We start from the raw sequence: 55,152 nt of genomic DNA, 5'->3' as shown, positions 1-55,152 counted from the left end.
ACCTGATACGGTGAAGAAACATCTACTATCGGTGTATGAAAAAGTTGGCGTCAGTGCCTTAAGCCAGTTAATAGAATACTGCCGTTGCCATGGTTATGATAATTATGCACCTAGCCGATTTATGAGTACCCAACCTTATATACCTCTGGTCAATTGAGTAACAGTTAATGTGGAAAAACGATGGGGAGGAATGATATGAATTATTAAATAAGTAATGATTTTGATGTGCATTATAAACTTTTTTATGTTTGAACCCGCGCTTAAGCCTTTTGTTGATGCCTTGTCTGTGAAACGACAACAGGGATTGCCAGCGTTTAACCAGAGCCTGGATCTGGTCGACGATAAGGTGAGTGGCTATCATGGGTAGAATATCATGGCTAAAGAAAAAAATAGTAGATAATGTTCTGGACATGTTGGTGGGGCTACTGGGTGGTGCAGTTTTCTGGTTATCAATGATATGGATCTTCTATTTTGATAACTGGACGGCAAGACTGCTTTCAATTTTTGCTACGGTTGTTTGTATTTATCTTATTGCTAAATTTTTTGATCGGTTTTATCCTAGGTAAATCATCGCCAATATTATTTTATATCATAATAATTTATAAGGATATAATATGTCAACCACGGCTTATATTTTGGTCCGTTTGGAAAACGAAAAATATCCTACGCTAAGGACATAGGTGGCGTGGCGGGTTAACTGCTATTACGTCAATATTGAGTGCCTTCCGACACAATCTCTTCGCCAGTCCGGTACGTTTGTGCTGGTCAGGTCGGTGTACAAACAAGAAGAGAAAGACGAATCTTCCTGGCTGACACTGTACCAGCTTTACATGCATATGGGTCGAACGTGCCACAGGATAGATTTTTAAGGAGGGTCAGGCTTTATGAAAGTTAAGTATATTTTATTTTTTTTGTTCACTATATATTCCACGGCAAGCATGGCCGCATTTTCTGAAGTGGAAAATAGCCAACTCGCAAGTATTAATGGGAAAGTAACGAGTGAAGTAAAATCAGCATTAGATGATTTAAATAAATCAGTTGATGCACAGATAAGCAACAATCCAGAACATAAGTCACTCATTCTTGGTCTTAAGACATCATGGCGGGTAATGATTGATAAAAAGTGTCAATTGGAAACGATAGATTCCAAAGGAACAGATGCAGAAATGGCCGCAGTGGGCAATTGCCTGGTTTCAAACTATCAGGAAGAAATGAAGTATTTCGATGCGATGCTCCCATAAATGGCATTCACGCTGCTTGCGCCACTTGACAAGTAAACTGGGCAGTTCCTACCTCATAGCCCACGGCATAGACGCGCAACTGACCCACACTTTCTGGTACACTTTGCCCGTCGTCTCTGTCACCGTTATTGTGGAAATTTACCATGCGCCTGAACCCCAGCCAGCAAGATGCCGTCGAATTTGTTACCGGACCATGCCTGGTGCTGGCGGGTGCCGGATCGGGTAAAACGCGGGTGATCACCAATAAAATTGCCCATTTGATCCGCCAATGTGGTTACCAGGCGCGGCATATCGCGGCGGTGACATTTACCAACAAGGCGTCGCGGGAAATGCGCGAGCGGGTGGCGCAAACCTTGGGGCGGCAAGAGGCGCGTGGTCTGACTATCGCAACTTTTCATACCCTGGGGCTGGGGATCATCAAGCGAGAATATAAAGCGCTGGGCATGAAGGCCAAATTTTCCCTGTTTGACGAGCACGATCAGCAGGCGTTGCTCAAGGATCTGACGGAGCAGTGGCTGGAAGGTGACAAGGATTTGCTGAAACAATTGGCGTCGGCGATCGGCAATTGGAAAAACGATCTGTGTGATCCTCTCCGGGCGGCAGCACTGGCACGTTCAGAGCAGGAGAAACTTTTTGCTCATTGCTATGAACTGTACGATACCCATTTACGGTCGTGTAATGTGTTGGATTTTGACGATCTGATCCTGCGCCCGACCTTGCTGTTGCAGCGTGATAGCGAAGTCCGCGAGCGTTGGCAACATCGTCTGCGTTATTTGTTAGTGGATGAGTACCAGGATACCAATACCAGTCAGTATGAATTGGTGAAAATGCTGGTGGGCAGTCGCGCCCGTTTTACCGTGGTGGGTGATGACGATCAGTCGATCTATTCCTGGCGCGGCGCGCGTCCGCAAAATCTGGCGTTATTGCAGCAGGATTTCCCGGCATTGCGGGTGATCAAGCTGGAGCAAAACTACCGTTCTACCGAGCGCATTCTAAAAGCTGCCAATATTCTGATTGCCAATAATCCGCATCTGTTTGAGAAACGGCTGTATTCCCACCTGGGTTATGGTGAGGTGCTAAAGGTGATCACCGCCAACAATGAGGATCATGAGGCTGAGCGGGTAGTGGGTGAGCTGATAGCGCATCATTTTATTCGCAAAACCCGTTATCGCGATTACGCGCTGCTGTATCGGGGCAACCATCAGTCTCGGCTGTTTGAAAAAATGTTGATGCAAAATCGGATACCCTACCGGATTTCGGGCGGTACCTCGTTTTTTGCGCGCCCGGAGATCAAGGATTTATTGTGTTATTTACGGGTGCTGACGAATCCGGACGATGACAGCGCCTTTTTGCGGATCGTTAACACACCGAAGCGGGAAATCGGTCCTGCCACGCTGCAGAAACTGGGCGAATGGGCGACCACACGTAATAAGAGCTTGTTTGCCGCCAGTTTTGATGTTGGATTGACTCAAACCCTCTCTGGTCGTGGATTGGAGTCACTGGTGCATTTCACCCAGTGGATGGCGGAGATTGCCCGGCTGGCCGACGGTGATGCCGTGCAGGCGGTGCGCGATTTAATCCACGGTATGGAGTATGAAAGCTGGCTGTACGAGACGTCGCCGAGCCCTAAGGCTGCTGAAATGCGGATGAAAAACGTTAATCAGCTGTTTTCCTGGATGACGGAAATGCTGGTGGGGTCGGATCTGGATGAGCCGATGACGTTGGATCAAGTGGTGACGCGTTTTACGCTGCGCGAGATGATGGAACGGGGCGAAAATGACGAGGAAGTTGATCAGGTGCAATTGATGACGCTTCATGCCTCCAAAGGGCTGGAGTTTCCTTATGTATTCCTGGTCGGTATGGAAGAGGGGCTGTTGCCCCACCAAAGCAGCATTGATGAAAATAATATTGATGAAGAACGGCGCTTGGCCTATGTGGGCATAACGCGGGCACAAAAAGAGCTGACCTTTACCTTATGCCGCGAGCGGCGTCAGTACGGCGAAGTTATCCGGCCGGAGCCGAGTCGTTTTTTGCTCGAGTTGCCGCAAGATGATCTGGCTTGGGAAACTGTGCGTAAAGTGGTGAGCCCCGAAGATCGCATGTCCCGGGGACAGAGTCATTTGGCCAGTATTCGGGCCCAACTGGCGAAAGCGAAGGGCGAGTAAGGGCCGATTCAGTTTACGGTTTCAATTAACAAGGGCCAATGGACATAACTTTGCCACTGGCTTTCTTGTTCCAGATATTCGGCTCGTAACGGATGCACCAGTAACCAGTCTGCAGGTAATAAAACATGCAGTGTGTCATCTAACGCCCGGAGTTTGACCTCGGGAACCGTCTCATCGCGACGCCGGCTGGCAAAAATAATCGCCAGGCGCATTAATCGGCACAGGCGCTGCGCCATGTGCGGCGGTAGGCAGTTTTGCTGACTGAGCTGTTGTACATCAATATGATGACTTTGGTTTTGTAACAGAATAGCAATAAGCTTTTGCTGAGCCGGGGTAAAACCCGGTAAATCAGTATGGCGGATCAGATAGGCTGCATGCTGTGGGGCGTTTTTAATATCAATGCTCAGGCCAATTTCATGGATCATCGTGGCACCCTGTAACAGGGTCAAACATCGTTCGTCGAGTTGCCAGACATCGGCTACCTGTTCAGCAAAGTGTCGAGCCAGGACGGTGACCCGTAGCGCCTGTTCGATGTCGAGCAAATAACGGCGCTGTAAATTCTGCAGGGTGCGTTCACATACGTCCTCGCATACCGGTAAATCCAGCATACCGTACATGATGCCCTCACGCAGTGCGCCGCCTGCCAGCGTCATGGTCTTGATGTCCAATTCGTGGAACACCGCCAGTAAAATTGACAGCCCACTGGGAAATACCAGCGCCCGATCCAGGGTGAGTCCCTCGATTTCCAGTTCTTCAAGCTTACCGCATTGAATTGCCCGCTGCTTAAGCTGCAGCAGTTTGCTCAAGGTGATCTGCTCATCCATGCCCTGGGCAACCATGATCTCTTGCAGCGCTTGCACCGTACCTGAAGCGCCCACGCACACCTTCCATCCATAGGCCTGAAGCCTGGATACCACTGGGCGGATCATCTCTCGCGCGGCCTGTTCGGCCTGCTCGAAGTTTTCCTTGGTCAGGCTGCGATCCTTGAACCAGCGATCGAGCCAGGTGACACAACCCATCTCCAGGCTGAACAGTTCCAGAGCATTGGCCCCACGACCGACCACCAATTCGGTGCTGCCGCCGCCAATATCCACCACCAGACGCTCATCGGATCCGCCAGTGGTATGCGCCACGCCTTGATAAATGAGCCTGGCTTCCTCTTCGCCGCTGATAACCTGTACCGGGCATCCAAGGATCTCCCTCGCGGTGAGCAGGAACACGTCGGCGTTGGTGGCAATGCGCAGCGTGGCGGTGGCGACGACACGGATATGTTGCGGTGGAATATCCTGTAAATGCTCAGCGAACAGCCGAAGACATTGCCAGCCACGCTGCATCGCTTCAGGCGTCAACTGGTTGTCAGCGGTCAGCCCCGCAGCCAGGCGAACTTTACGCTTGATTCGCGTCAGGGTTTGGCTGGTATCTGCAACCTCACGCGCCACTAACATATGGAAGCTGTTGGAGCCTAAATCAATGGCGGCATAAAGTGAGGCGCAACTTTGCATATCGATTAGCTCGGACGTTTACGGTTATGACGTGGCGCAGCGCCCGTACTGCCAGCACCGCCCCGACGGGATGCCGAATGCCGACGCGGGCCACTGCCCGGACGGGCACGGGTGAGCCGTTTCGGCGCGGGCAGATCGGTAAGCAACGCGTCGCTATTATACTTACTTACAGGAATTTGATGGCCAATATAGCTTTCAATCGCGGTAAGGTTCAATGCATATTCTTCACAGGCCAAGCTGATGGAACTGCCGCTTTCGCCGGCGCGTCCGGTGCGACCGATACGGTGTACATAATCTTCACAGTCATCGGGCAAATCGTAGTTGAAGACATGGGTCACCAACGGGATATGCAGACCGCGGGCAGCAACATCGGTTGCGACCAGGATGTCCAGCGTGCCTTGGGTAAAATCTTCCAGGATGCGTAGGCGCCTTTTCTGGGAAACGTCACCGGTCAGCAGCCCGACGCGATGTCCGTCTGCCGCCAGATGGCCCCAGATATCCTCACACCGGTGCTTGGTATTCGCGAAAATGATGCTGCGATCCGGCCATTCTTCCTCAATCAAGGTTTGCAGCAGGCGCATTTTTTCTTCATTGGAAGGATAAAACAGCTCTTCCTGGATGCGATAGCCGGTTTTTTGCAATGGCTCGACTTCTACATACTCAGCGTTGTTCATATGCTCAAACGCCAGTTCCCGGACCCGATAAGATAACGTGGCGGAGAACAGCATATTCAAACGTAGTTCAACGGCGGGCATACGCCGGAATAGCCAGCGAATATCTTTGATGAAACCGAGGTCAAACATACGGTCGGCTTCGTCCAGCACGACGACCTGAATCGCGCCCATATTGATATAATTCTGTTTGGCATAATCGATCAAACGACCGGTGGTACCCACCAGAATATCTACGCCTGATTCCAATACTTTCAATTGCTTGTCGTAGCCATCTCCACCGTAGGCCAGGCCCATTTTCAGGCCGGTTGCCTGGGCTAATGGTTCAGCGTCGGAGTGGATCTGCACGGCCAATTCACGGGTGGGCGCCATGATCAGTGCACGTGGCTGATTGATTTGGCGCTGCTCGTTGGCAGGCTGGATAAGTAAATGATTAAACGTGGCAGCAAGGAATGCCAGCGTCTTTCCGGTACCGGTTTGCGCCTGTCCCGCGACATCTTTCCCAGCGAGTGTGATGGGTAATGTCAGCGCCTGAATAGGCGTGCAGTTATTAAATCCTTGTTTTTCAAGAGATTCAACAATCAGCGGATGCAGGGCGAAGTCGGAAAACTTCTTTTCGGTTAAGTGTGTTTTGCTCATAGTGTGGTAGAATAACAGTTAACTATTGCATTACGAAAGCGTATCCAGTGAAATAAAGTCAACTGGGCGATGGTTAACCTTAAACCAGTCGGGTAAAGATAATCCTGTGGAGTAGAACATGAGCGATAAAATTATTCACGTAAGCGACGACAGCTTCGAAAAGGACGTGTTGCAAGCCAAGGGATTGTTCCTGGTTGATTTCTGGGCGGAGTGGTGTGGTCCGTGTAAAATGATTGCACCGATCCTGACTGAAATCGCTGATGAATTCGAAGGTAAACTGACTATCGCCAAGCTTAACATTGATGAAAACCCGGCCACCGCGCCTAAATATGGTATTCGCGGCATCCCAACCCTGCTGTTGTTCAAAGACGGCGAAGTGGTTGCGACCAAGGTTGGCGCACTGTCCAGAAGTCAGCTGAAAGAGTTCCTCAATAAGAATTTGTAATCATCAAAACGGGTTATCCCTGCTGGGCTCTGGCGGTTCGGTATTTTTTCTCGTATTGACCGCTAGACGCCCGCCAAGAACCATGCTAAGTTTAGATCCACTGCATTTAGATCTTACCTGTAGTTTGAATCTGAGCTTTGCTCTTTGCCCGAGTCCCGTTGCAGAAAAGAACTAACGTGATCAAGCAAAGTGTTCAGGCAATCTGGATTTGAATTGATCCGTTTTTAGGCGCTCTCAATCTTCAGTCTTCTTGTATTCATTTTGCATGATTAGCTGTTCATCATCATCAGCCCAAACGGGATGTACTGGGATTAAATGCCGTTAGACAGGCACGATTATACGCTGCCATACCCATTCACAAAAATAGTTCGAGATTTACCCCGAGTTTAAGAACCCACCATTATGAACCTTACCGAATTAAAAAATACGCCGGTTTCTGAGCTAGTTACTCTCGGCGAAAGTATGGGGCTGGAAAATCTGGCCCGTATGCGCAAGCAGGATATTATCTTCGCCATTTTAAAGCAGCATGCCAAAAGTGGTGAGGATATCTTTGGCGATGGCGTGTTGGAAATTTTACAGGATGGATTCGGTTTTCTCCGCTCTGGGGACAGTTCGTACCTCGCCGGTCCCGATGATATTTATGTTTCCCCCAGCCAAATCCGTCGTTTCAATCTCCGCACCGGGGATACCATCGCCGGTAAGATCCGTCCGCCTAAAGAAGGTGAACGCTACTTTGCGCTATTGAAAGTTAACGAAGTTAACTATGACAAGCCTGAGAATGCCCGTAACAAAATTCTGTTTGAAAACTTAACCCCGCTGCATGCCAACTCTCGGTTGCGTATGGAACGTGGTAATGGTTCGACGGAAGATTTGACCGCACGGGTATTGGATCTGGCCGCCCCCATCGGCCGCGGCCAGCGCGGCTTGATCGTGGCGCCGCCGAAGGCTGGTAAGACCATGCTGCTGCAAAATATCGCGCAGAGCATCGCCTATAATCATCCCGACTGCGTTTTGATGGTGTTGCTGATCGATGAACGCCCTGAAGAAGTGACCGAAATGCAGCGCCTGGTAAAAGGCGAAGTGATCGCGTCCACCTTCGATGAGCCGGCATCTAGGCATGTGCAGGTTGCCGAAATGGTGATCGAGAAAGCAAAACGGCTGGTCGAACATAAAAAAGATGTGATCATCTTGTTGGACTCCATTACCCGTTTGGCCCGTGCTTACAACACCGTGGTTCCGGCTTCCGGTAAAGTATTGACCGGTGGTGTGGACGCCAATGCCCTCCATCGTCCGAAACGTTTCTTCGGCGCGGCACGTAATATGGAAGAGGGCGGCAGCCTGACCATTATCGCCACTGCGTTAGTTGACACCGGTTCAAAGATGGATGAGGTTATTTACGAGGAATTCAAAGGTACCGGCAATATGGAACTGCACCTCTCGCGTAAAATCGCTGAGAAACGCGTATTCCCGGCTATTGACTACAATCGCTCAGGTACCCGTAAGGAAGAGTTGCTGACCACCCAGGAAGAACTGCAGAAAATGTGGATCCTGCGTAAGATCATCCATCCGATGGGTGAAACCGACGCGATGGAATTCTTGATGAACAAATTGGCAATGACTAAAACTAACGACGAGTTTTTCGATATGATGAAACGCTCTTAATCGACAAAAACTCGGGTAACGCCACGTCAAGACGTGGCGTTTTTTGTTTCTGATGCTACGATAGTCAGATATTCTTGGCTTTGCCTTGGAAATAGAGGATTGGCCGAAAACAGTCTTTTTGCTTCAATTCACCTGACGGAGATTCGGGTGGTCCGAACCGGTGACAAAGCCAGTATTTTCAGTGTCACGAAATCCAGTGACGATTGATGCGGAAAGTGAGATGCGTTTACGACTTTAACGCGTCAAACAGCCTGATGGATGCAGAGAACTTTCTATTGTGAACTTACTCAATATGAGTACTGATTTTATTGCCATTTTTTTATTTTCGATGGTCTTTTTGTTCCTCTCCCGAAAAGTTGCCAAGAAAATAGGCTTGGTGGATAAACCCAATTATCGTAAACGTCACCAAGGTCAGATTCCGTTGGTGGGCGGTATCTCCATCTACGCGGGGATCTGCTTCACCTTCGTTTACACCGATCACTTTGTGCCCCATATCGGGCTGTATTTGCTGTGCTCCGGGATCCTGGTGCTGACGGGGGCGTTGGACGATCGCTTCGATATCAGCGTTAAGTTGCGGGCCGGGATCCAAGCCCTGGTCGCTATTGCGATGATGTATTTCGGTGGTTTGTACATCAACAGCCTGGGCTTTATATTTGGTCCTTGGGAAATGGTACTCGGTCCGTTTGGTTATCCGATAACCCTGTTTGCTGTCTGGGCGGCAATCAATGCGTTTAACATGGTTGACGGCATTGATGGCTTACTGGGCGGTTTATCCTGCGTTTCTCTAGGCGCCATGGGCATATTGATGTGTCTGGATCACAACCCCAGCCTGGGTTTGTGGTGTTTTGCCATGATTGCCGCCATTTTGCCCTACATTCTGCTTAATCTTGGCCTGTTTGGCCGGCACTATAAAGTGTTCATGGGTGATGCTGGCAGCACCATGATCGGCTTTAGCATTATCTGGATTATCCTGCAAAGTACCCAAGGCAATGGTCATCCGATGAACCCGGTTACCGGTTTGTGGATCATCGCTATCCCTTTGATGGATATGATTGCCATCATGTACCGCCGTATGCGTAAAGGCATGAGCCCCTTCTCTCCCGACCGTCAACACATCCATCATCTGATCATGCGCGCTGGCTTTAGTCCTCGACAAGCCTTTGTTATTATTACTGTTACCGCTGCCTTGCTGGCGGCATTCGGCGTAGCGGGCGAGCGATGGTTTGTTTGGCCTGATTCGGTAATGCTGGCGTTGTTCATCGTGGTGTTCTTACTCTACGGCTACGTTCTTAAATGTGCCTGGCGGGTAGCGCGGTTTGTGAAACGAACCAAGCGGCGGTTCGGCAATAAAAATTTACCCATTCACCGTAACGCGGGGCACAAATGACGGCAGATTCCCAACCATCCGGGCTGGATAATGAGCTCGATCTCAAGGGGCTTTTGGGCGCTTTTTGGCGGGGTAAGCTGTGGATCATCGGCATGGCGCTGTTTTTTGCCCTGATTGCGCTGGCCTATTCCTTTGTGGTTAAGCAAGAGTGGACCGCCACGGCGATCACCGATAAGCCCACGGTAAATCTACTGGGCAGCTACTTTTCGCAACAGCAGTTCCTGCATAACCTGGATATAAAAAATACCGCGTTGCCCACTTCGGATATGCCGTCCATTGGGGATGAGGCCTATCAGGAATTTATTCGCCAACTGGCCGCTTATGACACGCGGCGGGAGTTTTGGCAAACCAGCGAATACTACATCTCGCGCAAAGAAGGTGATGCTCATGCCGATGCGGTGCTGCTAGAGGAACTGATCGCCGACATCAAGTTCAGCTCACGCGATGATGCCAAAAAACTGCCGGATCAGATCCAGTTGGTGGCTGAAACGGCGCAGGACGCCAACCAACTGTTGCGTAGCTATGTGGTGTTCGCCAATCAGCGTGCGGACAACAATCTGAATGAAGATATAACCGGCGCTTGGGCCGCGCGCACCATTTCCCTGAAAGCTCAGGTCAAACGCCAAATGGCGGTGGCCAATGCGGTTTATCAACGTGATCAAAACGCGCTACGGCAGGCGATGGATATTGCCAAGCAGCGGGGCATCAGCCATAGTCAAACTAACCTGCCGGCGGAGCAATTGCCCTCGTCAGGATTATTTTTGCTTGGTGAGCCGTTGTTACAGGCACGGCTGGCGGCATTAGAGGCCGCGGGCCCTGATTTTGATGTGGAGTACGAGCAGAATCGGGCTATGTTGGCCACGCTGAATGTGGGGCCAAGTTTACAACACAGTTTCCAGACTTACCGTTATTTAAGAACACCCGAAGCGCCAGTAAAACGCGACAAGCCTCGCCGGGTATTTCTGCTTATTTTATGGGGTGCCATGGGGGGATTGGTGGGAGCCGGTATTGCGTTGGCCCGGCGCAGATGACACCGTTTAACAGTAGCACCATTCGGATGGATATGCCGTTCGCTATGCAGCAGAACGTAAATCAGCCAAGCCTTTGGCTTACTTGAGACGGAAGGGAATTGCTGTGAAAGTGTTGATCGTTTTCGGCACCAGGCCGGAAGCCATAAAAATGGCACCGCTCATACTGGCTCTTGGCCAAGATCCTGCATTTGAAACCCGGATTTGCGTCACGGCGCAACATCGGGAAATGCTAGATCAGGTTTTGCGGTTATTCGACATCGTGCCCGATTACGATTTGAACATCATGCGCCCTGATCAAGGACTGACGGAAATCACCAGCCGGATTCTTATCGGTATGAAACCGGTATTGGCGTCGTTTTGTCCCGATGTGGTGCTGGTTCATGGCGATACCACCACGACCCTATCCGCCAGCCTGGCGGCATTCTATCAGCAGATCCCGGTAGGGCATGTTGAAGCAGGATTACGCACGGGTAATCTGTACTCCCCTTGGCCTGAAGAAGCCAATCGAAAACTCACGGGTCATCTGGCGATGTATCATTTTGCGCCTACCGAAAATGCGCGCCAGAACCTGCTGCGCGAAGGTTTGGCACCAGAGCGGATTTTTGTGACCGGCAATAGCGTCATTGATGCGTTATTTTGGGTACGCGATCGCGTGTTGAACAACGCAAAGTTGCGCGGCTCGCTTGAACAACGCTACGATTACCTTGATGCACAAAAAAAGATGATTCTTGTCACTGGCCATCGGCGGGAGAGTTTTGGTGACGGGTTTGAACGTATCTGCAGCGCCTTGGCGAATATTGCCCGCCAGCATCCCGATGTGCAGGTGGTTTATCCGGTTCATCTTAATCCCAACGTCAGTGAACCGGTTAACCGCATCTTACGCGGTATCCCCAATATCAAGCTTATCGATCCGCAAGATTACCTGCCGTTTGTCTATCTTATGCATCGAGCCTTTCTGATTCTCACTGACTCCGGTGGTATTCAGGAGGAAGCCCCTTCGCTAGGAAAACCGGTGCTGGTGATGCGTGATACCACCGAACGTCCGGAGGCGGTGGCGACGGGGGCCGTGTTGCTGGTAGGTACCGATCCGAAAACCATTCAAGCAGCGGTATCCAGGTTACTGACCGATACCGATGAATACCAGGCTATGAGTCAGGCACAAAACCCTTATGGCGACGGCCAGGCATGTCAAAGAATTATCGAAGCCTTAAAAAATAATCAGGTGAAAGTATGAGTTTCGACACAATCTCCGTTATCGGATTGGGCTACATCGGTCTGCCAACCGCGGCGGCGTTTGCTTCGCGTCACAAGCAGGTGGTGGGTGTAGATGTGAACCAACAGGCGGTGAATACCATCAACCGTGGCCACATTCATATTGTCGAACCGGATTTGGATGAGGTGGTCAAGCGGGCGGTTGATGAGGGTTATCTGTGCGCCGTGAGTGAACCGGTGGCCGCCGATGCTTTTCTGATAGCAGTACCCACACCCTTCTGCAAGGAGCATGAACCCGATTTGACCTATGTGCGGGCCGCCGCACTTTCGCTGGCACCGGTATTAAAAAAAGGTGATTTAGTCATTCTGGAGTCGACCTCTCCGGTGGGGACCACTGAACAGATGGCGCAGTGGTTGGCCAGTGCACGCCAGGATCTCAGTTTTCCGCAGACGGCGGGGGAACACGCCGATATCAATATTGCCTACTGCCCAGAGCGCGTATTGCCGGGCAAGGTGATGATGGAATTGATTAACAACGATCGGATTATCGGCGGCATGACCGCTCGGTGTTCCGCTCGCGCCAGTGAGCTTTACCGTATCTTCCTCAAAGGGGAGTGTGTGGTCACTAATGCCCGTACTGCGGAGATGTGCAAACTGACGGAAAACAGTTTTCGCGATGTGAATATTGCCTTCGCTAACGAACTGTCGGTGATTTGTGCCGATCAAGGTATTAATGTTTGGGAGCTGATTCGTTTGGCCAACCGACATCCCCGGGTCAATATTCTGCAGCCTGGACCGGGGGTGGGTGGACACTGTATCGCCGTAGACCCGTGGTTTATCGTCGCGCAAAACCCCCAACATGCACGGTTGATTCATACCGCCCGGTTGGTCAACGATGCTAAACCCGAATGGGTCATGGATCGGGTTAAAGCGGTGGTGGCGGATTGCCTGGTAACGAGTGGCAAACGTGCCAGCGAGGTGATCATCGCCTGTTTCGGTTTGGCGTTTAAACCGGACATCGATGACCTGCGGGAGAGTCCGGCGGTTTCCATCACTCGGCGGATTGCCCAATGGCATCCAGGAGAAACGCAGGTTGTCGAGCCTTACGTGGACCAGTTGCCCCCATCACTGGCGGGGCTCGCTACGTTAACCGGACTTGATAGCGCATTGCAGTGCGCCGATGTGCTGGTCATGTTGGTGGATCACAGTCCCTTCAAGGCACGCCAACCCAGTACGGTTACCCAGCGCTGGATCGTCGACACCAAAGGGGTGTGGCGCTAGGCTTGCCGTCGCCGCTTAACACCATGCCGGTATCGATTTTTACCGGCATTGGCCAACATTTGCGAGGTGGATATCATGTCCTTGCGTGCCAACGTTGAACCGCTGGGCTGGGAAAGTGAGTTTTTTGGCATTGCCAGCGCTAAGTTGTGCTTCGAACCCACGGCAAAATCATTAACCAGCGCTGATTTCATCGCCTACCACGTGGTTCAGGCTAAAGTGCCGGCCGATGCGGCGCCGGTCATGGATGCGCTTACGGTGTTGGGTTTTCGCTTGGCGGAGGGGGAGATTGATTGCAGTTGCTCCGTGGCACATGTCGAGAGTCACGCCGCTGATCTATTATCCTTGCCTGCAGTGAACCGTGATGATGCGCCTCGGGTGGCTGGCATGGGGGATGTCGCCGCACTAAGGCAACTGGCATCGTCGGCGTTTACCCTCAGCCGGTTTCGTGAACCTTGGTATCCTGAGGCGGATTGCCGGCGTTTTTACGCCTTGTGGGCGGAAAAGGCGGTTCAGGGCACCTTTGATGATGTCTGTCTGGTCATTGGCCCGGTGGGTGCTATTCAGGGGATGGTGACACTGCGTACCAGTGACCTGGACCAGGCGCGGATCGGACTGCTGGCGGTGCAGCCAGGCTTGGCCGGGCGTGGTGTGGGGCGGGCATTGTTTTACGCCGCGCACCGCTGGTGTCTAGAGAATAACAAAACGCGCCTGCGGGTTGCCACTCAGATTGGCAACATAGCCGCATTAAGGCTTTATATTGCGTGCGGTGCCACTATTGACAGCACTGCCTATTGGTTTTACAGGTGAATATATGATTCCTTTTAACGCGCCACCGGTAGTGGGTACCGAACTGGATTTTATGCGCTCAGCGCTCGGTAGCGGCAAACTGTGCGGTGATGGCGATTTTACCCGGCGCTGCCAGAGCTGGTTAGAGCAGCGTTTCGGCAGCCCGCGGGCACTGCTGACCCCGTCGGGTACCGCGTCGCTTGAGATGGCAGCGATCCTGCTGGATATCAAGCCTGGCGATGAAGTCATCATGCCGAGCTATACCTTTGTTTCCACCGCCAATGCGTTTGTGCTGCGCGGCGCGATCATTGTATTTGTGGATATCCGTCCCGACACCATGAATATGGACGAGCAACTGATCGAAGCGGCGATCACGGATAAAACCCGGGCGATCGTGCCGGTTCATTACGCTGGCATTGCCTGCGAGATGGATACCATTATGGCTCTGGCGCAGCGCTATGGCTTAGCGGTGATTGAAGACGCCGCCCAGGGTGTGATGGCGCAATACCGTGGTAAACCGCTAGGCACCATCGGACATATCGGCTGCTATAGTTTTCATGAAACCAAAAATTACACCGCCGGCGGCGAAGGTGGCGCCACCATGATCAACGATCCTGCCCTGATTGACCGCGCGGAAATCATTCGTGAAAAAGGCACCAATCGCAGTCAGTTTTTTCGTGGCCAGGCGGATAAGTATACCTGGCGCGACATTGGCTCCAGCTACCTGATGGCCGATTTACAGGCCGCTTATCTGTGGGGACAACTGGAGGCTGCCGAGGCTATCAACCGACGCCGGCTTAGCCTGTGGGGCCGCTATCGCGAGCAGTTGCAACCGTTGGCTGACGCGGGCCGTATCGAGCTGCCGACGGTGGCCGAAGGCTGTGTACAAAATGGTCATATGTTTTATCTCAAACTACGGGATTTTACTGAACGCTCGGCGTTTATCACGCATATGAAAGCAGCGGATATTCTGACGGTATTCCACTATATTCCACTGCATGATAGCCCGGCAGGATTGCGCTTTGGCCGTTTTAACGGCGAGGATCGGTTTACCACTCGGGAAAGCGAGCGCTTGGTGCGGTTGCCTTTGTTCTATAATTTATCCGACGCGCAGCAATATCAGGTGATTGACGCCATTAACCGGTTTTTCAGCCGCAGTTCCGACTGATATGTCGCTGGCAAGGGCAACGCTTTGGACCGCCGGTTCAACGCTGGTAAAGATCGGCGTCGGACTGCTGCTGGTGAAATTGATCGCGGTGGTGTTTGGACCGGCTGGTGTGGGTCAGGCGGGTAATTTCCGTCAGTTGGTGACTGTGCTTGGGGTGTTATCGGGTGCGGGAATTTTCAACGGCATCACCAAGTATGTTGCGCAGTATCAAGGGCAACAGGCGCGACTGCGTGCCGTGTTGGGCACCGGTTCCGCTATGGCGTTGGGGTTTTCTCTCCTGCTGGCGATAGTCTTTCTGTTGGCGGCCGGACCTATCAGCCAGGTACTGTTTGGTCATGATGGCTATCGCAACGTCGTGCGGGCGGTGGCGTTTATCCAATTGGGCATTGCCTGCGCCAATCTGATGCTGTCCATCCTCAAGGGGTTTCGCGATGCGGCGGGCAACGCGCTGGCCGTGAGCCTTGGCAGCGTCTTGGGCGCCGGCGTATTTTTTCTTTGTTACCGATGGGGGGGGTACGCTGGTGCGCTGGTGGGCCTAGCCGTGGTTCCGGCCATTACGGTCATTCCGGCAACGCTTATCCTCCTGCGGCGTCGGCAAGTGCGCCTGGGTGATTTTCGGCCGGCCTGGGATCGGGTGATGGCCACCCAGCTCGGAAAATTCACCCTGATGGCACTGATGACCTCGTTCACCCTGCCTGTCGCCTATATCATGATGCGAAATCTATTGGCGCAACGATTCAGCTGGAACGAAGTCGGCATGTGGCAAGGGGTGAGCAGTATCTCCGACGCCTATTTGCAGTTTATTACCGCCTCATTTACCGTTTATCTGTTGCCCACCCTGTCGCGGTTGACGAACAAGCACGCACTGAGTCAGGAAATTGGCCGCGCGTTGCTGTTTGTGCTGCCGGCCGTCACCACGGTAAGTGTGGTGTTGTGGTTACTCAGGGATGTGGCCATCCGTTTGCTGTTTTCCACCGCGTTTGAGCCGATGCGTGATTTGTTCGCCTGGCAGTTGGTAGGGGATGTATTGAAAGTGGGTGCTTACGTTTTTGGCTATCTGGTGATTGCCAAAGCGTCGCTGCGCTTTTATCTGTTAACGGAAATCAGCCAGTTTTTGCTACTGACCGGGTTTTCCCATTGGTTGATCCCGCTTCATGGCGCGCTTGGCGCGACCCAGGCGTATATGGCAACCTATGTAACCTATTTTGTGCTTTGCGGTGGCGTGTTTATTCTTTATTGCAGGAAAAAATGACCCAATTAATTCATGTACTCGGCTCGGACATACCTCACCATAATCTGACGGTGCTGCGTTTTTTTAATGACCAGCTGGCCGCAGACCTTCCTGCCCAAGTGGTTGGTCAGTTTATGTTGGTAAGTGCTGACCCTGCCTCATTCCCTCATTTTGCGCACCTCACCATCGATACCTTTGCCGATAAGCGTAGCTTGGCCAGGGCGGTTATTGCGCGGGCTGCGGGCGAGCCGAGCGCACAGTTTTTTTTGCACGGACAGTTTAATCCGGGACTCTGGATAGCCCTGTTAATGGGTAAAATTGCCCCTGCCCGGGTGAGTTGGCATATCTGGGGCGCCGATCTTTATGAAGCGTCCCGCAACTGGCGGCATAGGCTGTTTTACCTGCTGCGTCGTCGGGCGCAAGGCCGTATCGGGCACGTATTCGCTACTCTGGGCGATCTCGACATCTATCGTCGACGTCATCCTGAGGTGCCCGTTTCGCCGTTGTATTTTCCGACCCGCATGGACCCGGATCTGTGTTTTGCACGGCCGGTGTCGGCGGCGGGTGGCACCTTTACCGTGCTGATCGGCAATTCCGGGGATACCACTAATCGCCATATAGAGGCACTGCAAGCCATTCACCGGCAATTTGGCGCAGAGGTGCAGGTGATTGTGCCCTTAGGGTATCCTGCCCACAATGCGGACTATATTGCTCGGGTGCGTGCCGCGGGCGAACGCTATTTTGCCCCTGAACGCCTGGAGCTGTTAACCGAACCGGTGGCGTTTGAGGATTACCTGGCGATACTGCGCCGGTGCGATCTGGGCTATTTTCTGTTTAACCGCCAGCAAGGGATTGGCACGCTCTGCTTGTTGATTCAGTTCGGCATTCCTTTTGTGCTGAGCCGGCAGAATCCTTTCTGGCAGGATTTAGCTGGACAGCAGTTACCGGTATTGTTTGATGGCGATGAGCTGGATCGGGCGGTGGTGGCCGAGGCGCGCAGACAACTGGCCGGCGTGGATAAAAAACAGATTGCCTTCTTTTACCCCAATTATCTGGTGGGATGGCGGCGGGCGCTGGCTGTGGCTGCGGGAACCGCCTTATGACTCTGGCCCAGTTCGGCGCAATGGTCGTGGTATACCTGCTGTCACTGCTTTTGGTGCTGACCCTGACCTATCGGGAACTGCGGCGAACGAAATTCAGTTTCAACGTATTGTTTTCACTGTTGTATTTATTAACTTTTTATTTCGGTTTTCCCTTGACCTGTGTGTTGGTATTCCGTTTCGACGTCGAGGTTGTGCCGGTTGAATTCTTGATGGAGGCGCTGTTGGCCGCCACCGCATTTTACGCCATCTACTACGTCAGCTATAAACTTCGCTGGTTTGCCCAGGCGAGGCCGTCACGCCAGCCTATACTTAACGTAAACCGGGTAGAGACCAATCTGACTTGGATACTGCTGGCATTAACCGCTATTGGCACGGTAGGCATTTTCTTTTTGCACAATGGTTTTTTACTTTTCCGTCTACAGTCTTACAGCCAGATTTTTTCCAAAGACGTCTCGGACGTCGCCCTTAAGCGTTTTTTCTATTTTTTTATTCCGGCTATGCTGATTATTTATTTCCTTAATCCTACCCGGCGCAGTTGGTTATTGTTCCTATGCACTACCGTGGTTTTTGGCATTTTCACCTATATGGTGGTGGGTGGAACGCGGGCCAATATTATCATCGCGTTTGCCCTGTTTTTGTTTATCGGTATTCAACGCGGCTGGGTGAGCTTGTGGATGCTTGTCGGTGCGGGTTTGGTGGCCGTGGCGGGCATGTTCTGGCTGGCGTTAAAGCGCTACGGCCTGGACGTCAGCGGTGAGGAGGCGTTTTACACCTTTTTGTATCTCACTCGCGATACGTTTTCACCTTGGGAAAACCTGGCGCTATTATTACAACACTACGATAAAATCGATTTTCAGGGTTTGGCGCCGATAGTGCGCGATTTTTATGTGTTTATCCCTGCCTGGGTGTGGCCTGACCGGCCTCATCTGGTACTCAATACGGCTAATTATTTCACTTGGTCAGTGCTGGATAACCATTCCGGCCTGGCGATTTCGCCCACCTTAATCGGTTCACTGGTGGTCATGGGCGGCGTGACGTTTATCCCGCTGGGGGCGGTGGTGGTAGGGTTGATCCTCAAAGGGTTCGATACGCTGTATGAGCAGGGCAAAAGGGCGACAAATCGCTATCGCTCTGCGGTGCTACAGGCGTTTTGTTTTGGCGCCATCTTTAATCTCATTGTATTGGCCCGCGAAGGGGTAGATGCATTTGTTTCGCGGGTGGTGTTTTTCGGCCTGGTATTTGGCCTTTGCCTGTTGTTGGCCAAATTGCTGTATTTAATCTTCGACCGCGTGGGTTTGATCCGGCCCCGCCGCCCGCCTGAGTCGACAGGGGTGTTGTAAGTTGCCTTGGCCTCTGAAAGGATAATAAATGGATAACGTAGACGCAATTCCACACTATAGTATTCGCGGCTTGGCTATTTGGGGTTTTCTCGACCAACGGCAGTTTGTCGATTACCTGTTTGGCGGTTCGAGTATTAAAACCGGCTGTCTGGTGGCGATTAATGCGGAGAAAGTTCTCACCGCAGAGCGGGACGCCCTGCTGGCGAGCATGCTCAATGCCGCTGAATATAAATATGCCGACGGCATCAGCATTGTGCGTTCTATTCGCCGCAAATATCCTAGTGCCGCGATTTCACGTATCGCCGGTGCGGATTTATGGGAAGGGATCATGGCGCGCGCCGGCCAGGAAGGGACGCCGGTGTTTTTAATTGGCGGTAGGTCGGTTATCCTGGAGCAGACCGCGGCGCTGCTGCGCGCGAAATGGAATGTCAACCTGGTTGGACTGCAGGACGGTTTTTTTAGCCCGGCGGATCAGGATGCGGTGTTTTCCAGAATCAGATCGAGCGGTGCGGCTATCGTGACCGTGGGTATGGGATCGCCCAAACAGGAAAAATTCATGTTTGATTGCCGTGCCAGCTATCCTGATGCGCTTTATATGGGCATAGGCGGCACCTACGACGTTTTTACTGGCCAAGTGAAACGAGCGCCTAAGGTGTGGCAGCGCATGGGCCTGGAGTGGTTATACCGCCTATGTAGCCAACCCAGCCGCCTGCGTCGTCAACTTAAGTTGCTACGTTTTGTCGGTTATTACCTTAGCGGCCGTTTATAGTGGCAAAAGAGAAACCCGATGAGCTTACTCAGTCAAGTGCTGCGAGTGAGCGAACGCAGACAACACACCTGCAGCTTGAAAGATGACGGGGATAGGGGAAAATAACGCGGTGGAAGGGTTAGACAGCGGAAAAAACGCGCTAAGCGCGCAGGAAATGAGCAAAGGGTCATCAAACCCATCAAAAGTATGAAAAAGCACTAGACAGTGAGGCCGCGATTCCGTACTATCCCCACCCGCAACGGCGCTAAGCGCCCGTAGCTCAGCTGGATAGAGCGCTGCCCTCCGGAGGCAGAGGTCTCAGGTTCGAATCCTGTCGGGCGCACCATTAAGTTTGTGCGCAAGTGCCGTGGCAAAAGCGTGTTAGTATGCGTATTAACATGTTGGCCGCGTTGCGGTAAGTAGTACCAGTAGTGGTGATTGTAGCTCAGTTGGTAGAGCCCTGGATTGTGATTCCAGTTGTCGTGGGTTCGAGCCCCATCAGTCACCCCAATATTTAGTGGCGATGCGAAGGTGGCGGAATTGGTAGACGCGCTAGCTTCAGGTGTTAGTGTCTTAACGGACGTGAGGGTTCAAGTCCCTCTCTTCGCACCACAACCACATGTGTAAAAGTAGTCAGGTTACAAAAGCGCGGCATCACAAGGCTGTGTATTAAAGAGTGAAGCAGTAAACGGCGAGTAGCGCAGCTTGGTAGCGCAACTGGTTTGGGACCAGTGGGTCGGAGGTTCGAATCCTCTCTCGCCGACCACATTCCCCAATGGTTTTGTCCATTGATGTTCGGACAGGATCAGTAAAATAAAAAAAGCAGCACGTTATCATGACGTGCTGCTTTTTTTATTGTCCACAGTCCCTCCTTTTATACTTATCGTATAGGGTTTACGTATTCCTCTACCATAGGTAATATATACGCTACAACTCAACCACGAACGCAGCGATTAAGTTCACTGGCCGTTGGGGTGAAGAAACCGGCCAGCGAGCCGGTTTTTTCGTATCTGGAGGGAAGTCAATGTGCGCACCGCTTATTTTATTGGCGGATACAATCTCTGTTGAGTACTATTGATTTTATTTAAGCCAACATGGATAGAGTGCAGTCGTGTAACTGGTCTATTGTTAAAAACGTAAATTATATCCTTCTGCTTAGTCATGGTAGAATATTGTTAGCCTTGGATTATATCGCGTGGTGAATTATGGAATTTAATATAGGTACTCCATTATCATATGTATTGTTAGCTTTGTTTTTCGATATTACGAAAGCCGGAACAACAAATAAAGCATTTTATTTATTAATATTTGGTCCATTTTTGTCAAATATCTATATTTATTTGTGGGAAAGAGGCTTCACTTTGAATAATATTACTCAGGATGAGGTGATTAGTTTTTTTCACTCCTCTTTTATTACCATGTTCAGTGCAATAATTATATTCTTCATTTATCGTTTTATTAAAAAAATGAATTAATCTATGTTTAGCTGTAACAGCGGCCATAATATTGGCCAACTGCCGATGGGACCCTCCTGGACACAACGTCGATAACCAATGATGCGAAAAGTCATATCCAGGGTAGGCTATTTTTACATTCAGCCTACCTTGTTAGGCCGAATGAAGACATTAACCCGCTTTTTATTAAGATTGCATGGTAAGTGCAGTGTGATTTAACCTATTTTTTGGGGCTTTTTTGTGTTTTTATCATGTAAGGTCAGTAATCAAGGTTAGTAATAATGATGATCTCAATTAGGGACGACGTATCTTCTACAAGACATAATGGTGCTTGTTTTCAAATGTCATTATTTTTATCCAACTCGACTGTTCCCAATGATTTGGCTGCTTCTTATAATATTCATCTTATAAATTAATCGTTTTTTTATTAGAATGCTTTTTTTTAAAAAAAACATGAATATGGCGCAGTTGTGTAACAGATCTATTGATAAAAACGTCAATTACATTTTCTTGGTCAATCATGATAGAATATTGTTAGTCTTGGATTATATGCGTGGTGAATCATGGAATTTAATATTTTTACTCCTATAACATATGTACTAACATTTTTATTTATAGCATTAATAATAAAAAAATCAACTAAGCAAGCATACTATACAATATTATTAGGTCCATTTCTTTCCAATATTTATGTTTATCTCTGTGAAAGAGGCTTCACTTTTGATAATATCACTCAGGCAGAGGTGATTAGTTTTTTTTACTCCTCTTTTATTACCATGATCAGTGCAATAATTATATTATTAATATACCGTTTCATTAAGAAAAGGAATTAATCTATGTTTAGATGTACAAGTGGGTCTGAGAATAAGCAATTAGTCTGTTCTGTCACGCGTGATATGGCGATTGGGGCCGGTGCGGGCGCGAAAGCCGCTGGACTTCCAGGGGCAATTGTTAGCGCGGGAGGCGCTGCCGTCCAAAATGTGGCATTGCGTTTGGTCGATCATGGCCCAGTCAATGTTCGGATGCCTAATGTTCCTATGAATCCCTCCCACGTAGGTAACAGCGGCCATAATATTGGCCAACTGCCGATGGGACCGTCCTGGACACAACGTCGATAACCAATGATGCGAAAAGTCATATCCAGGGTAGGCTATTTTTACATTCAGCCTACCTTATTATGCTGAATGAAGATATTAACCCGATTTTAATTAATATTAAGTTCACTGTTTTTATGCTGAATTTTAACCCTTAATTTTAAACCAAATAACATAGAATAATAATTCTCTTAGTCTGAGATCATTGAACAAAATGCCCGCGCAACCCTCCCTCTTTAGGGAGAGGTCAAGCGGGTGCTAACAATTCTTGCCACAGGTGTTGTAAAGCTAGCCATCGAAAAGGCATCAAAACCATGTTAACGGGTATCAAACTTCGCGCCCATCCTACTGAAGCACAAAAGCAGGTGCTGAGTCAGTGGATGGGCTGTGCACGTTTTATATGGAATGCTAAATGCGATGAGGAACGGTATTACCGGACGTTTGCCCGTAAATACTACCCGATAGGGGCATACGCGCCCGTAGACCAGACTGCAGCACAATTTAAAGACGCGGAGTTAACACCGTGGTTGTCAGGATGCCCGTCTCAAATCCTGCGTAATGCTGCTGTTAACTGGTATCAGACCTATCAAAAATTCATGAAAGGAATTTGTGGTAGGCCAAAACACCATCCGAAAACAGATCGCGCCAGTATGCACCTAACCCGCGAATTATTCCGGTTCGATACCTGCGCAGATGGCAACATACGTCTGTTTATCGGCTCAAAGACCAACAATATTGGCTACCTTTCATTTAAGGCGCACGGGCGGTTTAACCTGCCTAATTCGTTGTATATTCGTAAGGAGCGTGGACAATATTTTGTGTCTTTCTGTTATGAGAATGGTAAGCCAGAAGGGGCAGGTTATGCGGATAATCTGGCTATGCTGGCTGGCAGTTCCCGCGAATGGCTAGAAGAAAATACGCTCGGCGTAGACCGTGGTGTTAGCATTCCAGTACAGGCCGGAGATCTGCGTTTTGATCACAGCGCCGAACAAAAGAAACAGCTTACCCAATCAGCGCGATACATTAAGCGCCTACAGCGCAGAATGACACGTCAGGTGAAGGGCAGTAACCGGCGCAATAAAACAAAATATCGCCTGTCCTGTTACTATGCGAAACAGGGCAATGTCCGTGCTGATTTTTCGCACCAGACCAGCCGTAAGCTGGTTAACAGTGCCAGCGTGATTATCTTCGAGGCGCTGCAAACCCAGCGTATGACCAAAAAGGCAAAGCCAAAACAGGACGAGTCCGGGCATTACCTGCCGAATCATGCCAAGGCAAAATCTGGCCTTAATAAAGCTATTCTTAATGTTGGCTGGCATCGTATAGAAGCCTTTACGAAATATAAAGCGAAAGCCGAAGGTAAAGCCTGTTTCCGTATTTCTGCTGCTTACACAAGTCAGGAGTGTTCCCTATGTGGATACACTCACCCGGACAACCGGAAAACGCAAAGTGCGTTTATCTGCGCGTCATGTGGACATACTGATCATGCTGATCGCAATGCGGCATATGTTATTAAGAAGCGAGGAATAGCATTTATTCTCAACCCTGGAACGGGGTTGGTTAACGATAATGAGTTAACCACTGGACGGCAGATAACCGGAAGTAAGACGCGTAAGGCCAAAAGCCCTGCACGCAGTCGGTCAACCGTCAAAAAAGATAAGGGTGGTACACATCTGCTCTTAGAAGCCTAGCCCCTTTAGGGGCGGGTAGTTCACTTGAGAAAACGGTTGTTTGCGGCATTGCACCTGTCACCAATGGGGGTCCCTGAACTGACGCGACGTCTGGTGGTAAAACATGATAGTGACTGGCACTGCCATGATAAAGATCCGCGCTGGTCAACGTTTTTTGACAAAAAGAACTGGGATCCCATACAAAAGGCGAATGCGGTGTTTATGGAAGCCACCCGCTGGATGGATAAGGTTCCGCCGTTCACAGAAAATCAATCCGTATGGCATTTTCATCCTCTTGAATTTCTCGAGATGCTCAACTCAAAGTCCGGGTGTGCCTGTAACCGGGATATCACGCTCGAAGAGCTTGGCGCAATAGCACCGAATGCGAACAAGGCCACACTGGAGCAGTATTTACCTGCCTTTAATGAAGGATTCCGGGAGTTTGGAATGACAACCTGCCGCCAAAAAGCACATTTTCTGGCACAGTGTTGCCATGAAAGCATGGGCCTGAGACGAACAACTGAAATTGGTGGAAGGAATAAACCTTATGCTCCGTGGTATGGACGCGGGTTAATTCAACTTACATGGCAGGATGTATACAAAAAATATGGTGAATATATTGGCGAAGATTTCGAATCTGGAGAAGTTGCGAGAAATAAAATAGCTCAATATCCGCATTGTGTGAAATCAGCATTCTGGTTTTACTGTGTAAATAAAAACGTGATTAAGTTTGCTAAAAATGATGACTTTAACATGGTTACCGCGCTTATTAATGGTGGTTTTAATGGGTATAATGACAGGGTTGAATGTTTCGATATAGCGGTAGCCACACTTAAAACGGCGCATCTTAATGTACTAAAAAAGGAAACGGGTTTTTTATTTGAAGATAGTGAGATTTATAACTACCGAGGATATGCCTATAGTTGGGGCCGATATCATGATCCGTTGAGGCGAGAAAATGGGACGGATAAGAATAAAATGAAAGCAATCACCGCTTACCAAAGATCTATCACCCTTTATCAACGACGCGGCGAGTCAGGGAAAGTGATTGATATAAAAGAGAAAATAGATCATCTCAATGGGCAATAAAAGAATAATTCCAAATTAAGTATATTTATATGAGGAAAAACATAATGAAAAAAACTATTATTCTCCTTCTAACGGTTACCACCTTACCTTCGATGGCAAATGAGAATATCAGTGCAATAAAATCAATTGCATTAGTTGCTGTGAAAAAAGACAGTACACAATACGTTAGAATATGCAATGCAGCAGATAATAAGTGTGGGATTGAAACCAAGATTTGGCAAGATAAAGGTTTAAATGATGTTTTTTATTTAACAAATTCATCACTTGAACTTATAAAAATAAAAAATAATAATGGAGCTTATGTCAACGAGGGTCTGTGGCGCTTCGATGAAAAAAACAAATCGACTAGTCCTGATGAGGAATTAAATAAAGAAGGATTATATATATATCCGGCTTTATATCCATTAAGTAAATCAAAGCAAGCTGTTGCTTTGGTTTCGAAGTGGGCAACATCATATTCGGGTGGTGGTCGTGAGGAAGAATATGCTGATTTTGTGATGATCAATAATGATGGTTCATATGAGACAGTATTTAAAAATATTCCTTTTTCATCAAAAGAGATGATAAGAGCGTGTTTTTCTGAAGCCGATTACGCCAAAACATCGCATTGTCATGATGAAAACTGGAGCATCTTAAATCTGAAATTCATTGACGATGGTAAAAAATATTATTCCTGGAAGTTCACTACAAAATCATATAATTGGCCTGCATTTACCGACAAGTCTTCGACTAGTGTAACAGTAGATGAAAACGTTGCATATCCATTCCAATCGCAACCACATTCTAGCGAATAGCTCCGGTTCAAAAAAAGCGTATAACGCCTAACGCTAAAGGATCCGTTTTGCATTTTTTATGCCTATAGTTGGGGCAGGTATCATGATCCGCTAAGCAAAGAATAATGCAGCTGTAAGGATAAGACTGAAGCGCTCAAGGCATACCGGAGAGCGCTTACGCTCTATCGACGCAAGAATGACGACAAAACCATTGCTGTTATAAATAGCAGAATTGCCAAACTTTAATAAGAGCCTTTGACAAAGGGGTTAGCCCCTTTTTTTCCATAAATCGAAATTATTTTCTTCATCTCCGAGGGTACAAGGATAGTATGTGGTTTTTCTGTCGTTCTTTTCAGAAATACTAGCATTGCTATTGGGTAGATCTTGCGTTGGTGTACCACGACTGGTCCCGACATATATTTCAGTCGTTTTAGAGTGAAAATTAATAACTTTATATTCACTGTCTTTATTTGTTTGTTTTATGTAATCTAGTTTCAGTTGCTTAATGCTTTCATTGGACAAATATGAGTCATTATTCACTTTCAGTTCTAACTTGTCTCCATTTTCTACAACTGAAACAGTATCGCCATCATCCGTGGTGCAGTAAAAAAGTGGTCCGTTTTTTTCGTTGGCGCTAACGTGAAACACAGCAAGCTGAAGAAGTAATGAGGCAGTAAATATAGCAGTCCTTTTCATGATCGCTCTATTGTAAGATAAGGGGACATATTGATAATTGCTAGTCTGTAAATAAATTTATGTTATGTAAAGCTGGATTAACATAAAAAGTGCAATATGTGGGTGATTTGGCCGGTGGATCAACTGCGGTACATTTCGCAGTTACCACACCATGAAATAGTTGCCTGAAATGGGTATACAAAACAAGCATTAGCAACAGTTGAATCAGGGCCAACGATACCAGCTTCAGGCTTTCCACCGCAATGGGCAATGAAAAAATATCTTCCAGAGAAGTATATTTACATGAGGAAAAACATAATGAAAAAAACTATTATTATCCTTCTAACGGTTACCACCTTACCTTCGATGGCAGATGAGAATATCAGTGCAATAAAACCAATTACATTAGTTGCTGTGAAAAATGACAGTGAACAATACATTAGCATATGCAATGTAGCAGATAATAAGTGTGGGATTGAAACCAAGATTTGGCAAGAGAAAGGTTTAAATGATGTTTTTTATTTAACAAATTCATCACTTGAACCGGTAGAGGCCGCGTTAAATTTTGATATCCATGAGTGGTGGCATCCGACCGCTGCCAATTATTTCAGCCGCATCAGCAAAGACCAGCTCGTTGGCGAACTTGAAAGCGCAGGCCAGTCCGGCAAAGCCCGAGATGCAGAAAAGATGAAACGCAAAGATACCGCCGAATTTGCCGAGTCGGTGCTTGAGGGGTCTGGTTGGATCCCTGTATGCATGACCCGCATCGAACCACAGCCCGGCATCGAGGCAATCGAGAATACCACTGACTATCCATCTTCGGCTGACGCCGCATAACCCATAGGGAGCCGCCCTGTGGGGCGGCTCATCGGAGACTTCAATTATGAACTTTACACTTAATCACCTGATGTCGATGTCCCCCTGCGAGTTTGAACGCGTTCGCGAGGGCGGCGAAGATTTTCGGCACGCGCTGAGCAATGTTGTTTTAGGCCACCTGACTATTCCCGCAGGCTGGAACGTAAACGCCGAATATAGGGGCGAATTTGGTGGCCTGTTTCCTGTTCAATGCCGGTTTAATCCGACAGTGATAACGATGATGCGGAGTTTGTGGTGTGCGTATGCAGTCCTGGGGAAATTGCCCCAACCTGGACAGTCATTCTGCTGGCCGGGGGGTGTCGTCGGATACGAATAGTCCGCCAATTTGAACGTTTTGAGCCTAAGCGGATCAATTCGGTATTGACTGAGTTGGCAGCGTTTAATCTCATTGGCATTACGGCGGCAGAGCTGATAACCGCGATCAGCAAGGCGGGTGCGTTATGATCCCGAATCACCATGCAGTCGTGCCCGTCAATTTGTACCAGCAGGCGGTGATACATGCCATGGTACTTGTCGAGCAAAAGAAAGAGCAAGGAAAAATCGTGGCTCAATTCCCCTTCGCAAAAGCCTTTTTCCGCGTGCTTAATGAGGGTCGCTCGCAAATTAAGGCCAATGATATCAGGCTGATTGCCAGTAATTATCCGGTGTGCCGTAAAACCGCGGCCTTCTGAACTGCACCCCGATAGATGCCCCTTGCGACAACGTCACGCAGTCAGGCTAAAAAGGTTTTATACCCACCGTGGTTATTGGTGTTGATGGTGGGTATAAATTCGGATATAATGTCCTCAGTCAATCAATGGGGGGGCAATGTCAAGCGATGAACTAATCAAGAAAGTCAAAGCGATCGGATGGGTGTACGAGAGAACAACCGGTTCTCATCACGTTTTTGAAAAAGAAGGTGAGCCTTTTCCGTTAGTCATTCCGCATCCGCGCAAAGATATGGCGACCGGAACGCTACACAAGTTACTAAAGCAAGCCGGGTTAAAGTAAGAAGTACATGACGCGGTCGCAATGGCCGCTTTTAAGAGAGATAAGAGATTACAAAGCCAAAAGATAAGGTGCTTAGCCTATGAAATATCCAATATATTTACATCAAGCCAATGACGGGACGTTCTCCGGTTTTGTGCCTGACGTAGTAGGATGTTACTTTGCCGGTGACACAATCGACGATGCTATTACTGACGCTGCAAACGCGTTAGATACCTATTTTGTATACATGAGCGAAAAGGGCAACGCCCCTGCTGAAGCTAAAACCATTGCCGCACATATAGACGATGAAGATTGTACAGGCGGTTCTTGGGCTTATGTTGATATCGATTTAACCAAGTATGACGGACGCGCAACCAAGTTAAATATCACGTTGCCGCAGTTCTTACTGGCAAGGATTGATGATTTCGTAAACGAACATCGGGAATATCACAGCCGTAGCGGCTTTCTAGCAGAGCTGGCAAGACGCGAACTGGCAAAGCACTCGCAGTAAGTGAGTAGACTAACCCTTAAAAATCCATTGATGACTCGAATAGCCCGCCCTGTGCGGGCTTTTTCGTTCCACGAAATAGCAAGCCTTCAAGGCTGCATGTTAAATAATTATTTATTTAAATGCTTAGCGTACGTTTTCGTTCCATTGGCCATCGAACCCCATAATGGCGTGGTGTGAACGTTTTCCATGCCTGGTCGCGCGCACTCTGGATGATCTCCGAGGGGATGCCCTCTGGAGGATTTTATATGAAATTCAGTTTATCCGTGACGAGCTGCTGGATTAACATAAAGAGTGCAACAGGTGAGTGAATTGATGCGTATTGGTTGAGTATAAAATCAGGTAAACGCCGTAGTGGTTTTTCCGTTTAGTTTGGTAGTTTGTCGCTAATGAAAGTAGCCTGGATTTACCCAATTGCTGGAAACTGAGAAATGTTTGCGAACTGTCAATTATTCGGTATGGATTTGGCGTTTCCCGACGTCTGCCTGACGCCCATCCCGGCGCCGGTACCGGTTCCTTATCCTAATATGGCCCTGGGCTGTATGGCGACGCCTCATACCTATAAGGTTCTATTTTCAGGCCTGCCGGCGCATAACCTGTCAACGCTGACCTATTCGAGTTTCGGCGACAATGCTGGCGTTAACCTGGGCGTCATGTCGGGAACCGTGATGGGCACGTCCCGCCACTTAATTGGCGCTTTCACCACGCTGATAAAAGGGTCCCCCGCCACCCGCGTAACCAGCCTGAGTTTGCAAAACAATACCAATATGGTGGGAATGCGGTTAATTCCCAGTCAGCTGAAAGTCATGATGCTCGGCATATAACTCTCAGTCGGTGGCATCCTCTCGCGCTAAATACTATAACAGGATTTTTTATGCTCCTTTCAGCTCTGTCGCGCCGTCATTCGCTGTTTGATCGCTATCAATACGCTGTCCTGATGGCCGTTATGCTTATTTCAAGCTGTGCCACCAAAGACCCGAAGCCGCTGACGAATAATACCCTGGTGTTCGAAACCTCTGGCCAGATTATTAATAGAGGGTCGCCATTAAAAATCACGGTAGTGCAATTAAGCAGCAAGTCGCGGTTTATGGCTGAAGAATATTTCACCCTGCAAAGTGACGTGGATAAAGCGCTGGATGATCAATTATTAGGTAAGGATGAATTATTTATCAGCCCGGATGAAGATAAGAAAATAATGATACTGGATCCTGCTGCCGATGCCCGTTATCTGGGGATCTTTGCCGAATATAAACAGATGGAAGATAAAGCGTGGCGGCTATTATTGCCGGTGCCACCGGCCAAGGCCTCTTCGGTTTGGCGCGCGTTGTGGGCGAGTGCCGATCCCGACATGATTTGGACCATCCAGGTGACCCCCGGCGGTTTTCAACGACCCTCCGTACAGGACGGTCACGGTGAACCGTCGATCCGTGCGGAACGGCAGGGGAGTCGCTCGTGAAAAATGCACATAAGGTACTGTGGAGTGAGGGCATGTTTTTGCGCCCCCATCATTTTCAACAGGCGCAAGAGTATCAGGAAGCGTATGCCTGGAGCATCCGGCAAGGGAGCTTTTTGTGGGGATTTTGGTCCCTGAAGGTGGACGAAAATTTGCTGGCGTTGGGTAAAGTCGCTCTGGAACACGCCTGCGGCATTTTACCCGATGGTACGGCGTTTGATTTTACGGATGCGCTTGAGGCGCCGGCGCCGTTGGATATCCGCACCGATCACGGCATGTCGGTTATTGTGTTGGCGCTGCCGGTTAAGCGCGCTGGACGTGAGTCTGTGATTTTTAGCGAGGCGCCCGGTTCCCTGGCACGTCATGTGGCTTTCGAGAAAGACGTCAGTGATGCTAACGCCTTGTCTATTGGTCGGGCAAAAGTACAGTGCGGCAAACTACGTCTGAGGCTCATGGCGGAAAATGAACTCAATGGCGAATGGGTTGCCATGGGCGCGTTGCGGGTGCTGGAAAAAGACCGTGATGGTTGTGTGTTGCTTGATAGCCGTTATGTTCCCCCCCTGTTGGACAGTCGTGCCAACCCATCGCTGCAAGGATATGTGCAGGAATTGGCGGGTTTGTTGCGCCAACGCCGCCAGCAACTCGGCCGTTATGTGCCCCGGCGGGAAGAAATCAGGGATATGGCGGCCTCTGAGCTGATGCTATTGGCGCTGATTCACCGGTTCAGCGCGACAGTCGATCATCAACTGACGTTGCCGCGGGTGCATCCCGAGCGGTTGTTTGCTGAATGGCTGCCTTTCGCGCTCGAACTGGCGGTATATCGCTCGCCCCATAACTTTGAGGGCGATATACCCCGTTATGATCATCGCGATATTGGCCAATGCTTCGAGGGGCTGATGGCGACACTGCGCCAAGGTTTATTTATCGTATTTGAAGAAAATGCCATTGCGTTATCCCTGACGAAACAAATGCCGGGATTGCAGGTGACCACGTTGCCGGACCGCGACATGCTTGAGCGGTTTGATTTCATTTTAGTGGTGGCGGCTGAGCTCAAGTCCGAGTCGCAGTTGGCCAGTTTTCTGGCGCAAATAAAAATTGCGCCGGCGTGTCGAATTGGCGATCTGGTGCAACTGCAATTACCGGGCATTCCCTTGCTTCGTCTCACGCAGGCGCCGCGCCAACTGCCTTTTCAGGAAGGGTGCAGTTATTTCGCAGTAGAGAGCGGCGGTGTTTTATGGCAACAATTACTTAAAACCGGTTCATTTGCCATTTACCTCACCGGCGAATTTGCCCCGTTGAACCTCTCTTTTTGGGCGGTAAGACGCCAATCCAACTTGGGCAGCGTGGGCACATGAACCGTCTTGAACCGTCCAGCCCACTCGGTGCCGGTGGACCCAATAATGCCTTGTTGATGGCGGCCTATCCGCTGCTCAACGCCATTTCGCATTTTCGCTATGCGCCCGCGCCGGAAGACCCGGTGGCGTTGCGCCAAAAAATGATCAATGAAGTGCGACGCTTTGAGAAAATTTGCCAGGGCTTGGGACTGGCGGATAAAACCATCGAGGGGGCGCGATATTGTTTGTGCACGTCCTTGGATGAGGCCGCAGCGTTAACCGAATGGGGTAAAGGCAGTATCTGGACCGGCAATGGGCTGTTGGTGACCTTTCACAATGAATCAGGCGGCGGTGAGCAATTTTTTCAATTGATGGAGACCTTATTGCTGCAACCGGAGCGGCATATTGATCTGCTGGAGTTGATCTATTTTTGTTTATTGCTGGGATTCGGTGGACGTTATCGGGTGATGGAAAATGGGATTTATCGACTGGCAATCGTCACCCAACGCCTGGCGCAGCAAATCCGCCGGTTACGCGGTGATTATCCACAGCCATTAGGCGAGCCGCTGGCCGAGCCGGTGGCGATCAAACGACGGCCCCGCCGACGTAATGCCCTGTTGGTGTGGTCATTGGTCTGCTCAATCTCACTGTGTTCTTTGTACATTGGGCTGGATGCCCGGTTGGGCAATACCGCCAATCGGGTGACCAAGCGTATCTTCAGTCTGCCGTTGCCCAGGGCCCTGCCGGCGGCGGATGACTTTTCCTTGCCCAAGCTGTTATACACCGTGGAGTCGGAGATCGCCGAACAACGTATTGCGGTCAACGCGGTAGGTCATCACGTGACGATCACGCTTAGGGGCGGCGACCTTTTTCGTTCGGCCTCGGCACGGTTAGAGGCCCACTATTATCCGATTTTACGGCGTATTAGCCGCCAATTGTCACTGACCAACGGCACTATTATGGTGCGTGGGCATAGTGATGATCAAAAGATCGCAACCGCCGATTTTCCCTCCAATCACGCGCTGGCGTTGGCGCGGGCCGAAAGCGTTGCCAGGTTGTTGCGCCAGGAACTGATTCATCCACAGCGGATAATCACCGAGAGCGCCTTGGGTTCACCCCCGCTAGTGCCAAATGACACGGTAAAAAATCGCGCAATTAACCGGCGAATTGACATTGTGTTCAGTATGCATCCCACCGATCTGGTTACGCCATGAAGCAGGAACAATCCGCATGTTAAAAACGCTATCGTCGATCACCGGCAGCGGTTTATTTTGGCGCCTTATGGCTATCGCCGGACTGTGTCTGGGGATATGGGTGGTCGGCCCATTGATTGCCATCGGCGAATTACATCCATTGGACTCGGCCGCGTCGCGCCAGTTGACCATGGCGGCGGTGGTCGTGCTGTGGTTATTGCTGCGATTGATTCCCAGCCTCCAGCAAGCGCGGTTTCAACGCCGTTTGCGTCGGCAGTTGCAGCCTGACGACGCGGTGCGGATCGCCGGTGAATCGGTCGATATTTCGCTGGCCGAGGGGTTTAAACAGGCACGGCGTATTCTTCGGCGGTTTAACCGCAGCCGGCTGGTGGGAAAAAACCGTTGGTTAAAGCAGCTCTGTGGGCAAAGTAGTGAAGATATCCCCTGGTATCTGGTGCTTGGCGCCAGCGATAGCGGGAAAACCAAAACGCTACAAAGTGCCGGGCTGGACTTCCTCGACCCGGCTTCCCGCCCGGACAATTTGGCCCAGGAAAACCGCGCGCCGGAACATTGTGATTGGTATTTTACCCCCCAAGGCGTATTGATTAGCCCTGCCGGTCGTTTTTTGACCGAAGGCAATCCACTGTGGTTTAACCTGCTGGGCTTGATTAAACGCTATCGCCCAAGGCAGCCGCTCAACGGTGTGGTGCTGGCACTCAGTGCCCACGCGCTGCTGCATGAATGCCGTGATGAGCAGCATCGCCACGCGATGTTACTGCGCAAGCGGCTGATCGAGTTACGTCGCCAATTCGGTATTGATTTGCCGATTTATATTATGATCACCAAAGCCGATCATCTGGCGGGTTTCAGTTGTTTTTATGGCCAATTCGAAGCGTCTAATCTTGAGCAGGCCTGGGGCATGTCCATCCCCTGGGATACCTCGGTCGATGCCGGGTTACACCAGCAAGCCGCCTTTGAACAGGCCTACGATCGGTTGCAAGCCAGATTAAATGCCGCGCTGGGCGATACACTGCTGGCAGAAGATGACCCTTATGTTCGGGCCAGAAGTTTTGTCTTTCCACAGGCTTTCGCTGCTTTTCGCCCGCTGTTGCTGCGCCACCTCAGTGTGATCTTCGCTTCGTCGCGCTATGACCCGGTGTTGTCATTACGGGGTATTTATTTTACCAGCGCGAACCAGAAGACCACTCGGGGTAAACCGCTGGCGCCTGTGTGTAAGGATAATGTGTTTGATTACCGTTTCACACCTCAGGATATCCCTATCGAGGATCTTGACGATGACGCGCCGCAACCACAAAGCTACTTTTTAACCTCCTTATTTAGAGACATTATTTTTGCTGAAAGTGGTTTAGCAGGCCATCGCCATTGGGCGCTGTGCCGACGTCATCTGCTGTTTCTTGCCGCCTGCGGTGTGTTGTCCGGTTTGCTGTTTTTGGCCGGTGGCTACAGTATTGCCAGCTTTAATAATAATCAGGCTTACCTGTCAGGGTTACAGACGCGGATTCAATCGCTGGAAGCATTAAGCACGAGTTTACTGCGCACCCCAAATGCCGATTTAGCGCAACTATTGCCTTTTTTTGACGAGCTGTATGTGTTGGCCCACGACGAGACATTTTCCCTGGGCGATCCCCCGTTAGATCATCGTATGGGGCTGTATCGGGGGGCCACGATGGCGAGCGCGGCCAACGTGGTTTATCAGCACGCGTTAAAGCGGTTACTGCTGCCGCTGGTCGCGCGGCAAAGCGCCGCCGCGTTAGGTCAGGCGGACTTCAATGATACGGAGTATACCTATCAAGCGCTTAAGGCGTATTTAATGCTGCATGAGCCGACGCATTATAACGGTGACTTTTTGCTTGGCTGGGTCACCCTGACCTTGCCACATATGGCGGGGACCGCCGGATTGGATAAAGTCGGGCGCCAACGGCTACAGCGCCATTTAGCGAATTTGATCAACGGCGATCCCCTGCGTTCGCCCGACGAAAAAGACACCGCGTTAATCGAGGTGGCACGCCGCGCGATTCAACAAAAAACCGTGGCCCAACGTGTTTACCATCATTTAAAGCAGTCGTTGCTTAAAGATAGCCAGTTTAAACCGGTCAGTTTGGTAGATTTGGCGGGGGCGTCGGCGGAACAGGAACTGGTGCGCAATAGCGGTATCGCGATTAACGAACCGGTGCCGGGGTTGTTTACGCCAACAGGATATTGGCTGGGATTTCAAGCACGGCTGGCCGGGGCTATCACCGCGTTGCGCGATGAGGACCGCTGGGTCTTGAACCCGGTCGAATCCAGTCATGATGATGAGGTGGCTAATAATGTAACACATTGGTATCTAAATGATTTCATCTTGCAATGGGATACCTTTTTACATGATATTGGCCTGATGCAGGCACTGGACCTGAACCAGCGTATCAATCGTGTGCGGGTGCTTTCCGGTGAGCGCTCCCCACTGCGTAAATTGGTGATCGGCATTGGCCAAATCCTGTCGTTGCCACCACCGGAAAATATCTCCGGTCGGTTACCGGAGCTTAGCCGTCGGTTCAGCGAGCAGACCACCGGCATGCTCAATACACTGTTTTACCCGAGTGCCGATCCTGGCGGCGCGTTCTCACCGGAGCAAGTGGTGAGAAACCATTACCGGGATTTAATTGATTTGGCCCGAGTGCCAAACGAGCAGGGCGATAGGATCGTCTTCGACGACGTCCTGCAACGGCTTGATAGCCTGTATCGCTACTTGCTTAAACTGCAAAATGGTGATGATGCCGCCCCCGGGGACGTCTTGCTCAGCTTAAGGGCCGATGCGTTGCGTTTACCGGCACCGCTGCGCAATCTGGTGCTCACACTGGCCGATGGTGCGGGCCATGATGGTCAGCGACAAGTCTTATTACAACTGCACCGGCAGTTCGATAGTGATATTGGCGAATTTTATCATCTGGCCATAGAGAACCGCTATCCGCTCACACCAGGAAGTGTCCACGACCTCAGTCCTGACGACCTTACCCGTTTGTTTTCGCCTAAGCAGGGTTTGGCCGCCTCATTTTATCAACGCCATTTGGCAGATAAGGTGATTATCAGTGACAACCATTGGCGTTTTCTCCCTTGGATGCATACCGACGGCCGTGCGCAAGAGGATGCCATGTTGCGTTTCTTCCGTTATGCCCGTCAGGTCAGTGATGCATTTTTTCCGCCGGACGCCACGCGCCCTTCCTTTTCTTTTACCCTGCGTCCACTGGTTATGGATAACAAAATCTTGAGCCTGTCGATGGATATCGATGGTCAAGTTCTGAGCTATAACCATGGGCAACCGGTGGATTATCGTTTGGTTTGGCCGGGGCCGCGTCGCAGCGGCATGGCGCGCCTGACCATGAAATTGGCGGACGGCACGGTTAAATCCATTGAACGGCATGGCCCTTGGGCAATAAACCGGCTGTTGGACAGCGGTAAATACCAGCCAGGTGACCATCCCCTGTCACGCAGGATCACCTTCCAGCTTGAGGGGCATGCCGCCACCGTTGAAGTGATACCCGATAGTGTGCGAAACCCCTTTAACCTTGCCCGCTTTAAATGCGCACCGGCAACGGAGATGCCATGAATAGTGAACAACTACTGATCCCGGTCAGTGCCGAGCTACCCTGCGGCGAAAACCTTGAGTATGAACCCGCCTATATGCACTTATGCCAATTGGCGCGAGGAAAACCGGAACAACAGTTTGGCGACACCATCATCCCGGCGGCCGAACCGGATTGGCGTGAGGTGGAAAAAGCCGCGTCTGCTTTGCTTGCCCGCAGCAAGGATCTGCGGCTGATGTTATTGCTGGCCCAGTCCTGGACCGCACTGCACGGGCTGTCGGGGTACGCCGACGGGGTGAGCCTGATAAGCGAGGCGTTGGCACGATTTTGGCCATCGCTGCTGCCGCTACTGTCCCAGGACGGTGAGGACGATCCCTTTATGCGGGTGAATACGCTGCGCGAACTGGGCGACGGTTTTACCCTGGCTAAGCTGTTGCGTACTAGCCGTTTTTCTCCGGCTGCCGGCGGATTGACCTTTGCTGAGGCGGCGACTTTCCTCGGCGGTGGCGAGATGCCGGCCCGGGATTACCCCGGTGGCGCCACGCGGCTGTCCGCCGATGTGCAAGCGGGTATTGACGCCCAGTCGCCTTTGTTGGCCCGCAGCCTCGAGGCCATAGAGCGTATCCAGCGTCTACTCCGTCAACATTTGGGTGCTAGCGCGCAGCCGGAAATGCCGTATTTATTCAACGCCATGACGTTGTTATGCCAGAGGCTCGTCCCGTCGAGCGGGCAGGCCACGGCGCAGCAGGACCTGTCGGACGGTGCCCCGGCTGCCGCGCAGACGGACCGTCAGTTGCCCAGTCGCGATCAGGAGATAACCAGCCGCGATGAAGCCTACCGCGCCCTGGAAAGCGTGAAAGCGTATTTTACCCGCTACGAGTCAAGCCATCCTGCACCGTTGATGATATCCCGCATACAACTGTTAATGAGTCAGGACTTTATGGCGATAGTGCGTAATTTGGCGCCGGATGCCGTGGGCACGTTGGAACATTTTTTTGGCTGCGAAAAAGATAAGCAGTAAAGGCCTGAATAACTCAGCCTATCAAGGAGAGCAAGACCGAGATGAAAAACTCAAATAGTGGACAAAAATTTATTTCCCGTAATCGCGCCCCGCGGGTGCAAATTGAATATGCGGTGGAACTTTATGGCGCGGAAAGAACGGTACAGTTACCGTTTGTATTAGGCGTCTTGGCGGATTTAGGCGAAAGCGCCGCGCAGCCCCTGGGCCGGATTGAAGAGCGTAAATTTCTGGATATCGATACTGATAACTTTAACGAACGCATGAAGTCATTCCAACCAGGCGTGTCGTTCCAGGTCGCCGATACCTTAAGCGGTCAGGGAGACTTGCCGGTGGCGCTGACGTTTAACCATATGGACGATTTTTTACCGGATGCGGTTGCGCGTCAGGTCGAACCGCTGAATGTGTTGCTTGATGCCCATATCCAATTGTCGAATTTGCTCTCTTATATGGATGGCAAAAACGGTGCCGAGGATCTGATCGCCACGTTACTGCGCGATCAGGCATTGCTAAACGATTTAGCCGACGCACCGCCGGGATGGGTTGTCGAGGCGCAGGACCCATCCCAGGATGACGAGCGGTTGTTCTCGCCGCAATCCACTGACATAGACACCGACGCCCCGGGGCGCGGGGACGGCGCAAGTGTGGCGCTGTGCCAGCGTTGCCTGCCGGAGATCAAATCGTTGCTGGAAGCGCACTTTAGGCCCAAAACCGAACAGGCCCGCTGCGCGGTAGTGCAGGCGGTCCAGACCCTAGCGCGGCAGGTGTTGCAACATCCGCTGCCGCCCGCTCAAGATGCCTTCGGCGCCATCCAGCGATTGGTTTACGCTATCGACCAAAAGATGTCCGGTCAGATTAACGCCATCCTTCATCATCCTGATTTTCAGCGCTTGGAGGGGGCTTGGCGCGGGCTGCATTTCTTGGTCAACAATACCGAAAGCAGCGAGATGCTGAAAATCCGGGTCATGAATCTGAGCAAAGCGGACCTGGCCCATACGCTGAAACGTTATAAAGGGGCGAGCTGGGATCAAAGCCCCCTGTTCAAACGTATTTATGAAGAGGAATACGGTCAGTTTGGTGGCGAGCCCTTGGGTTGCCTGGTGGGGGATTATTATTTCGATCACAGCCCGCAAGACGTGGAGTTATTGGGTGAGCTGTCGATGATCGCCGCTGCCGCCCACTGTCCGTTTATTAGCGGCGCGTCGCCAGGGGTGATGCAAATGGAAACCTGGCAGGAACTGTCCAATCCACGTGATTTGAGCAAGATATTCCAAAATACCGAATACGCCGCGTGGCGCGCGCTGCGCGAGTCCGAGGATGCCCGTTATATCGGTTTGGTGATGCCGCGTTTGTTGGGCCGCTTGCCTTACGGCGCGCAGGACAATCCGGTGGGTGCCTTTGATTTTACCGAACAGACGGCGGGGGATACCCACGCCGGATTTATTTGGATTAACGCCGCTTACGCCATGGCGGTCAATATTAATCGATCGTTTAAGGAATATGGCTGGTGCACGTCGATTCGCGGCGTGGAGTCTGGCGGCGCGGTGGATAATTTGTTATGCCACAATTTCCCTACCGACGACGGCGGCGTGGACATGAAATGCCCGACGGAAATCGCCATCAGCGATCGCCGCGAGGCTGAATTGGCCAAGAATGGTTTTATGCCGCTGGTGTATCGCAAAAACTCTGATTTTGCGGCGTTTATTGGCGCACAGTCGTTGCAAAAACCGGCCGAATATAGCGATCCGGATGCCACGGCCAATGCTAATCTGGCCGCACGCTTGCCGTACCTGTTTGCCTGCTGTCGCTTCGCCCATTATCTGAAATGCATTGTGCGTGACAAAGTGGGCACCTTCCAGAGCCGTGATGAGATGGCGCGTTGGCTAAACAACTGGATCATTAATTATGTTGATGGTGATCCGTTGAACTCATCGCAGCAAACCAAAGCGCGTCGGCCATTGGCCTCGGCGGAAGTTCAGGTCAACGAGGTGGCGGATAATCCCGGATATTATGAGGCCAAGTTTTTCCTGCGCCCGCATTACCAACTGGAAGGTCTAACCGTGTCGCTGCGGTTGGTTTCCAAGCTGCCGTCGCTTAAGACGGGTGCCAATTAAGCGCGGGTCATATTTTTATTCGATTTAGCTAAATGGCAACCAACGGGTTGCCATAAAGTACATTACTCTATCAAAGGAATTATTCGATGAGTCACAGCATTTACTTAAAAGTTGACGGTGTTGAAGGCGAAGAAAATCGCAGCAATTATGAAGGATGGATTAAAGCGGATTATATTGATTTTCCATTCCAACGTCATATTGCCGGTTTTTCCGGCGCAAACAAAGGCAATGTGGGTGATGTGGAGATCAGTAAACTCAGTGTGTTTGCGCCTATCGATAAAGCGATGCCGGCCATATGGATGAATTTTTTTAAGAATAAAATCATCAATACGGTGACCGTCGCCTGGTGTGTCAGCGGCCAAGAAGAGCAGAATACGATGACTATCGAGTTATTAGATGCGCGCATCATTGGCGTTAAATTTATGAATAATGCGACCAACAGCGGCATTGACATGTCGCCCAGCGCCTCACAGCCCATGAGTATGCTCTATCAGTTCATCGCACCGAAAATCAAAGTGGCCTATACCCCGATATCGTTAGATAACAATAGGAACGCGCCGGTCACCGCCGCCTGGAATGTGGATACACAACAAGAGTTTTGATGCATTGGCCGGGGAACAGGACCCCGGCGTTCGACTCTGCGGTTTCCCCTATGGTCTTAATCTCATTATTTCAGCAGGTTACGTCCTGTTCTTGCTCGGGTTTATCGTCACAGTAGCGATAATCTTCCCGGTGTTGATGTCCAACATTATAACCCAGCCAGCAGCATTGCCCCAGGGCGTGGTCGCGACCTAATTCATAATGCCGGTAGTCGTTGTGATGCAATATCAGTCGGACCTCCCAGGCGTACTCGATACCGGCGTAATGCTCAATCCAGGCACGCAGTTGCGCCAGTTTGCCAGGACCCTGCGGCGAAGACGTTAACCATTGACAATATTGCGGCCAGGACAGGGGGCCGATATCAATGGCAAACCGATATTGCCGGTCGGGGGCGGCATGGCCCAAACCTCGGGGTTCGCCTAATTTTACACCCTGGCCAGCGGACCACAGACGCAGGCGCGCGTCGCGGGGTAATGACAACCATTGAAACAGATTTTCCCTTATGGTGACCGCGACGGAGAAAAAATGGCGGATGATTGAGCGCAGGCCTTCGCTATTGCGTGGGTAGCGCGTCAGGTGGCCAGCCATAAAAGCGCGCGCTTGGGCGTTGAGACCAGGATCGCGCTGAGCCGGTTCACCAATACCGATCAGGCTGGCGGCGTAGTCATCAAAGCGCCGATTATCCAGACGGTCAAACGAGACACAGTGCTGGGCGTCAGCCCAGGCACGGTAAAACAACATGATCAACCGGTGATGGAAGATATCGGCGAAGGCCGACAGGTTAGGGTCTTTTTCCTGTTGACGGCGTTGGTAGGCATACTCCGTAAGGTGCAACGGTAGCGGACCGTTGGGGCCAAACAGCCCAAACCCCACGATGTTCACCTGCTTGAGCCCGGTTCGCGTACCGTAGGGGGTAATGGTGGCAATATTGGCGGCGCTAAACGCCAGCGACGGCTGTTGACCCAGGCGCAATGGCTCATAGCGCGGCAACGGTGCGCGTCCCAAGGGATAACGCCCGCCAGCCTGTGCGTCAATGCGTCGCAGCAATTGGAACAGGTCATATAACCAGGGGGTACGTTCCCGGGCGGCCCAGAAAGGGTGATCCAACCCGGCGTCGGGGTTAATTTCGTGATGCGGGCAATAGGTCTGCAATGGCGAGGTGTCCGTCGCGTACGGCCGGATGACATGGATCTTCATAACGGCATTTTCCCACCCTTTTCCGGCGGCCAATAACCGATGGGCCCGCGCTGTCGTGAGATAAGCGTCGTTTCGGTGAAACTATTGATGGTCACCAGGCGTGAAAACAGATGCGCCAGCACACTGCCCAACAGCCATGGGCTGTGCCCGGAAAATGCCTGTTCATCCACCGTCAGCTCAACGTTGACGCCACGAATGAGCATGGCCGGTGATTGCATCAACCGATTGCAAGGTGTCAGGCGGCATTGGCGGATCGCGGCGATGTGCTGCGCAGTGGCGCTGTCGGCCTGCGCGGCGTGAACTTTCAGCAACTGGCGCAGGGCAGCGCCGCCTTGGTCGTGGGTGCCATCCATTAGACTGAAATAGTTCAGCTGCAACTGGTTAATCAATGCCCAGCAGGCTTGGCCTTCCGCCAGCGCCGCGCGCGGTGCACTGGGGCCTTTACGTAATACCACCTGGTGTACCGGAATCGAGTCTTGCAAGACCAGCCGTACCTGGCCGTGCTGGGTGAGCCGCATCGGCAGATCGCGATTGCAGCACAACACCTCGGCGTTGAGAAATGCCAAATTCCGATGCCATGGCGGATGTTGCTCATCGGTTAACGAGATAAAGGCATCCGAACCCTGAAAACCGCTGTCCGACACCGACGAACTGACCGAAGGGGGCCAGTGACGCGGTTCCCGGCGCAGGGAAAACCAGCCGGTGTGTCCTGGATGCTCATCGCTAAGCTTTTCATAAATGGGCCTGAATACCCGGCGATAGCCATTTTCACCTTTATTATCGCAGCCGCACAGCCGGCGAATGGAGTGAATTTCGTAGTCTTGAGGGCGCAGAGCATCAATCACCACCGGATACTCGGTATGTTGTTCATGCACGGGGATATGTTCAGCGCTATGCGGGAATAAATTAATCACCGGCGTGCAGTGCAGCGCCAAATGATGACGGTCTACCCGGCGTTCCAAATCCGGTGCGGTACTATCGAGCAACAAAATCAGTTCCAACTGTCGTTGCTTGCCAGCCTGGTTAAGCAGGGACTGCATTCCGCTGATACTGAAAAACTGTAGACGGGCCGGAAAGCAAAAATATTCCTGTAATAGACGAAAGGCATCAAGATTGCGCAGATCCGGTGGCAACAGGGACTGGTCGGGCTGTAGCCCCTCATGGCGTAACGCTGATCTGTCCAGAACCAGGCGCTGCGGTTGTTCGCCGACCACCTGGCATAGCACGCTTTGGGTGTGCTGCATAATCAGTTCGAGCAGTTGCTGTGCTGATACGTCGCCGGCGCTCAGATAAAACGCTATCCGGTCGCAGTGCATCTCGCCAAGCGTCACTTGGTCAAAGCAGCTCAGCCTGATGCGCAGTGCGCTGGCAGCGTTGCCTAGCCCCAGCGCCGAGGGGAAGATATCCGCCGGAACTCCCCCTAATTCGACCTGCTCCAGGCGCAGCGGCTGGAGTTCGACATCATGGGCGGTGCTAAACCGGCAGGTGATACCTTGGGCCTTTATATCCGCACAATCGATCAGTGTGCCTCTGGGCACGTGACACCCTTGGCTAATATCACCTTTGGTGGCGTCAGGTTGCAGTTCAACGATAGCCATGGACGGCGTAGCAGCCAGGTAATTAGGGTGCAGCATTTCCAGTAATTGGCTGGAAAAACGCGGGAATTGTGCATCCATTTTGAGTTGGATGCGCGATGTGAGGAACGCAAAACCTTCCAGCAGTCGTTCAATATAGGGATCGGCAGGATCGGTTTCGCGCATTCCCAACCGTCCCGCCACGCTGGGATAGTGTTGGGCAAATTCGGCGCCGCGTTCACGTAGCCACGCCAACTCACGATTGTAATATTCCAGCAGACGGCTATCCATGGGTTACTCCTTGTCAACCAGTTCAAAATGGCCGTTTTCCAAATCCACACGGCTGGTAAAAACAAACTCTATCGGCGCAGGCGACCAGCGCAATCGGCCCTGTATATCAAAAGACAGCATATTGTGGCGTGCCAACGAGAGATCGCCATCGGCGCGGCCGATGGTCAATCCGGCGGGGATGATGCGCGGTTCAAAACGCATAATGGCCAGGGTAATGGCGCTTTCGATCTCGTGCCAGTAGATCTCCGATAACACCCTGCCTGCCAGCGGCGGCACGCCGTAGTTTAGTGTGCTGGAACTCACGTGCGGCCAGTCGGCCAGCTCGTCATGCGATCCGAAATGCGGGCAGTTTAATAACGCCTCAAGATTGGTTTTTACCGACTGTTTTAACGCGTGTACGATTTGCAGTTTGTCGGCCTCGGTGGCCCGTTCAGCATGGGGTGCCGTGCCGGCCAGTCGCTCCAGAAATAAGGGGGGGACCCGGTGCGGCTCGTGGCCCACCGATGCGTTGGCGCTTCTCGTCTGTCGGTCGCGGGCGCGTTGGTTTAACATAGGTCAGACTTCTCCCGTCATCGTCCATATTGCAGTTGGGTTGGCGGCACTCGATATCATGATGGCATCAACCCAGATGAATCTGCTCAGAGTCAATTTTTGTTATCGCCTCTGAGGTGATGATGACGTTTTGTGCGTGAATCCGTGCATAATCCTTGGCCTGGTAATCCAGCTGTCCCACTCGGGCATGTTCGGTTTGCGTGACTTTGCGCAGCAGTCGCTGGCTGATTTGTACCAAGGTATGCCATACCGATTCCAGGCGTTGGCCGACGATGGAGACCTTAGGGATCCAGGCCGCAAGATCCTGTCCTTGGTAGTGCATGGATTTGATGTGGAATTTGCTGCGATCGGCTTTGATCTCCAGCTCTTGTCCAATAAGATGCAGGGAATTTTCGCTACGCAGGGTTAAGGTGCCGCCCGGGGTAATGGCGAGATCGCCGGGCACGCTTAATAAGCAAGGCCGGTCGCCATCGGCGCGGGTCAGTACCGCCAATAGCCAGAGTTGCGCCTGATCGCCGGCAATCAGGACATCATCCCCCAGTTCCGGTTGAAGTAAACAGCTGGCGGCCAGGCGGCACTGCCAGCCGCGCTGCTGGTGGCGGACGATAAAAAAGCCTTCCGGCAGAATATTGACCACTTGCCCAACGGCTTGACGTGGTGGGCCGGCGTCCGGGTGAGTGGCGGAGTGTGGGGTAATCATAACGGATCTCGCTGTTGAACATCGACAGTAGGGACGGCCGGTTGCCGGCGGCGGCTCCACTCCTCGGCGGCGTAGAGCGCCTCATCACGCGCCAGGATACCCGGCCCGTGGGTAAGCTGTGCACCGGTTAACGTGGCCCGGTGCATCCGGGTGCGGTGAAAATGCGCCCGCCGCAGGTCAGCGGCGCTAAGGTCGGCACCGCTAAAATCCGCATAAGTCAGATCGCAGTCGGCCAGTAGGCAACCGGTAGCCTGTGCGTGATGAAATAGGGCGTGTTGTAGGTTGCTGTGGGAAAAATCCGCGTATTGCAGGTCAGCGCCGATAAACTGGCTTTGGTCAAAGCAGCTTCGTCGACAGCTGGCCTGCTGTAAGTTGCTCTCGATAAACAGGGCTTGGGCACTTTGTACATCGTCCAGGCAGGCGTTGCGCAGAGAGGCACCTTTAAAGCAACTGCCGTTGAGGACGGCATGACTGAAATTGACCTGATCCAGCAGGCTGTCGGTGAACTGGCAGGCGGTGAAAATCTGCGATAGGTACTGGTTGTTGCTATGGATGCAGCCGACAAATTGACTGCGATCGAAGCTATTGCCGGTAAAAAGGGTGCGCTGGAGATCGATATCAACCAGTGTGGCCAACGATACCCGGCACTCGGTCAGTCTGGCGTGGTGCAATGTGCTATGAAACCAGACCACCTTCTCCACCACCGCCTGTTCAACCGTGGCGGCATCGAGGGAACATTGCAGGAATTGGGTTTCGGTTAAGGTGGTGTGATGAAAACGCCCACCGTCCAGGCGGCAATGGTTAAATACGTTATTCTTCAACTCGCCGCCGGTGAAATCCGCGTGGGGAAGTTGGCAGTGGTTAAACCGACAGCCGCTCAGGGTCGCGCGGGAAAAATCGATGTTTTCCAGTCGGCATTGGTCAAATAGCACTTCATCCAAACACTGGTCAGCCAGCGTCACCCCAACAAAGTCCACCTGGTTAAATATCGCGCCGCGCAGCGTCACGCCCTCAAGCAGTGCTTGGTTAATAACCAAGCCCTCGATGATCTCGCCGTGACTGACCTTATGTTGTAATTGTGCCGCGCTCAGAGGGGTCATGTTTTCGGTTCCTCGGCCCGTGGCAGGGTTTTACACTGCTGGGTATAGGCCCCTTGCAAGCAGGTTTTGGCATCGATTATCGACTGCGACAGATCGGCGCGAAACAGATTGGTCTCGCGCAAGTTGGTGCCCGCCAGTTGACATTTTTGCAGCAGGGCGCCGATTAGCCTAGCGTTATCCACAGACGCGCCGCTAAGGTCGGCACGGATAAACAGACATCCGTCGGCGGTGATCTGCGTCATGGTGGCGTGTTGCAGATTGCAGGCGCTAAAGTCGCAGCATTGGCACCGGGCCTGGGCAAAGTTTGCGCTGGTCAGCGGCGTTTGGCGAAAATTACAGCTGTTCAGACTGGCTGCACGAAAGCTTGCGTTCAGTGCGTGGGTGCCACCTGAAAATGCACAGCTGTCCAGCCGGCTGCCCTCGCAGCGAAGCCCGTCCAGGTCCATGGTAATAAAGGCGCAATCCACCAAATGGGCCGCGCAAAATCGGCTATCGCGCAGTCGTCCTTGTAAAAAGGTGCATTTCTCCAGTTGGCTGTGGCGAAAGTCTAACCCGCTAAGATCGGGTTGCAGAAACAGGCAATTTTCCAGGCGGGCCTGGTGAAACCGACACTGGCTCAGGGTGTTAGAATGAAACAGCAGATTATCGATCTGCGCCCGTTCGAAGCTGCACTTTTCCAGCGTTGTCTGCTGCAGTAACACGCCACGCATCCGGGCGTCGGCAAAACGGACGTTCACGCAGCGTGCGCCGGTCAGGCAGGTGTCGTTTAACTGCGCACCGCACAGTGAGGCGTTGAGCAGCGAGGCGTGGGCCAACATGGCCTGATCCAGATTGGCACCGTCCAACAGGCAGTTATCCAGCCGGGCGCTTTCGAGCATGGCGCGCTGGAAGTTGCCCTGGCGTAAATCGAGGCCGCTGAGATCGGCACCGGTCAGGTCGATATCACTAAAATCGCCTCCCGCGTGCATGATGGTTAGAACGCGCTGGCGCACCGCGGAACCCGCGTGCTGTTGCGCCGCCGGGGGCCGGGTATCGGCGGACAACCGGTAGATCTCGTGCAGCGCGCGTTGTGCCGTCGTGTTCTCCTGTTCCGCCTGCGGTGAGGCCGCATGGTGCACCCGCAGCAACTCGCTTAGGCGACGGTAGTTTTGTGGCCCTACGTCAGGGACGTCGGCCACAGCAGTTATGGCCGAGGCTTTTTCCTGCGCCCGCTGTTGCAGTTCGGCTGCCTGACGGTTGATTTGGGTCATGAATGCCGGTAAATCATCTAACGCCGGTAGCGGCGGGGTGGGCATCGTTTTGTCTTGTGCTCTGCCGCTCGGACCTTCGTTCGGATGCTGTTGGGCGCGCAGGCAGGCTCCCCGTGCCGCCAGATGGTCACTTAGCGGGCTTGTCATGGTCTGGGGAGCGGTGTCCAACCAGGGACCGATAATGTTTTCCGTCACCAGGTCCTGCTCGCGCAGGGCGTATGCCGCACCGGTTTCCTTGTGACCGCGCAGCCGTGCAATATCTTGATAAAACGCGTGGCTGCGCGGGGCCTGGGTGGTTTCTATGGCGGCCATCAGTTGCTCGATATCGACGGCATCGTCTTCTTTGACCTGGCAGTTGCCCTGCCAAATCAGCAGCATTTGCTCCAGGTGCGGGAAAAACCAGACCGTAGTGGCCCGCAGGGTGAGCTCATTGAGGGTGGTTGCCCCGGATCGCTGAATAAAACACCGGGCTTGCCACGGGGGTAAGCAGCCCCGCTGTACGGGTTTTTCCGGATGCATATTCCAAATACCCCAGGGGGCGCCGGGCGGCAGTGCCGGCGAGTCCTGCCACCATTGATCGCTGTCAGCCCGGTTAAATATCCGCCAGTCAATGTCACGGGCGAAACCGGGATAATCCTGTTCCATCCAGCGCTGATCGTATTGTTTGCCGATGCGGCTAAAATTGGCCGGTGAGACAAAATCCAATGGACCGAAACCCGCTGGTGCGATCGAGGCTTGCAGCGGCGTTTGGCCTTGGTCGGGACGCTCGATATTGGCCAGCGGATGGCAACGCACCCCATCCTGGGTGATCGGTGCCGCCCCTTTGCCACCAGGATTTAGCCGGTCGCCGGCGCCGCCAAAGGCATGTTGCCAGTCGAGCCGCAGGCGCTCAAATGGCAACGCGTGAGACGCTTTACCATTGACCCAAAAACGATCGCCAAACGCCACCAGGCTTTTCTCCCGCTTGCCTACCGCGATTTTCACCAAACACGCGTCTTTTTGCGCTTGGTGATGCGTATAGGCATAGCCGGTGGCCAAAAACTCGGCGCAGGCCTTTGGGATCGCCAAATCCACCAGACCACCGCAGTCGGCAAGTTCATTTGCCGCCAGTTGCCATAACTCGGGTTCGGGCCGTAGGCGCGGCTGGCCACCCATATCAGCCAGGGCAAGGATCGACACCCCCAGGTGGTTGCGCCCTTGCCAACGCCACGGGCGATGCAATATTCCCAGCCGTAGAGGTTTGATGATTTTCATTGTAGGGTGTGCCGTGTGGTGGATCCTGCGGCGGACGCCGTAGTGAATAGCATGATGACCCGTGCCGCGACCCGTGCCGCGGCACGGGCCAAGAAGAACACCGTGCAGGTAGGCCAATCATTCATATAAACAGGGTGATCGCGCTGGTATTAAGGCTCAACAGGGTGTTGCGCATATCCAGCTGGCCCTTGCTAATGTTGATCCCCACCGTTTCCATCCGCATATCGGTATTGCACAGATGCATGCGGTGGCTAGAGGTCAACATTTGGTGACTTTCCACCGCCATTTGCGACAGGGTAAAACTCATCGAATTAATGGATTGCATTGAGCCGGTCATATTAAGCACATTGCCGGAGTGGGTTTCAACATGCCCTTCGATTTTATGCACCAGATTTTTGGTTTCAATCAGCGTCTCGCCGCCGCAGTTGATGGTGGTGTCCCCGTCGGTGCGCAGCGTGTAATTGCGTTCGGCCTGCTCGTTCCAGTTTCCTTTGATCCGGCGGGAGACGTCCCCCTGGACCTCAATGTCTTGATCACCCTGGATATGCTGTTTATCTACACCGTTAATTTCGCGGTTCACCCCCTTGGTATACACCATACGCGTGGGTTCTCGCCGACTTTGTTGTTGCTGGTTCACTCGACGGTCGGTGATGTCCCGCGCAGTGATGCCCGAGCACGGCGCCAGCGTTTGTTGGGCCAGGTTGTCACCGGTGCGTTCTGCGGGGCTAAGCTCCAGGCTGGCACCAAAAATGATTTTATTGCCGGCATCAAACATCAAGCAGTCCAGCGCATGGTGGCTCATGGTCTTGCCGGCAGACAAACAATGGTGATCGCTGACAAAGGTATGGGCGGAGCCGGCCACCACGTGGTAGTCGCCGCCGACAATCCCACTGGCTCTTCCTCCGGCGGTGACCATGCTGGTTTTACCCAGATGGAAAGTCTGCAGATCGGGTTGTAATTTGCTGGTGGTGCAGGAGCCCAGGTGAATAAACCGCGTCTTTCCCTTAACCTGGCGGGCAAGATCGCCATCGACGGTGATATTTTTATGCCGTTCAACCGTGATATTCATATCGCGCTCGGCATGCAGCGCAAACGCTTCCCGTCCCGGGGCATCTTCCATAAACCAGAAGCTGGCGTTGCCGACACCGCCTGCTTTGCTGCGGCTCATAAAGCCCATCTTGGTGGCGGCGGCAGGTAAATCCCAGGGCGGCATGGCATCCTCGTTATACACCCGGCCGGTGATAATGGGACGATCGGGATCGCCGTTGATAAAATCGACAATCACCTCTTCACCAACCCGGGGAACCTGCACGTTGCCATACTTCCAGCCAGCCCACTGACTGGATACCCGCACCCAGCATGAGCCCGTATCGTCACCGTTGCCGCGGCGATCCCAGCGGAACTTCACCTTGACTCGGCCATATTTATCCGTCCATACGGCCTTACCTACTGGCCCAGCCACCTCGGCGGTTTGCGGGCCATGGGTCTTTGGCCAAGGCGTCGAGCGGGCCGGACGCCAGACGGTGGTGGCAGGCACTACCGTAAAAGCAAGGTTCACTATGCCCGCGCTTTCCCCGTCGGCCAGATTATCGTGGCAGTGGTAGCGGCTATCGCACAATGAATATTCCACGCCGGTCACCAGGTAATTCAGTTCATCCGATGGCCGTGGGCAATGGCGGATGTGGAAGGTAAATCCCGGCGCTACACCGCGCGCCGTGGTTCGGCCCGCGACGGTACGCTGTGCGGCTTCGCAGGCCTGCTGGCGTATATGTGCCAAGAATTGACCCTGCTGGTGATCATCATAATGACCCGGCCAGTCAAACAGTTCGGTTTTCCCGCGGGCAAACGATGCCCGGCTTTGGCACGTTTGTGCCAAATGGGCCCGCGGTTTTTTGAAATCATAATCGTCAACGCTGCACAGCCTGGGGGTAATTTGATGTGTCGCCATCCAATGGTAAATGCCCTCACGGCAACCGTTAAGATCCATGCCCGCTTGTCGGTAGTCGATAGTGTCGTATCCCTTAAAGGGTCCGTGCGCCTGGGGAGAATCCGCTAATACCAGCGTATGTCCTTGATCATGATGCTTAAAATAATAATAGATTCCTTCATGTTCCATCAGCCGACTGAGAAAATCGAAGGTGCTTTCCTGGTACTGCACGCAGAAAGGATATGGATGATACTGACTGGTCAGCTGGTTTTCAAAACGAATACTAAACTCGTCCAAAATGGCGCCAATGATGTCAGGCAAGGTTTTTTCCTGCCAGATACGGCAATCTCGATTTTGCGTTAAATACCATAAAGCCGGTCGCAGCGTCACCGTATACAGCCGGTATTTTTCTGCTTGTAATTCGTAACCGCTGAATTCAATGGCGGTAATATGACCATGCAAATAGCGGCAACCTTGCGGTAATAGGGGGATTTCCAAACAAATATCCTGCCCTAACAGCGCGTCAAGATCCAAATCATTATTCCGGCTAAGGAACTCGGCGGTAAAATGATATAAAGATGAAAGAGATTCATGACCGGTTAGCCGTTTAAAAATAAACTCTTGCGCCGCGTTGCCAGCCAAGGGGGTATGCGCAATAATTTGATTGTACATACTGTTCCTTATTATTTAGTCGATTAACTCGGTCCAATTGGACATTATAAAATTTTCGCGCCAGGGGGGTATCAGGTGATTACCTGATCCCATCAGCCCCGTCATCTTTCAAACCGCAGGTGCGTTGGCGGCGCTCATTCACCCGAATCACTTACCAGGGTAAGCTCATCGGGTTCTTTTACTTGCCGCTTTCCTGCAGTTTGAAAGCTATAGGGGCTGGCGTCATCTTTCAAACCGCAGGTGCGTTGGCGGCGCTCATTCACCCGAATCACTTACCAGGGTAAGCTCATCGGGTTCTTTTACTTGCCGCCTTCCTGCCGCTTGAAAGCTATAGGGGCTGGCGTCATCTTGCAAACCGCAGGTGCGTTGGCGGCGTCTAACTGTATTCGACCAGACCCAGCCGGTGGGACCAGTGCACCAGTTCGATGGCCTTATGGACGTCCAGTTTGCGCATAATATTCAGTCGGTGGGTTTCTACGGTTTTCGGGCTGATGGACAAGTTGGTGGCAATCGTTTGATTCGCCACGCCTTCAGCAATCTGCTTAAGAACCTGTCGTTCCCGTAAGGTGAGCGACAGCGGGTGGGAAACGGCGCTGTTCATGAGTCTAAATACACGAAAATGATCCAACGCCGGATCGATATAGCGTTTTTTGCCGGCGGCCGCCTGGATCGCCGCCAATAAAATGTGCTGCGGGCTTCCTTTGAGCACAAAACCCAAGGCGCCAAGGCGTAGCACGTTGGCGGCGTGATGTTCACCCTGGCGTGAGGTGAGAACCACAATGCGCATCGCTGGCCAGCGCCTAAGCAGTTGGGCGAGGACATCTTGTCCATCCATGCCGGGCAACCCTAAATCAAGAATGACAATATCCGGGTTGAGGTCACCGCATAGCCGATAAACAGCAAGACCGTTATCGGCCTGGCCAACGACCTCAAAATGCGGATAAGGCCTAAGCATGGATTTAATACCATTAATAATTAATTCATGATCATCAACCAATATGAGTTTTTTTTTCATCGGAATTCTCTCGCTTGCCGCCTTGCTGCGACTCGACATCTATTGGGTATATCAATCCTATTTTTATTTTCGACGGCGCTGAGACGCAAGCGAATCGCCTGATAGTCAAACCATTGGCGCAGGGTTATAGGGGGATGGAATATATATAGGGTGTATGCATAAATATTATTTGAAATATGTCGGGATGATTAAACGCCTTGAGCATAATCTAGTGATAAAATAAATCAAGAACCCGACTGATGAAAAAGGAATTATAAGCGGGATGTTTCAACTCGGTTTAGTCAACGAAGGTTTTTGCCTTAATCACGGACGCTAATTAAGTGATCGTCTTCATGTTATTGACCCGCGAGTCGGTTTTCGTTGGACGAGGAGGTGCATCAGGCATATACCCTAAATAACGTGAGTGGCAGGAAAACCAACGCTGATGCAACGTGAAGTATGGCGGGTATCTTATTTTCATCCGTCACCTTTTGTTATTCAACCAGGAGCATACGATGAAGTTACTGCGATACGGTCAGCCAGGTGAAGAGCGTCCGGGGATCTTGGACCATGAAGGCCGGATACGCAGCCTGTCAGGGCATATTCAGGATGTGGGTGGCGCGGCGTTGTTACCCTCGTCCCTTGATCTGCTGCGTACAGTGGATATTTCGCAGTTACCGCTGGTGGTAGGTGCGCCGCGTTTGGGGCCATGCGTCGCACAGGTAGGCAAGTTTGTGTGTATTGGTTTGAATTACGCCGACCATGCCGCAGAAACCGGTGCGGCCATACCAAAGGAACCGATTGTCTTCAATAAATGGGTAAGTGCGATCAATGGCCCCAATGACGATGTACAGATCCCGCGCCAATCCACCAAAACCGACTGGGAAGTTGAACTGGGGGTGATTATTGGGCAAGGAGGACGTTATATCAGCGAGCAGGACGCGATGAAACACGTGGCCGGTTATTGTGTGGTCAATGATATTTCCGAGCGTGAATGGCAAATTGAGCGGGGCGGTACCTGGGATAAAGGCAAGGGTTGCGACACCTTTGGCCCTATTGGCCCATGGCTGGTGACCGCAGATGAGATTGCCGATCCCCAGCAGCTGAGCCTGTGGTTGGAAGTGGACGGTCAACGCCATCAACAGGGCAATACCGCTACCATGATCTTTAGCGTTCAGCAGATTATTAGTTATCTGAGCCGTTTTATGAGCCTGCAAAGTGGCGATGTGATTGCCACCGGTACGCCGCCAGGAGTCGGGCTCGGCCATAAACCGCAGCCGATCTTCCTGCGTGCAGGTCAGACCATGCGTTTAAGCGTCGAGGGGTTAGGTGAACAGCAGCAACGGACGGTTTCTGCTTAGCGCCTGATGACCCCCAGGGATTTTTTGCCTTTCGTCGCGAAATGGAGACACATAATATACTGATGTTTATTAGCTAATTAATTTATAGCGGAATAGCGTCTCTTATGCGCGACAAATCAGGCAAAAAAAAGGATGTCGCAGGCACGGCGCGTTACAGAGAAAACGACGGTGATCGGGAGAGCGCCGCCGTACAAGGCGGGTGATCTGCCTTGGAGATAATAATCTGGTCACGTTCGTAAGGTTGGCATGAAAACTGCTTTGATTTGGGTGTAGATGCTCATTCCATCTCTTATGTTCGCGTTTACGCCTCATAAACCCAGGAATGACGCAGAGCCAAAATTACGGTGCCTATGGTCCAATCTTTCGATGAGCTTTTCATCAGATATTCCGGACACAACGTTGAGTGAGGCACCGGCCCGGTGGTCTTATTGACCTGACTTGATTAACACTTGCCGTTATGGCAAGTGTTTTTTTTTTACTATTGAGCAGTTTAAAGCGTGAGTTTCAGACATTCGTGTCGCATTTTTGCCGACTCTTCCGGCAGATGGAGATGATCGAATACCTCGGCCAACCAGGCGTAATCGTGGGCATCCGGGCGCTGTTTTAACGCCGCGCGAAAAGCATCGGCCGCGCCTTGCCACTCACCGCGCTTCATCAGTAATTGACCCATAGTGCTAGAAAGCAACGGTGTATCGCCTTGTTGTTTTATCTGCTGACGCACCGCTTTTTCCAACTGCTCAGGGTCACCGGTTTTTAGTCTCGGCAATAGCAGCAACAGTTGATCATTCTGCTGATTTTTCAGTCCACTGACGATGATGCTCTGAGCGGTATCATGATCGTTACACACGATCAGATGTTCGGCCAGGGTCGCCAACAGTGCGTTATCGTGGCGGATTTTCCGGCTTTGGCTGCGCCACCAGTCGTTGAGCCCTGCGCTGCCTTCGTTTTCCATGATCTGATCCATCAGTCCATGGTACGCCTGATGTTCCAATTCCAGGATTTTGGCGTCGTCATAAAGCTGTACCTTGCGCATGGCTGGCAAGATATCCAATAACACCTGCCAGGCATGGGTACGAATAAACGCCTGTTCGGCGAGACGCAAGACCTCCGGATGGCGAGGCGCGCAGTCCAGTAGATGGTCGGCGCCATGGCGTGCGGCATGATTTTCATTGCGCGCCAATTGGATGCGTACCCGGGTAATATCTACCGGCAACTGATCGTCATCGGCAGCTTCCATTGCCCGTTCGAGATGCTGGTTCGCCCGTAGGTCGTCACCGCGCTGCTGGGCCGCTTCGGCGGCCAGTAAATAATTTACCACCGGCTGATCGGCATGATCGGCATTACGGGTCAGCAATTTCTCGACCTGTCGATAATCGCCCTCTGCCAACTTCATCAACGCGGCTTCGGTATGTTTGCGGGCGCGATGATGTTTACGGCCACGAAACCAGCTCTGGGTACGGGCACCGGTACGAAAAATCCGCCGGAGCAGCCACTCCAGCAAAAACAAAATCACCAGTGTGACAATCAGCATAATTGCCAGGCCGGTCACGCTGGTTTCGATATTGTAATTATCGGTCTGGATAAGAACATACCCTTGGTGCCCAGCGACCATGGGTCCGACCACAATGCCGGCAAACAGCAGGATGAACAGTAACAATACGCGTAGCATGACTTATTCCCCCTGGCCGGTAGCCGGTTGCTGCGCCAGCAGGTTTCGAACGCGAGTCTGCATCAATTTTTCCAATAGTGGCGGGCTGGTTAACTGTGCCGGCACATCCATATTGATGGACTGTTGGCTGAGGTTGTCCAGTTCGCTGAGGAAAGCGCGGGTATTGGCGTCGTCGGTATCAAAATAGGCGCGCACCCAGGTCGAGACAGTCTCCAGGGATTGCTGGTAGACTTCATTTTGATGGCGCGGCACCGCGAGGGCGGCGATCAACAGGCGGGCGCGGATGTTTTCACGTAGATAAATATCCTGATTAGGCGCCAGCAGGGGTTCGGCACCGGTATCGCGGCGTCGGATGGTAATAAAGTCATTCATGAAGTTGTGCCAGCTCTTGCTCAGGTTCTGCCGCCATTCGTGCAATGAGCTAGACAACTCCTGTCCGCCGTCACTGTCCATCGGTGATTGATCGCTGTTGTTGTCAGCCAGACGTAGGTTGTCCACCTGATTTGACAGTTGGTTCACCCGCATAAAAATACCGTCAAAGTCCACTTGGCTGACGGCAGCGAGGCTGGCAATATCCTCGGTAATCGCGCGGCGC

45 protein-coding genes, 4 tRNA genes and 2 pseudogenes (1 of these 51 running past the window's edge) are annotated in these 55,152 nt (G+C 51.8%); 38 read left to right on the top strand and 13 right to left on the bottom strand.

What is annotated here, in order from left to right:
* The first annotated feature begins 223 nt into the window (after window positions 1-223).
* The 3 genes from SJI19_RS10715 to rep all read left to right on the top strand — a co-directional run bounded on the left by SJI19_RS10715 (window position 224) and on the right by rep (window position 3,406).
* Entirely contained in the window at window positions 224-367 is a 144-nt protein-coding gene (locus tag SJI19_RS10715) for a hypothetical protein (protein ID WP_323478244.1), read from the top strand.
* A 517-nt stretch (window positions 368-884) separates the two neighbouring features.
* Entirely contained in the window at window positions 885-1,241 is a 357-nt protein-coding gene (locus tag SJI19_RS10710; RefSeq protein WP_323478243.1) for a hypothetical protein, read from the top strand.
* A gap of 143 nt (window positions 1,242-1,384) precedes the next feature.
* A complete protein-coding gene (gene rep, locus SJI19_RS10705; protein ID WP_323478242.1) occupies window positions 1,385-3,406 on the top strand; it encodes a DNA helicase Rep in 2,022 nt (673 codons plus the stop codon).
* Window positions 3,407-3,414: 8 nt separating this feature from the next.
* Here rep and gppA read toward each other — a convergent pair whose 3' ends face one another.
* Together gppA and rhlB are read right to left on the bottom strand one after the other, a co-directional pair.
* A complete protein-coding gene (gene gppA / locus SJI19_RS10700) occupies window positions 3,415-4,908 on the bottom strand; it encodes a guanosine-5'-triphosphate,3'-diphosphate diphosphatase (RefSeq protein WP_323478241.1) in 1,494 nt (497 codons plus the stop codon).
* Between the two features lie 5 nt (window positions 4,909-4,913).
* Window positions 4,914-6,218: an ATP-dependent RNA helicase RhlB gene (gene rhlB, locus SJI19_RS10695; protein WP_323478240.1), complete on the bottom strand. Its 1,305-nt coding sequence runs from the start codon at window positions 6,216-6,218 to the stop codon at window positions 4,914-4,916.
* A gap of 118 nt (window positions 6,219-6,336) precedes the next feature.
* Here rhlB and trxA point away from each other — a divergent pair, with 118 nt between their 5' ends.
* The 19 genes from trxA (at window position 6,337) to SJI19_RS10600 (ending at window position 25,713) form a co-directional block, all read left to right on the top strand.
* Complete coding sequence (gene trxA, locus SJI19_RS10690) at window positions 6,337-6,663, top strand: thioredoxin TrxA (RefSeq protein ID WP_323478239.1); 327 nt, start codon at window positions 6,337-6,339, stop codon at window positions 6,661-6,663.
* A 402-nt stretch (window positions 6,664-7,065) separates the two neighbouring features.
* A complete protein-coding gene (gene rho / locus SJI19_RS10685; RefSeq protein WP_323478238.1) occupies window positions 7,066-8,325 on the top strand; it encodes a transcription termination factor Rho in 1,260 nt (419 codons plus the stop codon).
* Window positions 8,326-8,602: 277 nt separating this feature from the next.
* On the top strand, window positions 8,603-9,712 hold the full coding sequence (gene wecA, locus SJI19_RS10680; protein WP_323478237.1) for a UDP-N-acetylglucosamine--undecaprenyl-phosphate N-acetylglucosaminephosphotransferase: 1,110 nt from the start codon (window positions 8,603-8,605) through the stop codon (window positions 9,710-9,712).
* Window positions 9,709-10,743: an ECA polysaccharide chain length modulation protein gene (wzzE, locus tag SJI19_RS10675; protein ID WP_323478236.1), complete on the top strand. Its 1,035-nt coding sequence runs from the start codon at window positions 9,709-9,711 to the stop codon at window positions 10,741-10,743. The genes wecA and wzzE overlap by 4 nt, the downstream gene beginning before the upstream one ends.
* A gap of 103 nt (window positions 10,744-10,846) precedes the next feature.
* Window positions 10,847-11,977, top strand: a complete 1,131-nt coding sequence (gene wecB / locus SJI19_RS10670) for a non-hydrolyzing UDP-N-acetylglucosamine 2-epimerase (RefSeq protein WP_323478235.1) — start codon at window positions 10,847-10,849, stop codon at window positions 11,975-11,977.
* Window positions 11,974-13,236, top strand: coding sequence for a UDP-N-acetyl-D-mannosamine dehydrogenase (gene wecC / locus SJI19_RS10665; RefSeq protein WP_323478234.1), 1,263 nt, complete (start codon window positions 11,974-11,976; stop codon window positions 13,234-13,236). The genes wecB and wecC overlap by 4 nt, the downstream gene beginning before the upstream one ends.
* 75 nt (window positions 13,237-13,311) lie before the next feature.
* On the top strand, window positions 13,312-14,043 hold the full coding sequence (rffC, locus tag SJI19_RS10660; RefSeq protein WP_323478233.1) for a dTDP-4-amino-4,6-dideoxy-D-galactose acyltransferase: 732 nt from the start codon (window positions 13,312-13,314) through the stop codon (window positions 14,041-14,043).
* Window positions 14,044-14,047: 4 nt separating this feature from the next.
* On the top strand, window positions 14,048-15,190 hold the full coding sequence (rffA, locus tag SJI19_RS10655) for a dTDP-4-amino-4,6-dideoxygalactose transaminase (RefSeq protein ID WP_323478232.1): 1,143 nt from the start codon (window positions 14,048-14,050) through the stop codon (window positions 15,188-15,190).
* A gap of 1 nt (window position 15,191) precedes the next feature.
* Window positions 15,192-16,442: a lipid III flippase WzxE gene (gene wzxE / locus SJI19_RS10650; RefSeq protein WP_323478253.1), complete on the top strand. Its 1,251-nt coding sequence runs from the start codon at window positions 15,192-15,194 to the stop codon at window positions 16,440-16,442.
* Complete coding sequence (locus SJI19_RS10645; RefSeq protein WP_323478231.1) at window positions 16,439-17,524, top strand: TDP-N-acetylfucosamine:lipid II N-acetylfucosaminyltransferase; 1,086 nt, start codon at window positions 16,439-16,441, stop codon at window positions 17,522-17,524. The genes wzxE and SJI19_RS10645 overlap by 4 nt, the downstream gene beginning before the upstream one ends.
* The gene (wzyE, locus tag SJI19_RS10640) at window positions 17,521-18,864 is read left to right on the top strand and encodes an ECA oligosaccharide polymerase (RefSeq protein WP_323478230.1); all 1,344 of its coding nucleotides are present in this window, start codon (window positions 17,521-17,523) and stop codon (window positions 18,862-18,864) included. Before SJI19_RS10645 ends, wzyE begins: the two co-directional genes overlap by 4 nt.
* A 28-nt stretch (window positions 18,865-18,892) precedes the next feature.
* The gene (gene wecG, locus SJI19_RS10635; RefSeq protein ID WP_323478229.1) at window positions 18,893-19,633 is read left to right on the top strand and encodes a lipopolysaccharide N-acetylmannosaminouronosyltransferase; all 741 of its coding nucleotides are present in this window, start codon (window positions 18,893-18,895) and stop codon (window positions 19,631-19,633) included.
* A 248-nt stretch (window positions 19,634-19,881) separates the two neighbouring features.
* A tRNA-Arg gene (locus tag SJI19_RS10630) sits at window positions 19,882-19,958 on the top strand.
* Window positions 19,959-20,046: 88 nt separating this feature from the next.
* A tRNA-His gene (locus SJI19_RS10625) sits at window positions 20,047-20,122 on the top strand.
* A gap of 15 nt (window positions 20,123-20,137) precedes the next feature.
* Window positions 20,138-20,224: transfer RNA gene (locus tag SJI19_RS10620), tRNA-Leu, on the top strand.
* Window positions 20,225-20,301: 77 nt separating this feature from the next.
* Window positions 20,302-20,378, top strand: a tRNA-Pro gene (locus SJI19_RS10615).
* Between the two features lie 2,096 nt (window positions 20,379-22,474).
* Window positions 22,475-23,851 carry a transposase gene (locus tag SJI19_RS10610; RefSeq protein WP_323478228.1) on the top strand — a complete coding sequence of 459 codons (1,377 nt, stop codon included), beginning with the start codon at window positions 22,475-22,477 and terminating at the stop codon, window positions 23,849-23,851.
* A 24-nt stretch (window positions 23,852-23,875) separates the two neighbouring features.
* A complete protein-coding gene (locus SJI19_RS10605) occupies window positions 23,876-24,919 on the top strand; it encodes a hypothetical protein (protein WP_323478227.1) in 1,044 nt (347 codons plus the stop codon).
* Between the two features lie 44 nt (window positions 24,920-24,963).
* Entirely contained in the window at window positions 24,964-25,713 is a 750-nt protein-coding gene (locus SJI19_RS10600) for a hypothetical protein (protein ID WP_323478226.1), read from the top strand.
* A gap of 246 nt (window positions 25,714-25,959) precedes the next feature.
* On the opposite strand, the gene SJI19_RS10595 is transcribed toward SJI19_RS10600, so the two are convergent.
* Complete coding sequence (locus SJI19_RS10595) at window positions 25,960-26,388, bottom strand: hypothetical protein (protein WP_323478225.1); 429 nt, start codon at window positions 26,386-26,388, stop codon at window positions 25,960-25,962.
* 297 nt (window positions 26,389-26,685) lie between these two features.
* On the opposite strand from SJI19_RS10595, the gene SJI19_RS10590 reads away from it, so the two are divergent.
* The 15 genes and pseudogenes from SJI19_RS10590 to SJI19_RS10525 all read left to right on the top strand — a co-directional run bounded on the left by SJI19_RS10590 (window position 26,686) and on the right by SJI19_RS10525 (window position 40,018).
* Window positions 26,686-27,204: a hypothetical protein gene (locus SJI19_RS10590; RefSeq protein ID WP_323478224.1), complete on the top strand. Its 519-nt coding sequence runs from the start codon at window positions 26,686-26,688 to the stop codon at window positions 27,202-27,204.
* A gap of 46 nt (window positions 27,205-27,250) precedes the next feature.
* On the top strand, window positions 27,251-27,559 hold the full coding sequence (locus SJI19_RS24845; RefSeq protein WP_416347529.1) for a conjugation system SOS inhibitor PsiB family protein: 309 nt from the start codon (window positions 27,251-27,253) through the stop codon (window positions 27,557-27,559).
* Window positions 27,472-27,687: pseudogene (locus SJI19_RS10585) on the top strand (conjugation system SOS inhibitor PsiB family protein); the annotation flags it as partial. The gene SJI19_RS24845 and the pseudogene SJI19_RS10585, both read left to right, overlap by 88 nt.
* A complete protein-coding gene (locus SJI19_RS10580; protein WP_323478222.1) occupies window positions 27,684-27,914 on the top strand; it encodes a hypothetical protein in 231 nt (76 codons plus the stop codon). The pseudogene SJI19_RS10585 and the gene SJI19_RS10580, both read left to right, overlap by 4 nt.
* 136 nt (window positions 27,915-28,050) lie before the next feature.
* Window positions 28,051-28,233 carry a type II toxin-antitoxin system HicA family toxin gene (locus tag SJI19_RS10575; protein ID WP_323478221.1) on the top strand — a complete coding sequence of 61 codons (183 nt, stop codon included), beginning with the start codon at window positions 28,051-28,053 and terminating at the stop codon, window positions 28,231-28,233.
* Window positions 28,234-28,312: 79 nt separating this feature from the next.
* Window positions 28,313-28,723 carry a type II toxin-antitoxin system HicB family antitoxin gene (locus SJI19_RS10570; protein ID WP_323478220.1) on the top strand — a complete coding sequence of 137 codons (411 nt, stop codon included), beginning with the start codon at window positions 28,313-28,315 and terminating at the stop codon, window positions 28,721-28,723.
* Between the two features lie 428 nt (window positions 28,724-29,151).
* The gene (locus SJI19_RS10565) at window positions 29,152-29,544 is read left to right on the top strand and encodes a DUF4150 domain-containing protein (RefSeq protein ID WP_323478219.1); all 393 of its coding nucleotides are present in this window, start codon (window positions 29,152-29,154) and stop codon (window positions 29,542-29,544) included.
* Window positions 29,545-29,594: 50 nt separating this feature from the next.
* Window positions 29,595-30,176 (top strand): type VI secretion system lipoprotein TssJ, encoded by a 582-nt coding sequence (tssJ, locus tag SJI19_RS10560; protein ID WP_323478218.1) that lies wholly within the window; start codon window positions 29,595-29,597, stop codon window positions 30,174-30,176.
* Window positions 30,173-31,528 (top strand): type VI secretion system baseplate subunit TssK, encoded by a 1,356-nt coding sequence (gene tssK / locus SJI19_RS10555; protein WP_323478217.1) that lies wholly within the window; start codon window positions 30,173-30,175, stop codon window positions 31,526-31,528. Before tssJ ends, tssK begins: the two co-directional genes overlap by 4 nt.
* Complete coding sequence (gene icmH, locus SJI19_RS10550) at window positions 31,525-32,721, top strand: type IVB secretion system protein IcmH/DotU (RefSeq protein WP_323478216.1); 1,197 nt, start codon at window positions 31,525-31,527, stop codon at window positions 32,719-32,721. Before tssK ends, icmH begins: the two co-directional genes overlap by 4 nt.
* Before the next feature lie 16 nt (window positions 32,722-32,737).
* Window positions 32,738-36,307, top strand: a complete 3,570-nt coding sequence (gene tssM, locus SJI19_RS10545) for a type VI secretion system membrane subunit TssM (protein WP_323478215.1) — start codon at window positions 32,738-32,740, stop codon at window positions 36,305-36,307.
* Window positions 36,304-37,305 carry an ImpA family type VI secretion system protein gene (locus SJI19_RS10540; protein WP_323478214.1) on the top strand — a complete coding sequence of 334 codons (1,002 nt, stop codon included), beginning with the start codon at window positions 36,304-36,306 and terminating at the stop codon, window positions 37,303-37,305. The genes tssM and SJI19_RS10540 overlap by 4 nt, the downstream gene beginning before the upstream one ends.
* Window positions 37,306-37,346: 41 nt before the next feature.
* Window positions 37,347-37,817, top strand: a pseudogene (gene tssB, locus SJI19_RS10535) (type VI secretion system contractile sheath small subunit); the annotation flags it as partial.
* A 129-nt stretch (window positions 37,818-37,946) separates the two neighbouring features.
* Window positions 37,947-39,416, top strand: a complete 1,470-nt coding sequence (gene tssC, locus SJI19_RS10530) for a type VI secretion system contractile sheath large subunit (RefSeq protein WP_323478252.1) — start codon at window positions 37,947-37,949, stop codon at window positions 39,414-39,416.
* An 86-nt stretch (window positions 39,417-39,502) separates the two neighbouring features.
* Complete coding sequence (locus SJI19_RS10525) at window positions 39,503-40,018, top strand: type VI secretion system tube protein Hcp (RefSeq protein ID WP_323478213.1); 516 nt, start codon at window positions 39,503-39,505, stop codon at window positions 40,016-40,018.
* Window positions 40,019-40,088: 70 nt separating this feature from the next.
* Here SJI19_RS10525 and tssG read toward each other — a convergent pair whose 3' ends face one another.
* The 8 genes from tssG to SJI19_RS10485 form a co-directional block, all read right to left on the bottom strand.
* Window positions 40,089-41,213 carry a type VI secretion system baseplate subunit TssG gene (gene tssG / locus SJI19_RS10520; protein ID WP_323478212.1) on the bottom strand — a complete coding sequence of 375 codons (1,125 nt, stop codon included), beginning with the start codon at window positions 41,211-41,213 and terminating at the stop codon, window positions 40,089-40,091.
* The gene (gene tssF / locus SJI19_RS10515) at window positions 41,210-43,078 is read right to left on the bottom strand and encodes a type VI secretion system baseplate subunit TssF (protein ID WP_323478211.1); all 1,869 of its coding nucleotides are present in this window, start codon (window positions 43,076-43,078) and stop codon (window positions 41,210-41,212) included. Before tssF ends, tssG begins: the two co-directional genes overlap by 4 nt.
* 3 nt (window positions 43,079-43,081) lie before the next feature.
* On the bottom strand, window positions 43,082-43,630 hold the full coding sequence (gene tssE / locus SJI19_RS10510) for a type VI secretion system baseplate subunit TssE (protein ID WP_323478210.1): 549 nt from the start codon (window positions 43,628-43,630) through the stop codon (window positions 43,082-43,084).
* A gap of 67 nt (window positions 43,631-43,697) precedes the next feature.
* Entirely contained in the window at window positions 43,698-44,330 is a 633-nt protein-coding gene (locus SJI19_RS10505; RefSeq protein WP_323478209.1) for a DUF3540 domain-containing protein, read from the bottom strand.
* Complete coding sequence (locus SJI19_RS10500; RefSeq protein ID WP_323478208.1) at window positions 44,327-45,430, bottom strand: pentapeptide repeat-containing protein; 1,104 nt, start codon at window positions 45,428-45,430, stop codon at window positions 44,327-44,329. The genes SJI19_RS10505 and SJI19_RS10500 overlap by 4 nt, the downstream gene beginning before the upstream one ends.
* Window positions 45,427-47,934, bottom strand: a complete 2,508-nt coding sequence (locus SJI19_RS10495) for a DUF2169 family type VI secretion system accessory protein (RefSeq protein ID WP_323478207.1) — start codon at window positions 47,932-47,934, stop codon at window positions 45,427-45,429. Before SJI19_RS10495 ends, SJI19_RS10500 begins: the two co-directional genes overlap by 4 nt.
* A 121-nt stretch (window positions 47,935-48,055) precedes the next feature.
* Window positions 48,056-50,533 (bottom strand): type VI secretion system Vgr family protein, encoded by a 2,478-nt coding sequence (gene tssI / locus SJI19_RS10490; RefSeq protein ID WP_323478206.1) that lies wholly within the window; start codon window positions 50,531-50,533, stop codon window positions 48,056-48,058.
* 376 nt (window positions 50,534-50,909) lie between these two features.
* Window positions 50,910-51,548, bottom strand: a complete 639-nt coding sequence (locus tag SJI19_RS10485; protein ID WP_323478205.1) for a two component system response regulator — start codon at window positions 51,546-51,548, stop codon at window positions 50,910-50,912.
* A gap of 494 nt (window positions 51,549-52,042) precedes the next feature.
* Between SJI19_RS10485 and SJI19_RS10480 the strand changes: the two genes are divergently transcribed.
* The gene (locus tag SJI19_RS10480) at window positions 52,043-52,888 is read left to right on the top strand and encodes a fumarylacetoacetate hydrolase family protein (RefSeq protein ID WP_323478204.1); all 846 of its coding nucleotides are present in this window, start codon (window positions 52,043-52,045) and stop codon (window positions 52,886-52,888) included.
* Window positions 52,889-53,378: 490 nt separating this feature from the next.
* Here SJI19_RS10480 and hemY read toward each other — a convergent pair whose 3' ends face one another.
* Together hemY and hemX are read right to left on the bottom strand one after the other, a co-directional pair.
* Window positions 53,379-54,557 carry a protoheme IX biogenesis protein HemY gene (gene hemY / locus SJI19_RS10475; protein ID WP_323478203.1) on the bottom strand — a complete coding sequence of 393 codons (1,179 nt, stop codon included), beginning with the start codon at window positions 54,555-54,557 and terminating at the stop codon, window positions 53,379-53,381.
* Between the two features lie 3 nt (window positions 54,558-54,560).
* Window positions 54,561-55,152, bottom strand: partial view of a uroporphyrinogen-III C-methyltransferase gene (hemX, locus tag SJI19_RS10470; RefSeq protein ID WP_323478202.1) — the end only. It continues 623 nt past the right edge of the window; the window shows 592 of its 1,215 coding nt (coding positions 624-1,215); its start codon lies beyond the right edge, outside the window; its stop codon occupies window positions 54,561-54,563.

The sequence above is a fragment of the Acerihabitans sp. TG2 genome (assembly GCF_035013185.1).
Taxonomy (GTDB): Bacteria; Pseudomonadota; Gammaproteobacteria; order Enterobacterales; family Enterobacteriaceae; genus Acerihabitans.
Note: the sequence above shows the minus strand (reverse complement) of the source record. Positions and strands in the feature narration are given on the sequence as shown.

Bases quoted from the DNA above. Each gene is read 5' to 3' on its own strand.
- SJI19_RS10715 (WP_323478244.1), top strand. From the start codon at position 224: ATGTGCATTATAAACTTTTTTATGTTTGAACCCGCGCTTAAGCCTTTT.
- SJI19_RS10710 (WP_323478243.1), top strand. From the start codon at position 885: ATGAAAGTTAAGTATATTTTATTTTTTTTGTTCACTATATATTCCACG.
- rep (WP_323478242.1), top strand. From the start codon at position 1,385: ATGCGCCTGAACCCCAGCCAGCAAGATGCCGTCGAATTTGTTACCGGA.
- gppA (WP_323478241.1), bottom strand. From the start codon at position 4,908: ATGCAAAGTTGCGCCTCACTTTATGCCGCCATTGATTTAGGCTCCAAC.
- rhlB (WP_323478240.1), bottom strand. From the start codon at position 6,218: ATGAGCAAAACACACTTAACCGAAAAGAAGTTTTCCGACTTCGCCCTG.
- trxA (WP_323478239.1), top strand. From the start codon at position 6,337: ATGAGCGATAAAATTATTCACGTAAGCGACGACAGCTTCGAAAAGGAC.
- rho (WP_323478238.1), top strand. From the start codon at position 7,066: ATGAACCTTACCGAATTAAAAAATACGCCGGTTTCTGAGCTAGTTACT.
- wzzE (WP_323478236.1), top strand. From the start codon at position 9,709: ATGACGGCAGATTCCCAACCATCCGGGCTGGATAATGAGCTCGATCTC.
- wecC (WP_323478234.1), top strand. From the start codon at position 11,974: ATGAGTTTCGACACAATCTCCGTTATCGGATTGGGCTACATCGGTCTG.
- rffC (WP_323478233.1), top strand. From the start codon at position 13,312: ATGTCCTTGCGTGCCAACGTTGAACCGCTGGGCTGGGAAAGTGAGTTT.
- rffA (WP_323478232.1), top strand. From the start codon at position 14,048: ATGATTCCTTTTAACGCGCCACCGGTAGTGGGTACCGAACTGGATTTT.
- wzxE (WP_323478253.1), top strand. From the start codon at position 15,192: ATGTCGCTGGCAAGGGCAACGCTTTGGACCGCCGGTTCAACGCTGGTA.
- SJI19_RS10645 (WP_323478231.1), top strand. From the start codon at position 16,439: ATGACCCAATTAATTCATGTACTCGGCTCGGACATACCTCACCATAAT.
- wzyE (WP_323478230.1), top strand. From the start codon at position 17,521: ATGACTCTGGCCCAGTTCGGCGCAATGGTCGTGGTATACCTGCTGTCA.
- wecG (WP_323478229.1), top strand. From the start codon at position 18,893: ATGGATAACGTAGACGCAATTCCACACTATAGTATTCGCGGCTTGGCT.
- SJI19_RS10610 (WP_323478228.1), top strand. From the start codon at position 22,475: ATGTTAACGGGTATCAAACTTCGCGCCCATCCTACTGAAGCACAAAAG.
- SJI19_RS10600 (WP_323478226.1), top strand. From the start codon at position 24,964: ATGAAAAAAACTATTATTCTCCTTCTAACGGTTACCACCTTACCTTCG.
- SJI19_RS10595 (WP_323478225.1), bottom strand. From the start codon at position 26,388: ATGAAAAGGACTGCTATATTTACTGCCTCATTACTTCTTCAGCTTGCT.
- SJI19_RS10590 (WP_323478224.1), top strand. From the start codon at position 26,686: ATGAAAAAAACTATTATTATCCTTCTAACGGTTACCACCTTACCTTCG.
- SJI19_RS24845 (WP_416347529.1), top strand. From the start codon at position 27,251: ATGAACTTTACACTTAATCACCTGATGTCGATGTCCCCCTGCGAGTTT.
- SJI19_RS10580 (WP_323478222.1), top strand. From the start codon at position 27,684: ATGATCCCGAATCACCATGCAGTCGTGCCCGTCAATTTGTACCAGCAG.
- SJI19_RS10575 (WP_323478221.1), top strand. From the start codon at position 28,051: ATGTCAAGCGATGAACTAATCAAGAAAGTCAAAGCGATCGGATGGGTG.
- SJI19_RS10570 (WP_323478220.1), top strand. From the start codon at position 28,313: ATGAAATATCCAATATATTTACATCAAGCCAATGACGGGACGTTCTCC.
- SJI19_RS10565 (WP_323478219.1), top strand. From the start codon at position 29,152: ATGTTTGCGAACTGTCAATTATTCGGTATGGATTTGGCGTTTCCCGAC.
- tssJ (WP_323478218.1), top strand. From the start codon at position 29,595: ATGCTCCTTTCAGCTCTGTCGCGCCGTCATTCGCTGTTTGATCGCTAT.
- icmH (WP_323478216.1), top strand. From the start codon at position 31,525: ATGAACCGTCTTGAACCGTCCAGCCCACTCGGTGCCGGTGGACCCAAT.
- tssM (WP_323478215.1), top strand. From the start codon at position 32,738: ATGTTAAAAACGCTATCGTCGATCACCGGCAGCGGTTTATTTTGGCGC.
- SJI19_RS10540 (WP_323478214.1), top strand. From the start codon at position 36,304: ATGAATAGTGAACAACTACTGATCCCGGTCAGTGCCGAGCTACCCTGC.
- SJI19_RS10525 (WP_323478213.1), top strand. From the start codon at position 39,503: ATGAGTCACAGCATTTACTTAAAAGTTGACGGTGTTGAAGGCGAAGAA.
- tssG (WP_323478212.1), bottom strand. From the start codon at position 41,213: ATGAAGATCCATGTCATCCGGCCGTACGCGACGGACACCTCGCCATTG.
- tssF (WP_323478211.1), bottom strand. From the start codon at position 43,078: ATGGATAGCCGTCTGCTGGAATATTACAATCGTGAGTTGGCGTGGCTA.
- tssE (WP_323478210.1), bottom strand. From the start codon at position 43,630: ATGTTAAACCAACGCGCCCGCGACCGACAGACGAGAAGCGCCAACGCA.
- SJI19_RS10505 (WP_323478209.1), bottom strand. From the start codon at position 44,330: ATGATTACCCCACACTCCGCCACTCACCCGGACGCCGGCCCACCACGT.
- SJI19_RS10500 (WP_323478208.1), bottom strand. From the start codon at position 45,430: ATGACCCCTCTGAGCGCGGCACAATTACAACATAAGGTCAGTCACGGC.
- SJI19_RS10495 (WP_323478207.1), bottom strand. From the start codon at position 47,934: ATGAAAATCATCAAACCTCTACGGCTGGGAATATTGCATCGCCCGTGG.
- tssI (WP_323478206.1), bottom strand. From the start codon at position 50,533: ATGTACAATCAAATTATTGCGCATACCCCCTTGGCTGGCAACGCGGCG.
- SJI19_RS10485 (WP_323478205.1), bottom strand. From the start codon at position 51,548: ATGAAAAAAAAACTCATATTGGTTGATGATCATGAATTAATTATTAAT.
- SJI19_RS10480 (WP_323478204.1), top strand. From the start codon at position 52,043: ATGAAGTTACTGCGATACGGTCAGCCAGGTGAAGAGCGTCCGGGGATC.
- hemY (WP_323478203.1), bottom strand. From the start codon at position 54,557: ATGCTACGCGTATTGTTACTGTTCATCCTGCTGTTTGCCGGCATTGTG.